The sequence below is a fragment of the Streptomyces sp. NBC_00873 genome, assembly GCF_045207415.1.
GTDB lineage: Bacteria > Actinomycetota > Actinomycetes > Streptomycetales > Streptomycetaceae > Streptomyces.
Genome location: NZ_CP108803.1, coordinates 1,547,139 through 1,604,809, shown reverse-complemented (window position 1 = coordinate 1,604,809; position 57,671 = coordinate 1,547,139). Strand labels below are relative to the sequence as shown.

Sequence of the window (57,671 nt, the reverse complement as noted above, 5' to 3'; positions counted from 1 at the left end):
GGATGGGGGAGTGATCACTGTGTACGGGGAAGATGTCCATGCCGGGCGCAAGGTTCGGACGAAGGACGGCCTCTGCGTGCCCGGTTTGGTGAACCTCGCGCTGGGCGTTCCCGCGACCGTGCCGCTCTATCTCGCGTGGTGGCTGCTGACCGAGTACCTGCCGATGGACTGCAGGACGGCGGAGGACGTCGTCAGACCCGGTCTCACCAACTGCAACTTCACGACCCTGGATCATGCTGGTGTGGTCATGTTCCTCCTGGTGGTGACCGGAGTGTTCATGCTGGCGTTGGTGTTCGCGGTCGATGTGATCCTGCCGCGCCGTCACCGACGACGTCTCGGGGCGTGGCTCGGAACCGCCGTGCTCATCCCCGTTCCCTTCGCGGTCTGCCTGGCGCTGGCCTGACGACGGCCCGAGACGTGTGCCCGAAGGACTTGGAGGTGCCTCGCGGCCCGCACCGCTCAGCATGTGTCCCGTCTTAAATGATCTGGTTCGGTGTCGGGCCGCTGATGTGCGGCGACCAGTTCAGTTGAGACATGGAGGTGCCGGGAATCTCGGGTGATGTGGTCTCGGGCGGGTGAATGCCGGATGCTGTCTCAGCTGATTTGGTCCGGCTCTGCTGTTTCGAACTGATACCACGCCTGGGTCGTCAGCCACGACTGGTAGTCCCTGAAGATTCTGGCGAGGCCGTCGGACTGTTCTCGTGCGTCGAAGAACTCGCCGAGGAGCCGGTGGAGCGTGGTCACCGCTGCGGTGTCGGCCTGCTGGGTGAGGGGGTGGACCCATCCCCCGGGGGCGAGGTGGCGGACGAGGATGGGCCAGGTCAGGTCGTGTCCTGCGCCGCGGCGGACGACGAGCCATTCCTGGAAGCCGGCGAGCATGTTCCAGTTGCTTCCGGCGTCCAGGCCGAGGACGAAGGCGGTGGTCGTGGTGAAGGTGCCGTCGAGGCCGTGCCGGGTGGGCTCGCGGCGGACTGCGGTCAGCAGCGCCCGGTACTGTTTGAACACGGCGGCGTGGAAGGTCTGTTGGGCGGCGGGGAGGTAGTTCCCTGTGGTGAGTTCAGTGTGGGTGATCAACGTGTCCGGGTTCTTGAGCAGGTGGCTGGACATGTAGCGGTGAACTGTTCCGTAGGAAACGGTGGCGTCGTGGTCGTCCAGCAGCTTCTCCCAGACCTCTCTCACGGTGGGGAGCTGGCCAGCGTGAATAGTGGCGTACTCGTCGAGGATGGCGTCGATGGTGGGGCCGACGCGTTCCTTGGCAGGGCCCACGATGGGGGGCCGTTTCTTTCGGGGCGGCGGCGTTGGCGACTTCAGGGCCTGCCGGACCGTGGCGTGGCTGACGTGGTGACGCTTCGCCAGATGAGAGACCGGCAACTGCTCGGCTTGAGCGTCCTTGCGGATCGCCGCGAAGAGCGCGGGCTTGTCCGCGCTCCTGGTGAACCTGCGCTTGGGTCTGTCGGGTTCCGTACGTTTCTGTCGCACCAGATCGGACAGCGCCCGTTCCAGCGCGTCTTGCCGGCGTCCGGTGACCGCTGCGAGGCGGTCGGCCCGCGGGCGTTTGCCGCGTCCGCAGTCCGGCGGACCAACGAGGTATCCGCGCAGGTAGCTGGGCTTGAGGTGGTTGGCGCGGGCCAGTCGGCGGACGTAAGAGTCCGTACTTTCTCCGGGTTTTGGCCGGGGGCGGACCGGCAGCAGCCGGAGTCGGCCGTCGTCGTTCTCGCCGGTGGTCATGAGGCTGGTCGGGCTCTGCGGTTCTGGGCTGCGCGGTCGAGCTTCACGCTCTGCAGGGACTTGCGGGTGATCTTCTCGGTGCCGTCCAGGATGGCGTCGATGGCCGCGCCGCGGATGAGGTGGGACAGGGAGCCGATCATCCCGCCGGTGCGGTCGTGGAGGTAGTGGGCCAGCCCTTCCAGGGTTCCGGATCGGTGGTGGTGCAGTCGCAGGGCCTGTTCGAGGGTGGTGACCAGCCCGGTCCATTCCTCGGTGCGGGGGAAGGGAACGGTCTCGATGACCCCGAACCGTCCGGCGATCTGCCTGCCCCGGGTGCCGTCGAACAGACCGCCTGCCTCCAGGTCGACGCCGGCGTAGACGAAGGTCGCGGGAATGCGCTCGGAAAAGTACTTCAAGGTGTCCGATACCTCGGCGCCGTTGCGGGTCGCGAGGGAGAGATTGTGGAGTTCGTCGACACACACGACGGTGACCCTCGCGTCGATGAGGACACCGCAGACGGCTTCGATGACATCGGTGATGTTGGCTCGGGTGGTGACGGGCAGGCCCAGGAAGCGGGCGAACTCCACGGCCAGCATGCGCGAGGTCGCGGCGGGCGGGACAGTGACGTAGACCACCGGGATCCGTCCGTCGACTCCGGGGTGCCGACGTCGGTCGATGGCCTCGATGGTCTTGCCGAACTGAGTGAGTGCGGTCGTCTTGCCGGTGCCGGCCGGGCCGGACAGGATCAGGCCCCGGCGGGCGCTGATCGCATGCCGGTTGAGCAGGGTCAGGCGCCTGCCGGTGTGGACGACGGTGCGCAGGGTGGAGGTCTCGGCCACGGTCAGACGGGTGTGGTAGTCGATGCGGCCGTCGTCGTAGTCCAGCCGCTCGTCCGGGTCCAGGCCGTGCAGGATGCGGTCGGGCAGCAGGTCAGGCGGGGCCGGATCCCGGACGGCGAACTCCCGCCAGCCTTCCAAAGTGGTGAGGTAGCGGTGCAGTTCCTCCCGGTCCAGGGCCCGTCGCCAGCCGTGGTGCCGGCCTGGGTCCGGCTGCCGGCCGGGGGTGGGTCCGGTCGCGGTCACCATCGCTTGTCAGCCTCCTTGAAGGGGTCGAAGACGCCGAGCGGGATGACCTTCGCGACCGGTTCGTCCCGGGTGTCGCCGCCCTCCTCGTCGTCGTGGGGCGGCGGGTCGTCTGTGCCGGCCGGTGCCGTCTCGGGCTGGGGCGGCCGAGGGCCGGGGTTCTCGGCGGCGGCGCGAGTCCGGGCGGCGACTCGCCGGTCGCGACGGGAGGGCCGAGCCTTCCCGTCGCCGCTGGGGCCCTGACCGGCTCTGGTCAGGAGTTCCGTGACCGCTTGGGCGATCTGTCCCTCGGTCGGGTCACTCTCGCCCCGTTGACGCAGGTCAGCCGCGGCGTGGTCCCAGGCCAGGTCGCCGAAGGGCTGCGGGACGGTGCCGAGGTGTTTCCAGGGAACCGGGATCCAGCCGCCTTCCCAGTGGTTGCGGACCCAGATCCAGTTGGCGTCATAGGGATCGCGGTGGACCTCCCACAGATCCCGCTTGCGGGTGACGCCGGAGGGCTGACGCCGCAAGGGTCCCAGCTCCGGGCAGTCGTAGATGCGGTGATTGATCTTGATGCCGTAGGAGTTGACGGCCCGCCAGGTCGAGGGCAGCAGTTCGACGTAGTCGTCCCCGGCGAACGCGAGAGGGACGTAGCCAGCGCTCTCGATGAGGCTGGCGTACTTCTCGTTCGGGGTGAAGGTCCGGCCGGGGATGCCGGGGTCCCTGAGCCCGTCGTGGCGCCTGTTTTGCCACTTGGCGACAAGCCATTCGTCCAGAAATTCCTGGATCTCCAGCATCGACCACAGCGGCTCGTCCTCGACGCGTCGGCCGCGGTGTTCGGCCGTGCGGCCCAGGTAACCGGGGAGGAACTGGCAGAACAGCGTGGCCACCGATTCGAGTGTGCGTTCGATGTGGGGCTTCTCCGCGGGCGAGCGGGGGTGGCAGGGCTGGAAGTTGATCTCCAGAGTGCGGCAGGCGGAGCGGAAGTTCTCCGAGATGAACGCCTTGCCCCGGTCACAGACAATGGTCTCGGGGATGATCACCGGCCGCGCGGCAGCGTGTCCCAGGCGCTCGTCCAGGGACAGCAGCCTGCGGTGCGGCAAGACCGACCGGGACATCTTCAGCGCGTCCACCCAGCCGGGCCGCATCGGCTCCGGGGTCAAAGCGCGGGCCAGCAGGAGCGAGGCATCCACTGACTTGGTGGTCGGCCGTACCACCACGGCGGCGATGGTCCGGGTGGCGACGTCGACGAGGCCGCAGAGCTCGACCCGGCCGGGCATCCCCTCGTCGAGCCGGACCAGCACGTCCAGTGGCGTGGAGTCGATCTGCATCAGTTCGCCCGGCGCCGCGACCTGTTCGTAGCGGAACGGGCCCTCGGGCTGGTCGGCGAGGGACCGGCGGGTGCGGGCCGAGCCGGTCACGTGGACACCGCGGGACAGTTTGCCGAAGAGCCGGTAGAACGTGGCCCGCGACGGCATCTCCACCACGTCCTTGCCGTGCTCGGCGGCCAGGATCTGCTCGGTCCGCCAGCGCGCGTACTCGATCGTGCGGGTGGACGCTTCCACGCTCTCGGCGATGGCCTGGCGGATCGCCATCACGACGCGCGGATCGGCCTGGCCCAGCAGCGAGGCATGCGGGGCGAGCCGGTGGTCGACCACCGCTTCGACGCCGCCGGCCTCGTAACGCTGCCGCTTGCGTTTGACGGTCCGTGCGCTGATCTCCTCGCCCAGCGTGACGAGTTCGGCGGCCTTGGTCCGCTCGCGCTCGGCCAGCGAGCGGGTGGCCGGGTCGTACTCGGGCCGGGGCCGGGCGCCCGCCGGGGCATCCGGCGGCAAGCCGGTCAGGAGCTCGACGAGGTGCCGCTGCCACCACAGTGCGCGGTCTGCCACATCCTTGGGCAGATGCCCCAGCAGCGCAGCCGAACCCAACGCGGCCCGCTCACCAGCGCCGAGGACGGCGAAGTCCTCGGCGGCCTGGAGATGGACCTGGTCCACGAGCATGCCGGTGCCGTGGACGTCGGCCAGGCGGACCCGCATCCCGGTCAGTCCGACCACCGTGTAGGTGTGGTCCTGGAACCGGATGCGATCGCCGAGCCGCAGCCGACCCGGACGCGCGGACCTCACGACCGTCCCCGGGCCGACAGGCGGACGACCGTGGCGGCGCCAAGCGGGGCCGCGATCAAGTCCGCCGTCAGTTCGTGCTGCCAGAGCAGGTGATAGAGCACCGGCATCACCGCCAGCCGGTCCCCGATCCGCTCGGCGCCCGCGAGAAGGGGCTGCGGTTCGGTGAACACCTCCCGCAGCTGGTCCGCCACCGACGTTCGGTGGCAGCGCGGATGACGGTAACGCGACAGCCAGCGCAGATTCGCCCGGAATGGCTGGTCCAAGTCCCCGACCAGCCGGAACTGCCAGCCCACCATGGCGCAGATCCGCGCGGTGACCGCGAAGACCTCGGCGGCCTCCTCGTCGACCAGGCTCTGGGGCCGGACATCGACGACCGCACCGGTGCCGTCGGCGAGCCGTGCGAAGTAGTCCGGGGTGTGCTCGCGATCCCGCTCGTCATCCGTCCAGGCCAGGCGGAAGGGCTGGGAGGCCAGAGCGACGACGGAAGGATCGAAATCCAGGGCCATCGCGGCATCGACTCTGTTGCCGAATTAGTGGTGCGGGGTAGTCCCGTTCCGGGATGATCTCTCTCGCGGTCGTCTTCCCGTCACCGGCCGCAGGGGTGTTGTGGGTGTCCATGCGTCCGGAAGGTCTTCCGCCGGTGCCCGAGCGGACTGCGGTCATAGCCCGTAGGGCGTTCCCGAAGAGCAGCTTGCCGATGCGGGTGCGTGACCGGCTTCAGGACGTGTTCTCGGACGAGCCGTTCGCTGAGGCGTTCGGGGTGCGGGGGGCACCGGCGCTGTCGCCGGGGGTGCTGGCGTTGGTGACGGTGCTGCAGTTCGCCGAGGACCTCACCGACCGGCAAGCCGCCGCGATGGCGGTGCGGGCCATCGACTGGAAGTACGCGATCGGCGTTGAGCTGGACGATCCCGGCTTCGACTTCACGGTCCTGTCGAAGTTCCGCGCCCGGCTCGCCGACAACGGCATGGAACGCATCGTCTTCGACCCGCTGCTGGAGCACTGCCGTGCCGAGGGGCTGGTGGCCGCGGGCAGCAAGCAGCGGACCGACTCCACCCATGTGATCAGCGCGGTGCGTGACCTGAACCGTCTCGAGCTGGCCGGGGAGAGTGTGCGGGCCGCACTGGAGGCCCTCGCGGTGGCCGCCCCGGCCTGGCTGGCAGGCGTGATCGACGTTGCGGAGTTCGCTCACCGCTACGGCCCGCGCGTCGACGGCTGGAAGATGCCGTCATCGAAGACGAAACGCGAACAGCTGGGACTCGTGTTCGGCCAGGACGCCCTGCGGCTGTGCCGGGCCGCCTGGGACGCCGAGACCCCGGTATGGATCCGGGAGATCGAGGCCGTCGCGTTCCTGCGCCAGGTCCTGGTGCAGACCTACAGCATCCGCGTCGACGCCCGGGGACGGGAGGTGGTCAGCAAGCGGGACGCCGACAGTGACGGTGTCCCGCCCGGCAGTATCCGCCTGGCCTCGCCCTACGACCCCGACGCCCGCTGGGCGGCCAAGGGCGACGACCTGTTCTGGATGGGTTACAAGATCCATCTCACCGAAACGTGCCACCCTTCCACCGAAGCCGAAACCTGCCGCCGTGTCCCGGTGCCGAACCTGATCACCGACGTGCACACCACCGACGCGACGGTCCCGGACGTGAAGGCCACCGCCCCGATCCAGCAGCGCCTTCACGAGCACGGTCTCAAGCCCGCCGAGCACTATCTCGACTCCGGCTACCCCTCGGCCGACCTGATCACCGCTGCGTCGAAGCAGGGCATCACCATGGTCACCCCGGTCCTGCTGGACCACTCCCCGCAGGCCCGCGCAGCCGAGGGCTTCGACAAGACCGCGTTCACCGTGGACTGGAAGACCCGCCAGGTCCGCTGCCCCGCCGGCCGCACCAGCTCTACCTGGAACCCCGCCCGGCAGCACGGCCAGGACGTCATCGTCGTCAAGTACAGCGTGACGACCTGCACCCCCTGTCCCCTCAACAGCCAGTGCACCACCGCCCGGCCGCTACGGCGCACCCTCACCCTGCGGCCCCGAGAACTCCACGACACCCTCGCCGCCGCCCGCAGCGAGCAGAAGAGCGAGACCTGGCAGAAGAAGTACGCCCTGCGCTCCGGCGTGGAGGGCACCATCAACCAGGCCCTCGACGTCACCGGCATCCGCCGGGCCCGATACCGCGGACTACCGAAGGTCCGCGTTCAGCACGCCTTCTCCGCCGCCGCCCTCAACATCGTCCGCCTCGACACCTGGTGGACCACCGACCCCCTACGGCACCCCCGGACCAGCCGACTCGAACGCCTCAACTACCAACTCGCCGGCTGACCACGAATTCAGCAACAGAGTCGGCATCCCGCTCAACCCACGACTCGTAGCCCACCAGAGACCGAGAGGTCGCCGCCCAACAGTCGCCGGTGAAGTTCTTCTGCCCCTTGAAAGCGGTGAACTTCCGGGCTGGCGAGGAAAATTCGAAGGACTCGCCCCAGTAGCGAGCCAGCGGACCAAACCGCACGGCTCCGTCCGCGTCGACGAACTGCACCTGGACGTCCGACGCGTACTCCCAGGCGGGTATCGCCTTCGCGGGCTCGCCCACGAGCACCTCCCCGCCGCCCTCGCCCCTCCACTTGCAAGGGTGGAACACCCGGCGGGCTCCCGGGCCCCGGACGCGGAAGGCGTCACCCCAACGAGCGACATCTTTGTGAGAGTCGATGCCGGTCGCTGTTTGACTCGGTCTGGTTCGAAGTCACGCGTCTCGGTCGGCTTCCTGAGCTGCATGCTCCAGCCGGCTTCGATGGTTCTCCCACCACGCCGAGTCGCCCGGCGGCATGCTGTCGTTGCCCTTGTTCATCCCGACGGCACCGTCTATGAGCTCCCGGAGGATATCGGCGTGCCCGGCGTGCCGGTGCGTATCAGCGATCACTCGCACTACGGCATGATGCAACGTCACCTCGTCCCTGCCGTTGGGCCACCACGGCACCTTTCCGGTCGTGTCAAGCGCCAGCGCATCGATTGTCGCGTCTGCGTGCGCCCACGCCCGGCGGTAAACCTCCACGATGTACTCGCGTGACTCATCGGCGGTGGCCCACATATCCGCGTTGGGCTCAGCACCGTCATCGAGCCAGGGCAGCGGCTCGCCGGACGGCCGTCCGAAGGTGTCGCCGAGGTAGCCCAGTTCCACACTGGCCACGTGTTTCACCAGGCCCAGGAGGTTCGTGCCGGTCCGCGTCAGCGGGCGGCGGATGTCGTACTCCGAGAGCCCTTCGAGCTTCCACAGCAGGGCATCACGGGCGGACTGCAAGTAAAAGTGAAGGTCAGCCTTGGCATCCGATGCGGTCATGGGGCCAGTCTGCCGCCCGCGCGATCTTTGTCCACCGCCTTTTCCACCGCTCGCGGCGAACCAGATCATCTGACACGACGAGCGAATCGGACCAGATCACTTGAGACAGGGACCAGATCGACAGAGACGGGACAGCATGGGATGAGACGCGCTCAACCATTGATGAGTGTCCTGTGACATCGAAGTTTGAGCGGGTGTCATCGAAGTTTGAGTGACCTGGGTCACTTAGACGGTGTCCTATGTGGTGAGTTTGAGGAGTCGCCTGTAGCAGCACAGGGCAGCGGCAAGGCCGAGAAAAGCCAGGTAGTTGCGGGGGGTTGCGTTCGTAGCGGGGGCTGAGTCTGCGGTAGCCGGACAGCCACGAGATCGTACGCTCGATTGTCGGCGTCGACGTCAGCGGGCGAATCCGCGGCCGGCAGCACGGTTGGTTCCGCCGCAGCACGACGGCATCCGGTACGGACGCGGAGTCCGTACTCCCGCGTCCTGTCGCAGACGCGGCAGCACAGCTCGCTCGGTCTCTCGATGTGGTGCCCTATCGCAGGTCGTCGACGTCCAGTTCGGCGCCGGCCACCAGGGTGACCTCGCCCGCCGGGGCGGCGGCGTCCTCGACAGCGTGCGCGCCGGGTACCTGGGACGCGAGGACCGCGGCCCGGTCGGCGAGGCCCGGGGGATAGGTGACCGTGGTGCGGCCGGGGTGCGGCGCGTTGCCGGTGCCCGTGACGGTGAACCCGGCCTCGCGCAGTCTCTCGGCGACCGCGGCGGCCTTCCCCTCGGCGTCCGATCCGTTGAGGACACGCACGTGTACGGAGGACGCGTACAGCGGATCTTTCGCGTCCGCCTCCAGGCTCTTCTTGTCGATCTCCCTGTCCTTGGCCAGGGCGGTGAACACGGTGGCGGCCTGCGGGTACTGCCACACCACATTGGCCTTGTCCGTCGGGACGTCGGCTTCGCGCGGATAGCTGGGAACGGTGAGGAACGTCAACCGGTCCTCGGGAACGCCCTTCAGCTCGGACGCGAGGCCGGTGAGGGCTTTCGCACCGGCCAGTTCGTCGTCCGTGGTGAGGGACTTGGTGAGGGACTGCAGCAACTTGTAGAGAGCGACGGGGTCGGTGATCTTCGACTTGGCCTTCTCGGCCAACGCCGACATGAACTCCTGCTGGCGGCCGATGCGTCCGGTGTCGGAGCCGTCGCCCACGCTGTAGCGGGCACGCACGTAGCCGAGCGCCTTCTCGTCCCTGATCGTCTGGCAGCCGGCCTCCAGATCGAGGTGGGCCTTCTTGTCGTGGATGGCCTGCTCAGGGCAGACCTCTATGCCGTCCAGGGCGTTGACCATGCCCTTGAACCCCTGGAATTCGACCGACATGAAGTTGTCGATGCGCAGACCAGTATTGGCTTCGATCGTCTTGATGGTACAAGCGGCGGCGTCGGCCACCTCGCCGCCTGTGCCGCCGAGCGAGAACGCCTCGTTGATCTTGAAGTGATGGACCTCGGAGGTCGTACCGTCGCCCTTGTCGCAGGCCGGTATTCGCACCCAGGAGTCGCGGGGTATGGACACGACCGCGGCCCACTTCCGGTTCGCGGGGATGTGCAGGACCATCAGCGTGTCGGAGTGCATGGTGCCCCCCTCCATGCCGCCGTACCGGGCGTTGGCCCCGGACCTGCTGTCGGAGCCCACGACCAGGATGTTCCGCGACCCGGGACTGAGGTTCTCCGGGCGGTCGTCGCCGAGCTTGCCGTCGAGGGGGGCGCCGTGGATGTTGCCGTCGAGGTCGTTGTAGATCCACGCACCGGCACCGCCGGCGCCGAGGACGCACACGGCGCCGATACCGGCGGTCCAGGCAACGATCCGGCCCCGCCGCGTCAGCCCGTCCGACTTCCCGCCCGCTCGCCTACGCGAGCGCCCGGCCGCCGGAGCACTCTTTCGTCCGCGTGTCCCACCCATGTGAATCGCCCCCCGCGCCCCGCCCCGACCACCCGGCGTGACCGGACACCAGACGCCCGATGTCGATCACCGGACTTTATACGATCGTTTCGAACGTGCAGCTGTTGGTGCAGCGAGGCTCCTCCCGCTTAATACTCCAGCCGTAGATCGTGATCTTGTTGGTGGGGGTCGGCTTGATCGGTCAGCCTGTCAGGTACGGTGCAAGCCATGGACGGCCGCGTGTACGTGCCCTGGTTCTCGGTCGGAGAGACCGATGAGGACGCGTTCGAGACGCTGGAAGGTGCATGGCGCACGTTCGTGTCCGTACTGCGCGAGCGGGCTGTCACCTGGCCCTGCGAACCCGACGACACCCTCATCCTCCGCCCTGAGGAGACCGGATTCGCACATCTGCTGGCCCTGCTCTACGCGGTGACGCCTGGAACCCATGTCATCTCCCATGTGTTCGGTGCGTTCTTCGACGGGCAGGGTGTGCTCGGTACCGAACTGCACGATCAGATGTACATTCCCCTCCAGGGGTCTGTGGTGGGAATACACCGCGTCGCCGGTTCACCCGCCCGCTGCGCGGAACTGACTGCGGACTGGTTTGAGCGCATCCTGCGGGGCCAGGCTGGCAACTGGCCGCCCCGGGGTCGTGATCTTCACGTCTGATTCGCGGATGGTCTGCGGTAATGGCCAGCCTGGGCTCGGGCCTGGTGGCGGCGTCGCCAGGCGGACCAGCGGAGCCGGTGGGCTGCATCGCACATGGGCCGGACGACGAGCGTCGTGAACAGTCGCTGGATCTCGTTGCAGGTGAGCGGAATCAGCCCGTCCGGGGCGGGATGGCGGGCGTGTTCGTCGGCACGGACGACGGCGAGGAAGGCGTGGGCGAGCATGGACAGAGTGACCCAGCGAGACCACGAGGTGAAGCGGCGGACCTGGTGCTCGTCCAGTCCGGCCAGACCCTTTCCGGCCTGGAAGGTCTCCTCCACCCGCCATCTTGAACCGGCGACGCGCACCAGCGTGGCCAGGGGTACCGGGGCGGGCGAGAAGCAGCGGTAGTAGGCGAGTTCTCCGGTGGTGCGGTTGCGGCGGATCAGCAGTCGGTGACTGCCGGGTCGGAGGTCGGCCAGGTCGATGACGGCCCAGTCGTAGAAGCGGTGCCCCTTGGCTCCCGCGCCTGCCGACAGCTTCTGCCAGGCACGCTTCGGCGCCTTCGCGGCGAGCGTGTCGGCACGGAACTTGCCCGCCCTGGTGGTGACTTCGGCCGAGCAGGCCACCGCGAGGACGTAGCCCAGGCCGCGTTCCTCCAGGGCGGTTCGCAGCTTCGGGTTGCCGCCGTAGACCTAATGGGCAATGAAGAGAGGCCCGCTCCCCGCATAACCGGCCCGCCAGACTTGGACCGAGAGAGCGGAGTCACGCTTCGACGCAGGGAAGGCAGAGGACGGTACTGGGGGAACCGCACCGTAGACCAGGGGCTCGACCCCTGAGATGAGACTCGGTCCCTCGTATCGCCGTCTGCCCTCGCCCTCTCGGCCGCTGTGCCGGACGCCGACGTCGGCGCGACGCCTACCGAACACCTGGGCTCAAGCCTCGAAGAAGACCGGCGGGTGCCGACGCTCGCGGCCGGCACCGTGACCGAGCACATGATCGGACCGTTGATGCTTGTGGTCCGAGCCGCCCGCAGGGAGCACCTCTTCCGTGTTCGGGAGCCGCCGAGCTCTCGCCAAGACCGAGGACCCTGCGGGTCGCTGGGGTCACGAACGGCTAATCGGATGACGGGCCATCGAGCCCTGCCATTAGGGAGACGCGTGCCCCGCACGGCTGTGACCAGCAACGACAGGCAATTCGACCGAGAGGACGTGAACCGCTTTGAAGGTGTCCTGCGGCATCGACTGGGCCAGCGACCACCACGACGCCGCCATAGTCGACAACACCGGATCGTTACTGGCCAAGGCCCGGATCGACGACACCGCCGAGGGACTCGCCGAGCTCCTGCAGCTCCTCGCCGAGCACGGCGACACCGCCGAGGCCCCCGTCCCGGTGGCCATCGAGACCTCCCGCGGTCTGCTGGTCGCCTGCCTGCGCGCGGCCGGCCACCCTGTCTACGCGATCAACCCGATGGCCGCCGCCCGCTACCGCGACCGCCACGCGGTCTCCCGCAAGAAGTCCGACCACCTCGACGCCATGGTGCTGGCGAACATCCTGCGCACGGATGCCGCCGCCCACCGCCAGCTGCCCGCCGACACCGAACTCGCCCAGGCCGTCGCGGTCCTCGCCCGCGCCCAGCAGAATGCCGTGTGGGACCGCACCCAGGCCGCCAACAAGCTCACCTCGCACTTGCGCGAGTACTTCCCCGGCTTCCTCGCCGCGGTCGGCGTCCGCCGCGAGGGGGTGTGCCACCCAATCGCCCGCACCCTGCTGGCCGCCGCCCCCACCCCCGTACAGGCCGCCCGACTCACCCGCGCCCAGCTGCGGTCCCTGTTGAAGAAGGCCGGCCGAAAGAACACCCTCGACGCCGAGGCCGACCGCCTCCATGCCGCACTCCGCCTGCCCCAGATGCGCCAACTCCCCCTGGTCGAACAGGCGATGGGACGTCAGACGCTCGCGCTGCTGCGGCAGATGGAGGCCGCCTGCACCAGCGCCGACGACCTCGCCGAGGCCGCGGTGGAGTCTTTTGAGAAACACCCGGACGCCGAGATCATCACCAGCTTCCCAGGGCTCGGCACTCTCAGCGGCGCCCGGGTGCTCGCCGAGATCGGCGACGACCGATCCCGCTTCGCCGACGCCAAGGGCCTGAAGGCCTACGCCGGGTCGGCCCCGATCACCAGGGCCTCGGGCAAGAACATGGCCGTCCTGGCCCGCCGGGTCAAGAACCAGCGGCTGGCCGGCGTCGGCTACATGTGGGCCTTCGCCGCTATGTCCCACTCCGACGGCGCCCGAGCCCACTACGACCGCCGCCGCGAGGCCGGAGACCGCCACACCGCCGCCCAGCGCAACCTCTTCAACCGCATGCTCGGCTGCCTCCACCACTGCCTCACCCGCCGCGTCTGCTACAGCGAGACAGTCGCCTTCCCTGCACCCTCTGACGCTCAACTCACGGAGGCCGCTTGACAGATCTTCCGCATCGGATGTCTCGTCGCCAGCGACCCAGCCGACGCGGTGTCCGGCGTCCAGGAACCGTTCGACCATCGTGCGGGCCAGCTCAGGCTTGGTCGCGAAGGCGATGTCCTCGCCGAGCCCCGCCGCCCGGCAGCGGTCCGGGCCGCAGGTCCAGGACCGGGGCACGTACAATTCCCAGTCCACCGCCGCATGGCCTCGGGCACCTGCATAGACCAGGTAGACGGCGACCTGGGAGTTCTCGATCCGCCCGGCCGTGCCGGTGTACTGACGCTGGACCCCGACGGTGTGGACACCCTTCTTCACATCGCCGGTCTCGTCCACGACCAGCACCGCCTCCTCATCGTGCAGGTGCTCGACGACGTACTCGCGGACGTCATCACGGACGGCATCGGTATCCCAGGAGGCCCGGCACAGCAGATGCTGCATGCCGTGCGGACTCGCTTCCCCGGCCCACTCCGCGATCGTCCAGCAATTCTTGCGCGGCAGGTCCGACAGCAGGCCCAGCACCAACCGCCCGGCCCGGCGCCGTGGTTCGACCCGGGCAAACCGTCCCGCGATCCGCCCCATCAGGGCCTCGAACGCCTCCCGCCAGCGAGCGGGATCTATGCTGTGACCTGCGGCCACCGTCTCATCGTTGTTCCACACAAGCCACGATGATCAACGGTGGCCGCACCCGTCTCCACACCGGCCCGACCAGCAAGATCACGATCTGGGTCTGTACAGCGAACGGTGGGACTCGGTTGATTGTTTCTACCGGCGTCCGGCGGTGAGCCGGCCGTCGAAGGTGATGTCGAAGGCTTGGAGTGCGGCTTTCCAGCGCATGGTCCAGCGCTTGCTTCCGGTGCCCTTGTGGGGTCCAGGCTCATCACCGCGAGGTAGACGCACTTGAGCGCGGCCTGTTCAGTGGGGAAGTGCCCGCGGGCCCTCACGGCCTTGCGGATACGGGCGTTGACGGACTCGATCGCGTTGGTGGTGCACACGATTTTCCGGATCTCAATATCGAACTGGAGGAAGGGGACAAACTCCGCCCAGGCGCTTTCCCAGAGGACATCGCATAGTGCCCCTCTTCGTGGCGTTTCTGAGGACACCTTGCTGGTCACGCATCCGTTCCATCCGCTGGTGGGGCGCCAGTTGCGGGTGTGTCGAGCGGTGCGCCGCTCCGGCGGCCTGGTGTTCATCTGCACGGCCGGTGACGGCGTGACGGTGACGCTCCCGCAGGAGTGGACGGACCGCGGCCCGGCGCCGGGCAGGAACCGGCTCGCAATCGACGGGCTCGGTGCGCTGTCTGCGCTGGTAGACGCCCTGATGAGCCGTGGTGTCGAGGCGAGGGGTGGTGGATCCTCGTGAAGGATGCCCTTCTTCTTGCGGCCTGCGGCGCCCGGGCATCGGTGAAGGGTGGTGACCATGGCCGAGGACTGGAGCCGGAGCGTCGTGCTGCTGGTGGCGAACATGGTCGAGTCCTTGGTGCGAAGAGAGGAGGACCGCGGTGAGCGGGCTGCAGAAGATCACGTCCTCGCACCGGTCGAGGCAGGCACTGATCTATGTGCGGCAGTCGACCTTGCTGCAGACACGGGAGAACACCGAGTCGACCGCCCGCCAGTACGGGCTGGCCGACCGCGCGCGGGAGCTGGGCTGGGCCCCGTGCGACATCGAGGTCGTGGACGCGGACCTGGGGGTTTCGGGCCGGTTCTCCGGAATGCGGGCGGGATTCCAGCAGTTGGTATCCCGGGTCTGTCTCGGCAAGGTCGGCGCGGTCTTCGGACTGGAGGTCTCCCGACTGGCCCGTTCCTCGGCCGAGTTCGGCCGACTGCTGGAGTTCGCGCGGCTGACCGACACCCTCCTGATCGATGGCGACGGCGTGTATGACCTGGGGATTTCAACGACCGCCTGGTGCTGGGCCTGAAGTCCACGATGAGCGAGGCCGAGCTGCACATCCTGGCCGGACGCCTGCAGGGAGCCCGCAAGGCGGCCGCCGAGCGTGGCGACCTGCGGCTGCCGCTGCCCGTCGGCATGGTCCATGCCGACGACGGGACCATCGTGGTGGACCCGGACGAAGAAGTGCAAGCCGCGGTTGCGGACGTCTTCGCCCTCTTTGACCAGCACGGCTCTGCTCTCGCCGTGGTCCGCGCGTTCGCCGGGCGTCGATTTCCCCGCCGGGACACCGGGGTGTGGGAAGGGCGTTTGGGCTGGGGACGGCTCACCCACGGCCGGGCCGCCGCAGTGCTGAAGAATCCCGTCTATGCCGGGGCCTATGTCTTCGGCCGCTCGGTGAGCTCTCGCAAGGTGCGGCCCGACGGCACCGTGATCACCTCGGTCAGCCGTCGTCCCCGCGATCAGTGGGCGGTGCTGATCTGCGACCACCATAAGGGCTATATCTCCTGGCAGGAGTATCTGCAGATCGAGGCGAAGCTGGCCGCCAACCGCACCCGCGCGAAGGCCCGGCCGCCGCGTGAGGGGGTGCCGGTGTGTCAGGGCATCATCTTCTGCGGCTCGTGTGGCTTCCCGATGAGTACCCGTTACCGGCGAGCGGACGGCACCGCGGACTACGTGTGCACCCGGGCCCGCAGCGATGCGCTCCTCACCCCGGGCTGCCACTCGATCGCCGCCGCGGCGGTCGACCCGCAGGTGGTCGATCTGCTGCTGGCCGCGCTGACTCCCGAGCAGGTGCGCCTCGCCGTGGCCGCGGCCGATGAGGTCCACCACCGCCACCAGCGCTCGCACCGGGCCGCCGAGCTGGCCGTGGAACGGGCCCGCTATGAGGCCGATCGCGCCGAGCGGGCCTTTGGCCAGGTCGAGCCGGAAAACCGGCTGGTGGCACGCTCGTTGGAGAGTCGCTGGGAGGCGAAACTTGCCGCGCTGGCCCAGGCCGAAGCGGCGCTGGCGGACCTGATCGCAGCCGAGCCGGCCCTGCCCGAGCCCGCGCAGCTGCAAGAGCTCGCCCGAGACGTGCCGGCCCTGTGGCGGTCGCCGACGACCTCGGCCAAGGACCGCAAGCGACTGCTGCGGACACTGATCGCGGACGTGACCGTGCTCCATGTCGATGACACTCGTGCCCATATCGGGGTGCGCTGGCATACCGGCGCCGTCGACGCGATCACCTGCGACCGCCGTACCAACCGCAACCCCACCCAGGCCGTCGACATCGTCCGCGACCTGCTGGATGCCCGCAGCGACGCCGAGATCGCCGACTGCCTCAACAGCCTCGGATTCACCACCGGCAACTGCCGCCCCTTCACGGTGAACTCGATCCGTCACATCCGGGCCCAGCACGCGATCGGCTCCAAGCGCAACAACCCCACCGGGCCCGGGGAGATCACCGTGCCCGAGGCCGCCCGGATCCTCGGCATTCACGAAGCCGCGATCTACCCCTGGATCCGCAGCGGCGAGATGGCCGCCCGCCAGACCAGGCACCGCCGCTGGTGCATCGCCTGGGACAACGACATCGAGGCGTACTGGAAACAGCGCGTGGCGGCCTCCGCCCACCTCAAGCGGCGAGCGAACACCAACTACGAGACAGGACAGGCAGTATGAAGCCGACTTCCCACAGCCGTACGATCGCCGGGTATTTCCTTCCCCAGGCCTCACTGAACTCCATGAAGCGTTCCAGGGCGGCGTCCTCGATCGGCGCGGTGTAGACGGGGTTGAGCGCCTTCGCGATCTTCTCCCAGTCCTGCCTGGCCGCGTAACGGAAGCTGTTCCGCAGGAGGTGAACCACGCACGTTTGCACGATCGTCGCAGGTCAGACCGTGTTGACCGCGTCCGGAAGACCGGTCAGGCCGTCGCAGACCAGCATCAGCACATCACGGGCGCCCCGGTTCTTGATCTCGGTGAGGACCTGCAGCCAGTACTTGGCGCCCTCGCCGCCGTCGCCGACCCACAGGCCCAGGATGTCCCGATGCCCCTCCGCCGTCACGGCCAAGGCCATGTAGACGGGCCGGTTGGCGACCTGCCCGTCCCTGACCTTCACGCAGTCGATGAAGACGACCGGATAAACGCTGTCCAGGGGACGGTTCTGCCATTCGGCCATGCCAGCCATCACGCTGTCGGTGATCGTGGAGACGGTGGTCTTGGAGACCTCCGTGCCGTAGACCTCGGCCAGGTGGGCGGAGATCTCGCCGTGGGTAAGGCCCTTCGCGGACAGGGACAGGACCATCTCGTCCACGCCGCCCAGGCGCCGCTGGCGCTTCTTGACCAGCTGCGGTTCGAACGTGCCCGCCCGGTCCCGCGGCACCGTGATCTCCACCGGGCCGACCTCGGTGGTCACGGTCTTGGACCGGTGGCCGTTGCGGTAATTCTCCCGGCCGCCCTCGACCCGTTCACCGGGCTCGTGTCCGAGGTGGTCGGTCAGCTCACCCTCCAGCGCGGACTCCAGCACCTTGCGCGTCAGCTCCGCCAGAAGGCCGCCCTCGCCGGTCAGCTTCACTCCGCCGGCCTGGGCCCGGGCCACCAGTTCGGCAACCAGACCGTCATCCACAGCATCCAGCGCACCCACGGCGGCCTCCCCGGCCTTGATGTCACTCATCACGTCAGTCATCAACTGTCGCTTCCAGCTCGGGAGTTACACCGGTTACCGTAAAGACCCGTTGTGGTTCGGCGTGTCATTCGCAACGGATATTCGAACGCGCATGGCATTGGCGTGTGCCCAAGAAGAACGACTACGTGAGACTTACAGGGACCGGCAATTGGGGGGCGGCGTCGCGGGGCTGGGCAGCCAGCGCTTTGCTCATGGCCGGCCTCATCTTGACGACCCGCCTGCACAGCTCTGCCGCTTCCACCCCGGGGTGGTTGCCGGGAGCGCCCTCGTGCGCCTGAACGGTGCCGATTGCTTCACCGTAATCCACAGCCGCCGCCACGAACGCTGCGTACGCTTGCCGCCGCCCGTCTCGGCGCCACTGCTCGTGCTGCGAGCGGCGTTGCATGGTGCCGTTCAGTCGCGCGGCTCCGAGAGCACCCACCATGCCCGAGCATGTACCGACGATTGCCGCGAGAGCAGTCATGATCCCTGGTTCCACAGTTCCGCCCCCTGTGAGGAACACCCGCTGGCACTGGTCGACGAAGTAACACCCCATCCGGTTGCGTGCGAAGACGCTGACACCGAGCTCTTCGACTGGCCCAGAGCTTTCCAGCTGGCAGAGCAGGCCAACTACGCCACTAGGGCTTGTCCGGCGGATCGTGCCGCGGTTGTGGGCCCTGGCATGCCCATCTGCACACAGAAGGTGACGGCCGCCCGTATCCGGCCTGATCCCGCCGGACAGGACCTAGCCAGCTCCCCCACGGGCGCACGAAGATCGCTCAGTGACTGATGACGAACTGTTCGAGGCCGTCCGCGCTCGCGTGAAGGCGGGACGACCCACCGACTCGACCTCAACTTTGACGACACCCGAACCCGCCTCGCTGGACACGGTTGAGGATGCGGAGCGCAGTACCGGCTTCCGGCTACCGCCGCTGGTCCGTCGCCTTTACCTGGAGATCGCCGACGGCGGCGTCGGTCCGTTCCTCGGTTTCTCGCCCCTGCACGGCAAGGAGCTGGGCATGGTAAACGGCTATCTCGACTACCTGAACGCCGAGCTGGCCCTGGAGGATCCGCCCGCCCCGCCGCCAGGCGTGCTGTTCCTCTGCGACTTCGGCTGCGCGATGTGGGCGCTGCTCGACTGCCGTCATCCCGAAGGCCAGATGTGGTGGTGGGAGGAAGGCGACCGCCACAAACTTGACTTGACCTTCCCCCAGTGGATCCAGGCGTGGCTCGACGGGCACCTCACCCACAAGTACATGGAGGCACGGCAACTGCGGGACGAATCCTGGGTCGGACCGTGGGCCAACGAACAGCCCGGGGCCGTGAGGTTCTGTCCGGCGGATTGAGGCGTCGTAGGCTCCAGGGCATGCACAGCACCCTGACGGCGCATGCCCGGTGTCTCTACGGAGACGAGTACCGACCCACCCCGGAGTGCGGCCTCGAACACCGAGAGCACTACTTCGTCGAGGAGCTGACCTTCGCCGACGCGGATTCGATCCTCGCCATGCTGCGTGAGCTGTGCCCGCACATAGTTGATGGCCGCCTGCCGGTCTGGGTCCGCAACCTGTCCTATCGGCTGGTGCTCTTGCAGCGACCGGACGAACCTGCGTTGATGCGAGAGGCTGCCGAGAACCTGTGGCTGCACGGACCGGACTGGGACGACATCGCCACAGACCTGACGAGGCAGGCAGACGGTCTTGGAACGGGCTGATCGCGGCTTGAGCCAGAGGCGGATCGAGGCCACCGTGACCGTGCCGTGGAAGACATACGCGCGCTTGTCATAGCGCGTGGCCACGGCTCGGGCGTGCTTCAGGCGGTTGATCGTGCGCGCGACCTCGTTCAGGCGCTTGTACATCTCCTTGTCGAAGCCGGCGGGCCTACCTCCTCGACTGCCGCGGCGCTGGAGGTTGGCCCGCTGGTCCTTCGGTTCCGGGATGGTGTGCTTGATCTGGCGTCTGCACAGGTAGCGGCGGTAACGGCGAGAGCTGTAGGCCTTGTCGCCGCCCCGGTGGTCAGGGCGTGCGCGTGGATGGCCACCGCCGGGGCGCTTGACCCGGATGGCCTGTGCGACCTCGGCGTCCGCTTCACCCAGGAGCCCCTGGACATGGGTGCCGTCACCACCGCCGCCTTTGACGACACCTGCGGCAACCTGTTCCAGATCGCGACACAGCCGCAGTAGGCGGTCAGCCGAGTGCGCGGCTCGGCCGCGACGGCGACTGGACCCCGTCATTAGCAACTCGACACCGCATGATCAGGAACTACAGCTACCGTGACTGTGCGCTTGAGTTGGCCAACGGTGCCAACTGAGATGCTCAGTCACACCTTGTGAGACTGAGCGCCAGCTATAGATAGGGGTCGCCAGATCTTGTTGGCGGCTGCGGGGTGGCGGCTGCGTCGATCGTTTGGGCGAGGGCCGTCAGAGTGGGTCGAGGCGGCGCTTGAGCAGGCAGAACTCGTTTCCTTCCGGATCGGCGAGGACGTGCCAGGACGCCTCCGCAGGCTGACCGATGTCGACGAGTTTGGCCCCGGCGGCCAGGAGGCGCTCGAGCTCGGCGTCCTGATCGCGGTCGGTGGGGTTGACGTCGATGTGCAGCCGGCCATGCCCGTTCTTCGGCTCGTCGTTGCGGATGAGGAAGATCGTCGGCTGCGGGCCGCCGAACCCTTCGCGCGGACCTATCTCGATGCAGCCCTCCTCTTCGCGATCGAGCTCTATGAAGTCCAGGATCTCGCACCAGAACCGCGCCAGCACCTCGGGGTCGCGGCACTCGAGCACGAGCTCACTGATACGGCATGCCATTGACGAAACCTACTCTCAGCATGGGAACTGCCGGGGCGGCCGCACGCGGATCTCATGGGCTCCCTGCAGTGAGAACAAGCTCGCACCGTACCGGGCGAGGCGAGCGGGGTCGAATTGTTTCAGGCTCGCCTGGTCAGGTCGCCAGCCGAGGGCCGCAGATCGCGCAGCAGGGCAGCCGGCCTGCCTCGATCCACCCGATACAAGATCATGTACTGAGCCGCCAAGAAGACCTGGGCACTCCCGCCAATTGAGCCTGGGAATACGGCAGTACCCGCTGCTTACCCGTCCTCCAGCCGCCGTCTACAGCTGGGGGTCGCAAGCGCTTCAGTCGGCACCTGAGCGGCTGAGTTGGCACCGCTGCGCATCCGATTTGGCGTACGGAGTCCTCCTACGCACCGATGACCTGGCGAGTCGGGCCTCTGATTGGCACCCGAATCCGTCCCGATCTGGTGGAACCGCAATCGAGGCGCCAGCCAGGGCTCGTTCGGGACGGCGGCACCATCGCGCGGCGCGACCTCACCCTCACCACCCAGAACCCGGACGGATGCCCTCCAGAACGCCCGCCCGGGGCCGGTGACACCGCGCGGCCCTAGGGTGAGCGGCATGACGACGGCGACGGATGGAGATGGGGCGGCGGAGTGCCCGGCGCTGCGGCGTGCGTTGAGCGAGTTGGACGCGCGGCTCGCCGAGGCCACCGAGCGCGGGCCCGGAACACACCTCCGGTTCGAGCCCCTGGTAGAGCGACTGCGGACACCCGGCGGCCGCGTTCCTGCAGTCGGACCTTGAGCGCCGGCTTGCCTGTCACGTCGACGCCGACGACTCCTTCGCGCGGGACCGGATTTGCTGTCAGCGGGGCCCGTTACCTTTGGGTCATGTCGATCACCGCACAACTGCGCGACTCGGTGAGGCTGCCGGGTGGGGATGCACTGGTCAACGGCTTCTCCTTCGAGAGCCGTGGGGACGGGCCGCGCCGCGCTCTTCTCCAGAACGGGCACGAGCTGGAGGTCTACGACCTGTACGAGGTCTTCGCGGGGGAGCACGCGCCGACCGCCGTCTTCCCCCTTCCCTGGCCGGGGTGGGGCCGTGGTGTTCACTCGGTGAGCCCCGACGGCTCCTTCGCGGTGTTCTCGGGCCAGCGCGCGGTAAGGGCCGTGAGCGTGGGCGGAGAGACGCTGTGGGAGTACCGGCACGGCTGCTGGGGGCCCGAGATCGGCCACGCGCATACGGGGGACGAGCAGGAGGTGTGCCGCGGTCTCGAGCACGGATCCTGCCGGGTCTCCGACGACGGCCGGCTCGTCTGGGCGCATGTCGTGGTGGAACCGGAGAAGCAGGATTGGCAGGAATGCTGGGTCGTCCTGGACGCCCGGGACGGACGGGAACTGGCCCAGCTGCCGCTGGACAGCGCGGCCTCCGGTTCACACCACCTGTCCCACCCGGACGGCACCCACATGGGTCTCTGCATCGGCATGGGCCAGGACGGCATCCTGCTCCACTGGGCGCGCTGGGACGGCGAGAAGCTGACCAGCTGGGACCTCAACGAGACCATGGACCGCATCCTGATGGACGTCCACCCGGGGCTCCCCGGCTTCCTGACAGTCGAGCACTACGGAGCTGACCTGAGACTGCACGCCCTGGACGGAGCCGTGCTCGCCCAGGCGGCCCCCGAGCCGGCCGACGACGAGGGCCCGCCCTGCTGGGACTACGGCTGCGGCTTCGTCGACGCCGACACCGTCATCGCCTCGACGGTCGAATCCGACGAGGACCCGGAGCAGGCCCGCCACTGGCTGCTCGATGCCCGCACCCTGGAGATACGCGGGACGGTCACTTATCCCACGGGCCCCGTCGACAGCTACGTGTGCCCGCTCGGAGATGGGACCTGGCTCACCTACCACGACACGAGCGAGACACTCAATCGCTGGATTGCAGCAGCGCCTTGAGCGCGGTGGCGGGCTCGCACCGAACTTCTTGCCGACGGTGGCAACGACCGCGTCCGGCAGACGAAGGGTGACGACGTGGGCGCACGTCGTCGCAGGTGGCGCACCAGGACACCCCGCGGCCGGAGAGTTCCTCCTCGCCGGGGATGCCGAGCTTGCGGTATCCGGAGCCGGTCGCGACGATCACGGTCTTGGCGCGGTGGGCGGCGCCGGCCGAGTCGGTGAGCAGCTTCTTCGGCACGTTCCTGCTCGGCAAGGCCCTCGGACTGGCCTACGACCGCACCGCCACACTGGCGTTCACCGCGGCGGGCAACAACTTCGAGCTGGCCATCGCCGTCGCCATCGCCACCTTCGGCGTCACCTCCGGCCAGGCCCTCTCCGGAGTCGTCGGCCCCCTCATCGAGGTCCCCGTCCTGATCGGACTCGTGTACGTAGCGCTGGCCTGGCAAGAAGTTCACCCCGCGGCACTCACCACCTCGGGAAGGGACGACTGATGCACTGCCTCGACTGCCGCACCGCAGGAACGAACAGCCCCACCGTCGGCGTCTGCCAGAGCTGCGGCGCCGGGATCCGCGCGGCGCATGCCCGCATCGCGACCCGGAGCGTGCGACAGGGCAGCCTGATCGCAGAGGAATCGCCCGCCGGAGCGGGCAGGTAGGTGATGTCGCCTGTCCATACCCGGACGGGGCCGGTCGCGGTGAAGTCCCGCCGGAGCAGGTCCGCCACCAGCTGACCGCGCACATGCGGTGCGAGAACGCGACGTTGGTGCAGCGTCCGCCGGTCCGTAGCACCACGGCGGCAGAGCGGACCGGTGTGAGGCCGGGTCAGGTGACACGGAGGATCCCTGCCCCCGGGCGGGCGTGACGGCAACACGAACATCGGCCCCGGATCTCCCCAGTGATTGTCTTCACACCACGCCCGGCATCGCGGCCTATCCGCCTCCCGCCTCGCCTTGTAACCTCTGACCATGCTTTTCCCGGACCACACGACGGTTCGGGCACGCCGTCGTCTGTCTCCCAGTGGGGCGCATGTCTACCAGCGATTCCGACACACGCAGCCTACTGGCGATCGCATCACCCGGCTTGGTCGGACGCGAGCGCGAACTCGCCGCTCTGAGAGCGGCGTTGTCCGACCCACCGGTGGTCGTGCTGATCGAGGGCGAGGCCGGGATCGGTAAGAGCCGACTGGTCCAGGAGCTGCTCGCGGCGCATGCCCCGGCTCAGCAGCGGGTGCTGCTGGCGGCCTGCCCGGCTGTTCGACAGCCCTTTACGCTCGGGCCGGTGGTGGACGCGATCCGACCGGCGACCGAGGATGTCGCCCGGCTCGGCCTGAGCGGGCTGGCGGGGGCGCTCCGGCCGTTGTTCCCCGAGTGGGCATCGGCGTTGCCGCCCACACCCGACCCGGCCGAAGACGCGGCAGCGGCACGACACCGGCTGTTCCGGGCCATCGAGGAGTTCCTCGAACGGCTCGAGATCGGGTTGCTCGCGGTTGAGGACGTGCACTGGGCAGATGAGGCCACCCTGGAGTTTCTGCTGTTCCTGGCATCACGTCCGGGGCAACGCATCAGTCTGCTCGTGAGTTACCGTCCGGAGGAAATCGCGCCGGACTCCCTGCTGCTGCGGTTGTCGTCGCGGCAACCGGCGGGAGCGGCGCGGCTGCGGCTGTCGTTGGAGCCGTTGGATGTTCCCGGGACTGCCGAGATGGTGTCCTCGATGCTGGGTGGGGAACGGGTTTCCGACGAGTTCGCGACCATCCTGCACGACCGGACCGACGGGCTTCCGCTCGCGGTCGAGGAGACCGTCCGGCTGATGTGGAACCGCGCTGATATGACCCCGCGGGGCGATTCCTGGGCGCGGCAACGACTGAGTGAGATCGACGTACCGCCGACGGTGCGGGACGTCGTACTGGAACGCGGCGCACGGCTCGGCCCGGCGGCGCAGGCGGCGTTGCGCGCGGCCGCCGTACTCACCGACCCCGCCCCCGAGGACGCCGTCGTCGAGGTGATGGCTCCGGAAGGCGATCCGGCGAGCAGGCTGGCGGGCCTGGCGGAGGCGGTGGGTTCGGGGCTGCTGAGGGAGGACACCAGCGGGCTGGTCTCGTTCCGGCACATGCTGGCGTGCCGCGCGGTGTACGAGGCGATTCCTCTGCCGCAGCGGCGGGCGATGCACCTGCGTGCCGCACACGTCCTCGAAGGCGGCACCCCGTCCCCGGTCGCCCAGCTGGCGCGCCACTTCCGGGAGGCCGGTGACACGACGGCGTGGTGCCGCTACGCGGAACAGTCTGCCGACCTCGCCCTCGGCTCGGGTGACGATGCGACGGCGGTCATCCTGGTGCACGATCTGCTCACCAACGCCGACCTGCCGCCCGCCGACGTGGTGCGGCTGACCGGCAAGGTTCCGTTCTGTCTGCTCAGCGGGCACGAACGCTACCGCGAACTGATGGACGCTCTCCGCCTCGTGCTGGACACCGGTGAGCCGGCGCCGAGCGAGGCGGCGGAGATCCGCTTCCATGTCGCCCGGCTGCTGCAGCAGACGGAGGCGTTCGAGCAGTCCCGGATCGAGATGGAACGCGCGCTGCCCGACCTCGGGCACGACCCGGCGAAGGCAGCCCGCGCCATGATGTTTCTCGGCCTGCCGTACGGGACGACGACACCGGCGGCCGAACACCTCAGGTGGCTGCGGCGCGTTGCGCAGGTGCCGGTCTCGATGGCGCCGGGGGACCGGCTGAACATCCGGGTCGGGCGGGCGAGCGGGCTTTTGCTGCTCGGTGAGGAGGAGGGGTGGGCGGAGGCGGCGTTGATCGCCGATGACGCGTCCACCGCCGCGGAGAGGCAGCAGATCACGGTCGGCCAACTCAACGTCGGGCACATGGCGCTGATCTGGGGGAGGTACCCGGAGGCGAGGCGGGTGCTCACGCTGGCCGTAGGGCTGGCCGACACGCATCAGTACCGGAAGCTCCATGGGATAGGGCAGGTGACGCTGGCCCACCTGGACTGGCTCACCGGAGCCTGGGACGGGCTTGGCGAGCGGGCCGGATCGCTGGCCGGTGACGAGGAACTCCTGCAGCCGGTGAGCCGCCTGGCGCCGGCCATGGTCACCGGCTTGCTGTATGCGGCCCGCGGTGATCAGGACAGAGCCGACGAGTGCCTGCGGCTCGTCCTTGAACAGGCGGTCCGCCATGGCGGGGCGGAGTACTCCATCGAACCTGCCGGCGCCCTGGCCAGGCTTCGGCTCGGCGCCGGGCGGATCGACGACGTGCTTCAGCTGACCGACGAGCCGATCCGGTTCCTGGAACGCAAGGGCACCTGGATCTGGGCCACCGAACTCGCCCCGGTCCGAGCCGAGGCGCTGCTCATGGCCGGCCGCGCCGACGAAGCCGGTGACCTGGTCGACGCTTTCGCAGCGGGAGTGCGCGATCGCCGCGCACCTGGCCCGCACGCCGCCTTGTCGACCTGCAGGGCGATCCTGGCCCAGCATCAAGGCGATCCCCTCGGCGCCGCCGAACTGTTCGCGCGTGCGGCCGACGCGTGGCAAGGCCTTCCACGGCCGTACGACGTCCTGCTCAGCCGTGAGCGACAGGCCCGCTGTCTGCTACGTGCGGACCAGTCCGAAGCGGCTCTCTCCGTCCTTGCGGAGACCTTCCAGGGGTTGTCCACCCTCGGCGCTCGTGGCGACGCCGAGCGCGTCATGCACACACTGCGTGGATACGGTGTCGGGGTGAAGCGTCCGTCCTGGCACGGTGGACGGCGAAGCTACGGCGATCAACTGTCCCCCCGGGAGCTCGACGTAGTCCGGCTGCTCGTCGGAGGCCGGACCAACCGGGAGATCGCCGGTGTCCTCATCCTGTCGCCGAAGACGGTCGCGCGGCACGTGGAAGGAGCGATGCGCAAGCTCGAGGTCTCGTCCCGGACGGCGCTGGCCGTGAAGGTCGTCGAAGCCGGCGTCGTCGTCGACAGCCCGGCCGGCGCGCACCGTTAGGCGGGCGAGGCAGCAAAATTGGGTCATCTGCCCAGTCGTCCGGTGGCCGGTGCGTGAACAACACTCAGCGTCATGGAAGCATTACCTCCGCCTGTCGCCCCTCATCCCCCCGCGTCCGCAAGGCTTCTGGCGCACGGTCGAATCCAACGGACCGCCTCGACCGGCCCATTCGTCCTGGCTCTCCGACGCAGCTAGTGCCCCTCCCGGCACCAGGTTCCGGGGCGAACCCCGCAGGCTGACCGACCGGTGCCAGGTCACTGCCGCAGCAGCAGGACGCGCCGTTCGCCGTCCGGCGCTGCGCCACCGATCGGCCTGGAGCAGCACTGGTTGGCACCACCCGCATGCATCGCAGCCGCTCGGTGCGATGCCGAATCCCCGCAACCGCGCGGTATCCGCGCGCACTCTCCCCTCAGAAAAGGTCATTGCCGCATGAGACAGTCACCACCGGCCGGGGCAACCAGGTTCCCGCCCCACCTGACCATCCCCATACTCCGGCGCCTGCCGCACCGCTCACATCGGGCACTCACGGCGCTGCTCGCCGCGGCCTGTGTGGCCGGGACGCTCGGCACCTCCAGCATCGCCGCCGCCGAAACGCCGGCCACCCGGGCGAGCCAGCCGCAGCAGAACGGCCCGGTCGTCGCCACACACACGCTCACCCTCGTCACGGGCGAGGTCGTGACGCTGGAGCGCCACGCCAACGGCCTCCAGGCGGCGACGGTCGAGTCTGCGCCCGACGGCACCCCGGCGGCGTTCTCCACCATCAAGGTGGGCGACGAGGTCTATGTCATCCCGGACAAGGCACAGCCGTACCTTGCCGCGAACGAGCTCGACCGCGAGCTGTTCAACGTCACCAAGCTGGTCGAGTACGGCTACGACGACGCGCACCGCCCCGCCGTGCCGCTGATGGCGACCTTCGCGGGTGCGCCGGGCAAGGCGGGCAAGGCGCTCAAGCAGGCCGCGCCGGCCGGTTCGGTGAAGGCCGACGAGTTGCCCAGCGCCAACGCGGTGGCGCTGCGCGCGAGCAAGAAGAAGGCGGCGACGTTCTGGGAGGCGGTCGACGACGACAGCGCCGCCGCGACGAAGGCACCGAAGCTCGCCGATGGCATCAAGAAGCTCTGGCTCGACCGGCCGGTGCAGGTGACGCTGGATCAGAGTGTGCCGCAGATCGGCGCGCCGGAGGCGTGGGCGGACGGCTACGACGGCACCGGCACCAAGGTGGCCGTCCTCGACACCGGTGTCGACCCCAACCACCCTGATGTGGCGGGGCGGGTGAAGAAGACGCAGAACTTCACCGACGACCCCGACGCGGTCGACCACCACGGTCACGGCACGCATGTCGCCTCGACCATCGCCGGCTCGGGTGCCGCGTCGGGCGGCAAGTACAAGGGTGTGGCGCCGGGCGCCGACCTGTACATCGGCAAGGTCCTCAACAATGCCGGTAGTGGCCCCCAGTCGGGGGTCATCGCCGGCATGGAGTGGGCGGTGGCCCAGGGTGCGGACGTCGTCAGCATGAGTCTGGGCTCGGAGGCCCCCAGTGACGGCACCGACCCGATCAGCGAGGCCGTCAACCAGCTCACCGCGTCCTCCGGCTCGCTGTTCGTCATCGCGGCCGGCAACACGGGCCCGGGCAAGTCGACCGTGGGCTCGCCGGGTGCCGCCGACGCCGCGCTGACCGTCGGCGCGGTGTCCAAGCAGGACCAGCTCGCGAACTTCTCCAGCCGCGGCCCGCTCAAGGACACCTTCGCCGTCAAGCCGGAGATCACCGCACCGGGCGTGGGCATCGTCGCCGCGCGCGCCGCCGGCACCTCGATGGGTACCGCGGTCGATGCCAACTACACCGCGGCCAGCGGCACCTCGATGGCCACGCCGCATGTGGCCGGCGCCGCGGCGATCCTCGCCCAGCGCCATCCGGACTGGACCGCCGACCGGCTCAAGCAGGTGCTGGTCGGCACCGCCAAGCAGGGCTCGTACACCGCCTACCAGCAGGGCAGCGGCCGGGTCGACGTGCCCAAGGCCATCGACGCCACGGTCTACTCCAGCCCCGCCGTCGTCAGCATGGGCAAGTCGACGGCCGAGAGCGCGCCGGTCACCAAAACGGTCAACTACGTCAACACCTCCTCCACGGACAAGACGCTGTCGCTCAGCCTGGCCTCTTCCGGGGAGACCGGGCCCGCACCGGACGGCACGTTCACGCTCAGCGCCACCGGCGTGACGGTCCCGGCGAACTCCACCGCGAGCGTGACGGTGACCTACCACCCCGAGCTCGGCGCCCTGGGTGACTACACCGGTGTCATCACCGCCACCGCGACCGACGGCACCGCGATCCACACCACCGTCGGCGCGACGAAGGGGGTGCCCACCGTCGACCTCACCGTCGACACGATCGACCGGCACGGAAACCCGGCGACCGGCGAGCTCGCGGTGTTCAACCTGGACACGGGGGCTCTCCAGCAGGTCTTCCCCCAGGGCGGAACCAAAACTGTCGCGGTGCCGCTGGGACGCTACTCCGTCATGGGTGTCGTACACACGAGGGACAAGGCCTCGTCCCTGGTCACGGACTACACCCTCGCCGGTGAGCCCGTGGTGGAAGTGAAGGCGGACCGGACGATCACGCTGGATGCCCGGCTGGGCAAGGAGGTCAAGGTCGCCACGCCCAAGGAGTCCGAGCAGAGCCAGTTCAAACTCGGGTACCGCCAGCAGCTCCCCGGCAAGCTGGGGCTCGACTTCATGAAGGGCGCGTCGAGCCCGCTCTGGGACCACGCCTATGTGGTGCCCACCGAGCCGGTGGAGCTCGGCACGTTCGAGTTCCACTTCCAGCAGCGCAGGTTCTCGCCGGTGATCCGGGCGTCCTATGCCGGGCAGGCACGCGCGCTCCCGCTGGAGCCAGTGATCTATGCGGCCCAGCTGTACGGCGCCAGCACGCTCCAGGCGGTCGACGCCGGCATGGCGAGGCCGGAGGACCTGACCGGCAAGGACCTCGGCGGCAAGCTCGCGGTCGTCACCCGCGATGCCACCCGGAAGTCCATCGACCAGATCACCGCGGTCGCCGGCGCCGGCGCGAAGGCAGTGGTCATCGTCAACGACCGGCCCGGCCCCTTCGCCACCATCGTGCCGCGTGCCACCGGCACTGCCATCCCGGCCTGGTCCCTCACCCAGGACGAGGGCGCGGTGCTCTTCGGCCGGATGGCCGACGGTCCCACGCAGATCGTCCTGAAGGGGATCACAGGCGTTCCCCAGGTGTACAACATCGCGACGATGGTTCCCGGCAGGATTCCGGCCGACCCCGTCGACGCGGTCACCGCGGAGAACTCGACCGTGGTGAAGTCGCACTACCGCAGCACCAAGGGCACCATGATCGGCGACGCCGCCCTGGCGTTCCGCCCGAACGATTCCCTCGTCTCCGGCGTCCTGGACTCCTTCGACGCGCCGGTGGACCGGGAGGAGTGGTACTCCACCGGCAGCAGGTGGCCGATGATGAACCAGATTCGGTGGGCGCACAGCGTCTACCCGGACCGCACCGACATCTCCCGCAGTATGAGGAACGGACTCCGCACCTACCAGCCGGGCGAGCAGCACGAGGAGACCTGGCTGGGCGCGGCAAACGGCCCGGCCGGACCGGAGAACACCCAGGCGGTCCGTGAGGGTGACAACATCACCCTCACCATGCCGGAGATGAGTGACAGCGAACCGGGGCACTACAGCCAGTTCGCAAACGACGCCGACAAGGCGACGGCGCGGATATACCAGGACGGGAAGCTCCTCAAGGAGGCGCCGCGACTCTCGCTGACCACGCTGCCGGTCAGTCCTGACCCGGCGACCTACCGCGTCACCCTGGACACCCAGCACCCGGCGTGGTTCCCGCTGTCCACACAGACCAGCACCGCATGGACGTTCAAGTCCGCCCGGCCGGCGAGCGGCAAGGAGAACCTGGCGCTGCTCTGGCCGAAGTACGGCTTCGACCTGGATGCGGAGAACACCGCCGTGGGTGACGCCATCGACGACTTCGATCTGGCGTTCGCGCTCCAGACCGGGGCCACCCCGGACATCGACGGGGTCGAGGTGGAGGCGTCCACCGACGACGGTGCCACCTGGAGCCCTGCGACGGTGAAGACCAAGACCGACGGCCACTACAAGGTGTCAGTCCGCAACCCGGCATCGGGCTACGTGTCGCTGCGCGTCAAGGCACAGGACGCCAACGGCAGCCAGATCGAGCAGACCCTGATCAGGGCCTACGCCGTGCGCTGACCCTCACGGCAGACCCTGAGTTGCTGACCGCGCCCCTGGCACGAGGCATGTCCCTTGTGCCAGGGGCGCACCTCTTCGGTCGAACTGAGCGCCTCGCCAACTCATCGTGACCGGGCGCACGGTCTCCCGAGTCATGGGCAGAATGGTGTCCTGGGCCATATCCCAACGGCAACAATTTCATCTTCCTGTCCGAGGACTTCCGTGCCGGAAGCGTCGGACACCCCTGGGAGGAGTCGCTGTGTCTCGTCGGGCAGCAACTGCTGGACGTCGTTCTGCGGTGATGCTCAGGCAGTGAGCGGGCAGTGCGCCGTCGAGGTGGTGGCGTCTGGTTGTGGCCTTACCAGGGAAGGGTTCCTTCGGCGTCGAAGTAGCCTCCGGTAGGGCCGTCGGGGGCCACCTGCGCCATGCGCACGATGATCTGGGCGCCCTGCTCGACGGTCTGGAAGCCCGTGTTGCCGTTCAGGTCGGTCTTGGTGAAGCCGGGCTCCACGTGTGCCGCATCAGGTCGGCGGTCACGTCCGCGGGCATCACGACGTTGCTCTCACCCCTCTCCTCGATGCCTGCGTTGTTGATCAGTACGTCAAGTCCACCGGCGGCCTCGACGGCCTCGGCCGCAGCCGCGACGGACGCGTCGTCGGTGGTGTCGAGCTGGACCAGCCGTGCGCCCAGCTGCTCGGCGGCCCGGCGCCCGCGTTCACGGTGTTGCTCGGGATGCCGCGCTCGTAGCGGTCCAGGTCGTAGCGGACCGCGCCGTCATCGACGATCAGCAACGTCCAGGCGTCGTGGACGTGAATGGGGTTGCGAGCTGCTGTCGGTTTGCTGCGCTGAAGTGAGTTGTAGCGAGCAGGGGTGAGTGCTGTGTGTGGGGGGAAACGGGGGTTCTGGGGCCGAATGGGTGACCTTTGGCGCCTGTGTTCGTTGGGCTGGGTGGCAGGTGTCCGGCCTTGCGGGAGGGGGTGGTGTGGTGGGTGGTTTGCGGGAGTTGGCGGCGTCCTTCGTGGTGCCCGGGCCTTGCGGGGTGTCGATCCGGGACCGTCTGGGGCACCTCACGGCCCGGGATGAGACCGTGCTGCGTGCGGTCGGTGAGCATCAGGGGCGTCTGGCTTCGCGTGATCTCAAGGCTCGTTGTGCGGATGGGCTGGAGCACAGTGCGGACACCTGGGCGTCGCGCAAGCGGGACCTGACCGCACTGTCGTCGTCGCGGATCGCGGGTGCGATCACCAAGGCCACCCGTGACCAGTGGGCGCTCGCGCGCCGTTGCCAGGCCGCGCACATCCAGAACCTGGCAGCCGGGATCAGGACGCTGCGGCATCGGCTGTCCCTCCCGATCGGGGAACGCGGTACGAAGCGGGCCGCGGGCGGCTACCGGTCGAAGAACGAGTGGTTCCGCAAGTCCCGCCGCCTCGCGATGCTGGAGGACCGGCACACTGCTGCTGTCTCCGACTGGCAGGCCGGGCGGGTCCGGGTGGTGCGGGGCGGCAAACGTCTCCTCAACACCCGCCACCACCTCACCGAAGCCGAGCTCACCGAACAGCAGTGGCGTGCCCGCTGGGAAGCGGAACGCTGGTTCATCGCTGCCGACGGTGAGTCGGGGAAGCGGTACGGGAACGAAACGATCCGCGTCACCCCGGACGGCGAGGTCAGCATCAAACTGCCTGCCCCGCTCGCGCACCTGGCCAACGCCCGGTACGGCCGGTACATCCGCACCTCCGGCATCGCGTTCGCGCACCGGGGCGCGGAGTGGGCCGACCGCATCGAAGCCAACCGGGCCGTCGCCTACCGCATCCACCTCGACACGGCGCGCGGCCGCTGGTACCTGACCGCGTCCTGGCAACGCCCCGCCGTCCGGACCATCCCGTTGGAGACCGCCCGCGCCCGGGGCATGGTCGGCGTGGACACCAACGCCGACCACTTCGCCGCCTACCACCTCGACCGGCACGGCAACCCTGTCGGTGACCCGCACCGCTTCCCCTACGACCTGACCGGCACCACCGCTCACCGCGACGCCCAGATCAGGCACGCCCTGACCCGCCTGATCAACTGGGCGGTGCGTGTCGGTGTCACCGCGATCGGCATCGAAGACCTCGACTTCACGCCTGAGAAGACCCGCGAGAAACACGGCCGCCACAAGCGGTTCCGGCAGCTCATCTCCGGCATCCCCACCGGCAAGCTCAAGGCCCGGCTGGCTTCCATGGCTGCCGAACACGGCCTGAGCATTGTCGCGGTCGACCCGGCCTACACCTCCATGTGGGGTGCCCAGCACTGGCAGAGACCGCTGGTCACCCCACGCCGAAAGATGTCCCGTCACGATGCCGCCGGTATCGCGATCGGACGACGCGCCCTTGGGCATCCGGTCCGGCGTCGGACGGCACCGCCCCCACACGACCAGAGCGATCGTGCGGGGCATCGGACCGTCCAGGCCGGACCGGGTGACCGGGGGCGTGAGGGAACCCGCCCGCCCACTACGGACCGCGCCCCTGGAGGCGTGCCGCCGAGCGGGACGCGAAAGCGGGAACCCAGCGCATCCAACACCGTTCGGGATGCGCGCAGTACGCAGCAGTGGGTTCAGGACTCACTTATGCGCACTGGTTAGGAACGGTACGCCACCGAAACGCACCAGGCCAGGGCCGTCCACGCGCCCGGTGACACGCGCTTCAGCAGGGGCGGCTTCACGGACATGCGGTGATCGTAACCAGGCGCTCGCCTTCGGGTATCGGACCAGGGGTGTACAACCAGGGTTGACGGGCGCCGCGACCAAGTGTCAGTTCTGGTCCGATGCCCCGCCGGGCCACGCCGCGGCACCGTTGGCGACGTGATCGAAGTCAACGAACTGACGAAGCGTTACGGCCGCACCACTGCGGTCGACAACCTCACCTTCACCGTTCGCCCGGGCCATGTCACCGGGTTCCTCGGCCCGAACGGCGCCGGAAAGAGCACCACCCTGCGCATGGTTCTGGGGCTCAACGACCCCACCAGCGGCACCATCACGGTCGACGGCCACCCGTTGCGGGACCGCTCGCGCGGCCTGCGCCACGTCGGCGCGCTGCTCGACGCGAGCGATGTCCACGGCGGACGCAGCGGCCGCGCCCACCTGCACGAGGTCGGGCTGGCCGGCGCGGCCGGCCGGCGGATCGGCGGGTACTCGCTCGGTATGAAGCAGCGGCTCGGCATCGCTCGAGTTGGAGGCCCGGTTCGACCCGTCTGTTGTCAGTGGCGCGCGGTACCTCGCTTGACCTGGAGGAATCCAGGAAGGTGGCCATGGAGGTCACCCTCACACCGGTCTGGTGGGAGCGGCGGGAATGGATACGACGCTGGGTGAACAAGCCGGTGCGATTGTGGATCGTCTGCCACGTCGAGGGGCACCGGCCGTGGCGTATCAGCAAGGACGTCATGCCGGACCAGGACGTCCTCGACAGCGTCTACTGAGCACGGCGCGTCCGGATCCCCTGCGGAATCACCCGGGTCCTGGACGGCAGTCTCGTCGCCCGCGCGTACGGCGTCGGCGGCCTCTCGAACTCGACCACGGTGTCGGGACACTTCTCCGCCAGTGCGAGGAGAGCCGCCCTTTCCTTCTTCGCAGTCGATCACGTCTCGTCATAGCGGACCCGCGCCGCGACCCTCCGCAGATGGTTCGAGTGTCCGTGGCGCATCGGATCCTGTCTGGCCGGCAGCGTGCACGGCTCGCCCGGGACGGCCGAGCACTCCAGGCAGCAGACTCCGCGCACCTTGTACCGCCAGTGGCGCAGCGGAGGCCATTTCAGCGCCTCCGGCAGCTCCCAGCCCCACGCTGCTTCCTCGTCGGCCCAGAACGGCGTGGCTTCGGCTGCGGTCGTTGTCCGCCGGCGAGTTGGTGAAGCGTGCCCGGGGGCGGGCGGAAGTGACCCGCTTCTCCGGCCATGCCAGCAGGGCTGGTCGTCTTCCTTCTGAGCTGGTCGACATGTCGTGCGCCGCTGCTGGTTTCGGGCTGGCCGAACGTCGTTCCGTCTCCCATGAGCCCCGTGGCCACCCTTCCATCCCGCTGCATCGACAACAGCGAGAATCAGGTGGTCACGGGCCCTCCGTCACCCCGACACGGCGTGACGTCGACGGGCCGTTGCCCGCTCAAGATTGACGGGCCTGCAAAGGGTGATGGCGCCGGTCGCCGCCAGGCATAGATCTGATCAACGGCCGGCGCCTGAGGGGCATGGAAGCCCGTCACGATGGAAGCCCGTCACGAGTCGACGAGTGCGCGACACGGGATCAGTTGCGGGCGCCCGACCAACGCGGCGAGTTCGCTGTTTGCCGACCCGCCGGCGCGCCACACGATCGTCCGCGGGAACCCTTGCCAGGCGAGAATAGATCTGATCTACTTCTCGCCACCTTTGGGTAGCGTGTGAAACATCCTCGCATCCCTGGATGCGGCGGTGTGGGCAGGGAGGCTTCGATCCCGCGACTTGAGGACGGCTGTAGGGGCGGATGGGCTGCTGAAGATCTGCAACGGCGGGGCATCAGCTATCTCGACAATTACAAGGACGTAGCATGAAAAGATTGCGCAAGATCCAGTGCAGCGTCGTCGCGACCGCGCTCGCGCTCGCCTTGGCGGTTGGCGGTGTACTCACGGGGCCGCAAGCCCACGCAGCTCAAACCGGAGGCACGGCGCCGTACCTGAACCAGTGGGTGGTCTCCGGTCCCTACACCAATCCGGTGGTCGAGCAGTCTCCCGTACCCGTTGTCCCCTCCATCGGCACGTCTCTTGCGGACCCGCGAAGCAACGAGACGTCAACTTGGCAGTACTTCGACGATCGCATCTTCAATCGGAACTACGACGACTACAACGATCTGATGGGCTACTTCGACGTCAAGCAGGGCCAAGCCACAACCAACAAGTGGGTTGTGGCCGCAAGCTACGTCTACAGCCCGACCACGCAAGACGTTCGATGGCAGGTTGGCGGCTCGGGTGTGTACCGGCTGTTCGCAAACGACGCTCAGGTTGGTCAGCAAGGCAGCGTCGTGAACAGGGTCGACAAGAACGGCACGAAGTATCCCATTCAGCTGAAGCAGGGCTGGAACAAGCTTCTGATCGAGATTCAGCACAAGAACACCAGCAAGAACAAGAACTTCCTCGGCTTCTACACGAGACTGTGCGACGGCAACGGAGACCTCATCCCCGACCTGACGCACTCTGTGGTGGGACCGAGTGTGTCCAAAAATCAGCTCTCTGTTGTCACGACGGGCCTCAGTGTTGATCGGGATGCGTTCGAGGAACGCAACGCGAATGTGCCGGCGAACGACTATCCGTCCAACAGCTTGCCGTACGCCTACGACGAGAACCCGTACGTCGGAATGGTCGCAACGATCGACGGCAAACGAAACACGTCGAGTATCGCCCCGCAGGCTGCTCCGTTCACCTTCCAGGCCGCCGGTGGAGCTCCTGGGTACTCGTGGACCGTCGCCGATGGCCAACTGCCGCCCGGGCTCACACTGGCAGCCGACGGTCACATCGACGGCACGGTCTCGAACGGTGCGCAAGGCAAGACACAGAAGGATTACACCTTCACCGTGAAGGTGACCGACGCTCAGGGCGCCTCCGCGACGAAGCAGCACACCATCACGGTCAAGAGGAACCCGGTCGATTGGTTCATCAACGGGAAGATGGCAGCCCTGTCACACACCACAGGGACCATGCCGAACCTGTACGACCCGAACTACAACTACGATGAATGGGCCCAGAAGGCCAAAGAGATGGGCATGACCATGCTTTCGACAGAAAGCATCCAGAACACCATCTACTACTGGCCGTCGCCGAATGCGAACCTGACACCGAGCGACAGCAACAAGCTGTACAAGTACAACGCGCTGTACAAGGCCGATGACGGCACCTGGCGCGTGAAGGACCGCGTAAAGCAGGCCAAGGAGGCTGCCGAGCGTTACGGTTTGAGGTTCGGTGTCTACCTCTCATCGCTGTACGAGGGATCCGAGATTCTTGAAAGCGACATCCAGGGCCTGGTAGCGCGATACAACCCGTCGTACGTGTTCGCCGATGGTGGCCCCGAGTCCTATTCCAACATCGACGTCGCCTGGAGCTCGGCCCGAAACTACAACGACCGGGTACTCATCGACGCGAACCCGAATGCGCAAACCGGCGATCAGGACATCACGCTGCACGAGCGGCCGTTCTGGAACAGCGAACCGTACACGGACGGCGGCTGGCGTACCGGAATCCTGCCGCAGGGCAGGAAGGTCGCCCATGAGGAATGGAATGACCCCTACACCACGGCCCTGGACGTCTGGACCCAATACGCCAAGGGCAATGAGCGGGACAACTGGGCCGAAGCAACAAAGGAGCTGATCAACCAGTACGGCCACGGCTACGTCATGAACTATGACTCCTCGGTCACCGTGACCCGCGGCATGGACAACCTGAGCAGCAACCTGGACAACACCAACATCTTCTCGATGGTGCCGATCTCCTCACAGCAACTGTCGGACATGCGCGCGTCGATCGTGAAGTGGATGGACAACAGCGCCGGGCCTGATCTGCGCGAGTCCATGTACGGCACCACGCCGTACACCATGGACTACACGCTCAAACCAGGCTGGTACACCGATCCGCAGAAGGCTATCGCTCACGGTCAGGGGCCCGAGTGGGGCTACGCCATGGCTCGCGACCAGTACGCCTACATGCACATGATCAAGAACCAGATCTCCGGCGTGGCGAAGTCGGGCTTCAGGGGCCAGGATCAGATGAGCCGGATCGGTCCGTTCGACTACAAGGTCGACGCCGTGGAGTGGCTCAACAAGGGGATCGCGCTGCCGTTCACCATGGAGCGGGACGGCGAGAAGTACTACATCAACATAGACACGTCCCAGGTGACCGCGGATCCTGTTGACACGATCATCAAGATCAGGACGACGAGCCCGGTCAGGGACTACAGGATGACGAGCGTCAAGCTGTTCAGCAGCCAGACCTCGACAAAGGCCCTGCAGCTCAGGGCCGAGAGCTACATGAACGACTACACCAACGTCTTCGCGCCGGCGAAGCTCAAGTTCACCAGCGACAACGAGCAGGTCGCAAAGGTGGGCGGCTCCGGCCGGGTCAAGGCTGTCGGCGACGGGACCGCGACCATCACGGTGACCGCAACCTACGACGACGGTGTGAACGATCCCCAGGTCGAGACCGACACGTATCCGGTCAAGGTTCACAACGGCGCGATCTCGGTGGCACTCTCGCTTGTCGGCGTGAACATGTTCACGAAGGGATCGTCGTTCTGGGGTCAGTTCTCGACGAACAAGGACGTCCCCGTGACCTTCAAGGCCTTCACCCGTAAGGGCGGCACGGTCGACATCCTCAATCCTTCCAAGATCAAGTACCACTACGCAACCGTCGACGGCAAGCGCGACAACGCGGCCGGCAAGATCGCGGTCACCGAGGTGCCGGCCGACGAATCGCCGTTTGTCGTCGAAGGCAACACCATGAAGTTCACCGGCAAGGTCGCCAAGCCGACGATGTACAGCTACTGGGCCGACATCACGGTGGATGGGAAGACCTACACCTCAACCCGTAACTACGTCACTCTCCTCCCCGATTTCAACGTCACGCAGGGGATCGCACCGGAGGTGTCTACCGACAGCGAGCACGCGAGCACGTTGTCCGACGGCACTATCAATGATGCGCCGGGAGGCAATTTCGAAAAGTGGGTCGCGCCGGCCGGCGATGAATCACCGAGCATTACCTACGACCTGCGGAAGATGCAAGAACTCACTCGCGTCAACGTCTTCTTCAACCATCACATGCCGAATCCCGACAACGTGACCTACTACAACGTGCCGAAGAAGGTGAAGATCGAGTACAGCGAAGATGGTGTCAAGTGGACCACGGGCAACGAAACGTCGGTCCTGTCCGGGGCGGGTTTGCCGACGTCGAGGGACACGCAGGCCGTTCCGAAGAGCGACACGACACTGTATGCCTGGGAACAGGAAGGCCTCTACTACAACTATCCGGTCGATCCGGACCAGTCCAGCGTGCAGGCGCGTTATGTGAGGGTCTCATTCCCCGGCGGTGGCCAGAACGGCAGCCCGATTGACGTGCTCGAAGTCCAGGCCTTCTCGTCGAGAGATCTCACGGCACTCGGCAGCATCAAACTGGATCCGAAAGTCGATGCGGATGGCCGCACCGCCGCGATCGATGTAGCAGGATCCTCCTTCCTCGGTCAGCCTATCGACCTGGGAGATGCAAATCTTGCTTTCGCCAGCGACGATCCGTCCGTGGCCGAAGTTGGGGCCGACGGCGTGGTATCGGCCGCCGGGAAGGGGCGTACCAGAATCAACGTGACCGTCGAGTTGGATGGGTACCGCGCAAGCGATCACTTCTACGTCGACGTGGATGCATCCGGCCAGCTGTCCCTTCCGGCATTCCTCAAAGAAGTGAAGTTGTCGCTCAACAAGAGCGATATCAAGAAGAATGAGCCGATTGTCGGAGCGGTTGAGGGGACCCTGAGCACCGGCGAGAAGGCAAACCTGTCGAAGGCGACGGTCGCCTACAAGTTCAGCGATGACCGTCTGGAGAACGTGCCGGGCAGTAATACCATCGTGCTGAAGGAGCCGATCGCCGGCACATTCCAGGCGACTGCGGAAGCGGTCGTGACGTTGGATGGGGTGGAGGTGCCGTCGAACCGAGAGGCGATCGTTGCGCGCAGCACCAACATTGCCAATCAGGCAAATGTGACGGTCTCCTCGGTCCGAGATCGAAACGGCGTCCCGGACGGCAACAATCAAGACGACCGCTATCTCGGTAAGAAGGCGATCGACGGTTCCAAAGCCACGTCCTGGGCGGCGAAGAAGGCTGACCGGACTCCGTGGATCAAACTCGACTTCCCCACTGCGGTGGAGATTGATCGCATCAATCTGATCGATCGCGGAGGATCTGATGACCGGATCGTGGAAGGAGTCCTGGAATGGGAAGGTGGCAGTAAGCGGGTCACCGATATCCAGTGGGATGGTCAACCGGACAATGTCGTGACGCTTGATGTGCCCGTCAAGACCAGCTGGGTGAAGTTCACCATCGATCCCGATGGCAAGTACGAAAACCCAACCGGTGCGGAGAGTGGTTTGGCCGAGTTTGAGGTGTACGAGGCGCAGAAGGTGACGTCCATCGTCGACTTCAAGACCGTTGCCGTCGATACGAAGGTCGGCGTCGTGCCAACGCTGCCTGCACAGACCGAGGCCGTCTACAGCAACGGCACGACCAGGTCGGTCGATGTGACCTGGGATCCCATCTCGGAGGGCATGGTGGCCAACGAGGGATGCTTCACCGTGGCTGGAGCGGTCGCCGACACGTCGGTCAAGGCGCGAGCGGTCGTCACCGTGATCGACGAGTAGCCGGCTCAGTTGCCGGGGCTGGAGTAGTGCCGGGTCATGCGGCGGAAGAAGGCGTAGCCGAGGGCGAAGATGATCACGCCGGCAACGGGGGACGCCCAGGCCAGCCAGGGCGGCAGCGGGAGTTCGTCAAGCCGGTCCAGCAGGGCAGCGCTCGGTAGGTAGGCGATGAACGCCATCGGGAAAAGGGTCGCCGGGCAGGACGTTGGCGGGTTCGATGGCGACGGCGTAGGCGCGGCGGTACCAGGGGAAGCCGCTGCTCGCGTGGCACTCCTGCCACAGCCAGGCATGCGGCAGGACGGACGCGTCCCACCGCCAGCCTCAAGTCCGGCGACAACACCATCACCATCACCACGACCAGCGGGACCTGGATGGTCTACGACGCCTTCGGCATCCGCCAGCTCCCCTGACCGAACATCAGCACACCCATCGAGATCCAACCGCGCGCGGCTGCCGGCAGGCATCAACGGCCAGTCGGCGGCCGCGCCCGGCCGGACTCATGACGAGCATCCATGCCCGTACTTCTGGCCGGTCCACCGGGCTGGATGAGACAAAGGAGAATCCAAATGGCTCCACGAGGTATTGCGCGCGTTGGCGCGATGATCCTCGCGGTCGCGTCTCTGGTGACGGCGAACGCGTGCAGTCCAGGCAAGGAGAGCAGCGACAGCGCGAGCAGTGGCTCGAGTTCGGTGAGCCTCGACTTCTAGGGTTGGGCGCCGGGCTATGACAAGTCGGTGGCGCTATGGAACAAGACCCACCCGAACATCAAAGTCAACTTCAGCAAGGTTCCGTCCGGTTCCTCCGGTGGCTATACGAAGATGCAGAATGCGGTGAAGGCGGGTAACGCACCGTGTCTTGCGCAGGTGGGCAACGAGTCCTTGCCGACTTTCGTGGTCAGCGGCGCGCTGGAGGACGTCTCCGCGTACGCGAATGCGAGCAAGGATCAGTTCGTCGAGTGGACGTGGAAGCAGTCCAGCTTCGGGAACAAGGTCTTCGGCATCCCGGTGGATACCGGCCCGACGGCATTGTTCTACCGCACCGACCTGTTCGCCAAGTACAAGCTGTCCGTGCCGAGAACATGGAAGGACTTCGCCGCAGCCGCGGAGAAGTTCCATGCCGCAGACCCAGAGAACTTCCTGATCAACGCGCCGGTGGACTCCTATGACATGGCCGGTTACGCCTGGCAGGCAGGCGGACACTGGTTCGGCACGGCGAACGATCGGTGGCAAGTGACGATCGGTGGCAAGTGACGATCGACGGTCCTCAGACGCAGAAGGTCGCGCAGTACTGGCAGGGACTGCTGGACAAGAAACTGCTCAAGACCGGTGCCGCGCCGCTTGACACCGCGTGGTTCAAGGGAGCGCAGGATGGACACATCGCCACGGTGATAACCGCGGTGTGGGCGGCGCCGCTGATCGAGCAGAACCTGCCGAAATTGTCCGGCAAGTGGGCGGTCGCACCCATGCCGCAGTGGAACGCGGGAGAGCAGGCTGCGGGAAACAACGGCGGGTCCACCACGGCGGTGCTCAAGGGCTGCAAGCATCCTAAGGAGGCCGCCGAATTCGCGACCTGGTTCAGCACGAACACGGACAGCCTCACGAATCTGATCAAGAACACCGGTATTTACCCGGCGGCCAAGAGCGGTCTGGGCCTGCCGGCCGTCAACGAGCCGTCTCCCTACTTCGGCGGACAGAACATCTACAAGGTATTCAAGACCGGGGCAGAGAACACCAGCCCGAACTGGGTGTGGGGCCCGACGATGACCCAGATCGAGGCGGACTTCGTCGACGGGATGAAGAACGCCGCACAGGGCAAGGGCTCGATCTCCGATGTAGCCAAGACCGTGCAGACCAAGACGGCCGGCGCGATGAAGAGTCAGGGACTGTCTGTCGGCTAGGCCGAATCAACGGCGTTACCGCCCCGTCGCACGCCGCAGCGGATCAGGACCGCGAACGATCGGGTCACGCTGCGGCGGGCGATCAGGGAAAACACCCAGGCAAGGTTGCGTGAGCGACGCTGGCCGTGAGGAGCGGCGCTCCCTCGCGTTCGGTGCGGACGAGGAACCAAAATGACGATCAACATGGTCGAGCAAGATCTCCCGGTCACGAAGCACAGGGCCAAGGTCCAGCGGTCGTCGGCCGGACGACGGCGCACCCTATCGGCGATTTTCTTCCTGCTGCCGTTCGGGCTGTTGTTCGCGGCGATGATGCTTGCGCCGATCGGCTACGCCGTATACGAGAGCTTTTTGAAGTTGCACCGTTCGGGACTGGGGCTGTCACAACCCACAGAGGTATTTGCCGGCTTGTCGAACTACACGACGGCACTGCACGACAAGAAATTCCTGATGTCGATCCTGCGTGTACTCCTGCTCGGGTTGGTCCAGGTGCCGGTCATGCTCGGGCTCGCGCTGCTGCTGGCGTTGCTGCTCGACTCGCGATCATGCTCATCCTCTACTCCGCGCTGCAGGCGATTCCGGGTGAGCTGACGGAGGCGGCGGAGATGGACGGGTGTTCCGGGTGGCGGCTGGCCTGGCACGTGAAGATCCCGCTGTTGCGGCCGGCACTGATCCTGACGACGGTCTTCTCGATCATCGGTACCGCGCAGTTGTACACCGAGCCGGCGATCCTGCAGCGAGAGGCGGCCGCGGTCACCGCCACCTACACGCCCATCATGGCCGCCCAGTACGCCGCCAACATCAACAACTACAACTTGGCGGCAGCCGAATCCGTCATCTTGGCAGTGCTCACCTTCGTGGCCGGCGAAACCGGCCTGGACGTGATCGTACGCCCCGGCCCATACATCTGCGCGGAATGGGAGTTCGGTGGGCTGCCGGCCCGATTGCTCGCCGACCCGTCGGTACGTCTGCGTTACGGAAATCCGGCCTACCTGCACGCTGTGGATCAGTGGTTCGGCGCGCTGCTGCCGCAACTCGTGCCGCTCCAGGCCACGTCCGGTGGTCCCATCGTGGCCTGGCAGGTGGAGAACGAATTCCCGCGCTGAGCGTCGAGTCGGCCGGCCCGACGACGCGCCGATCGGCGAATCCCCGGTACTGGCGGATCGGCCCACAACGCACCGTCTACGCCCCGGCCCCGCTGTGGCAGGCGGGTGCCAACGAGATCACCATTCTCGAACTGGACAAGCCAGGCAAGGTGGTCGAACTGCGCGGCAGCTCGGATCTCGGCCCATCGGCACATCAGCATGAGCCGACGTCTGGATCTGGAACGACTTCCTCAACCCGCTGATCATCCTGGGCCCGGCCTCCGGGACCACGGTGACCGTCGGAATCTATCGCGCCATCGGCGAACACCAGGCGGACTTCGGCTCGGTCTTCGCCCTCATGTTCCTGGCGACGCTGCCCATCCTCGTGTTCTACCTGGCCTTCCAGAAGCAATTCGTCAAGGGCCTCACCGGTGGAGCGACGAAGGGCTGACCGGCCGACCGGCTCCCGGGCGGGGGTCCGTCGAAACCCCCGCCCCGTTGTGCCGCCTCGCCATCGAGCGCGGTGCGGGCTGCCGTGGGCCGATCCCCAAGTACCCGACCCGGCCGCGGGGATGACCGTTCCACGAGTGCGGCCGAGGTCCCTGAGTGAGAGGCAGACCTGAACTCATGCGCAGCACAGCACTGGGGCGCACCGCCACAGCGGTCGGCGCACTGTCGCTGGGTGCCGCTCCCCTCGGAAACCTGTTCCACGCGATCAGCGACGAGGACGCGGCTGCCACCGTCGAAGCCGCCTGGGCCTGTGGGATCCGCGGCTTCGACACCTCGCCACCAGCCGTGAGCTCCTGGCGGACCTGTCGGAGCACGAACGGAAAGAGGTCTTCGGGGGCACGGCCTCCCGGGTCTACCACCTCTGACACGCTGCAGGCAGGCGACAACAGGGGGCGGGCGCAGTTGCGCCCGCCCCCTGTTGTCGCCTGCGGCGACCACGCGCGAACTCGTCACCAGCCCGGCTGGTCGAACCCGATGCCGGGGGCCGTCGGGGCGTGGACCAGCCCGTCGGCACTCACCGCAGGCTCGCGCAGCACGGGATTGGTGTACACCAGGGACTCGTAGTAGGTGGTGTTGGGTATCGCCATGCACAGATGGGCGTTGACCACTCCGCTGCCGTGCACCTCGGCCCGCAGCTGGTAGCTGTCGGCCAGATGCGCGATGCGCAGTGCCCCGGTGATCCCGCCCTTGTACTGCGCGCTTGTCCTGACCCGGCCCGCCGCGCCGGCCGCGATGAAGTCGCCGACGTTCAGGTGCGCGCCGTCGGAGGTCTCCGCGACCAACAGCGGGACCGCGACCCGCTCGGCCAGCCAGCGGTAGGCGGTCACGCTGAACTCCCGCATCGGCTCCTCGTACCACAGGTAGCCGGCCTCGGACAGCGCGCGACCGATGTAGACCGAGTCGGCGAGGTCGAACCCGGCCGAACCGTCGTACATCAGCGGGACGTCGTCACCGACGTGCGCCCGCAGCTTCTGGCACAGTTCCGCGTCCGCCTTCGGATCCCCCCAGGCGTGCAGCTTGATGCCGACGTAGCCCAACTCCAGGCACTGGTCGGCCACGTCGAGGTACTCCTCCACGCTGCCGAAGGTGACCGTGCTCGCGTAGGCGGGAACGGCCTCGCGGTAGCCGCCGAGCAGTCGGTGGACGGGCAGCCCGGCCGCCTTGCCCGCCAGGTCCCACAACGCCACGTCGACCAGGCCGAGAGCATAGATCGGAAGCTCCTCGATGCGGTCCAGCTCCCACAACCGGTGCCACAGCAGCTCGCGCATCAGCGGGTCGCGACCGGTGAGGTCCGCACAGATACGACGGTCCACCAGGTCGGAGACGATCAGCCCGCGCCGCGTGTGCGCCTCGCCCACGAGGCCCTCGTCGGTGTGGACGCGCAGGACTCCGCCCACCACCGCCGGCTCCGAGCCCGGCAGTCCGGCCCGCCACCGGAAGGGTGGCTGAGCCGGCAGGTCGACCAATTCCAGAGTCACATCGGTGATTCGCATGGATGTCCTTCACGGCTGGAGGTCCGGGGTTCCGGAGTGGGTGTCGTTGCCGGGTCGGAGTTCGGCCCGGACGCTCGTACCCGGGCGCGGAGATCTGCTCAGACGCCGGATATCGCATTCCGGCCTCGGTGCGGCGCCCAGTCATATATTTCTGATACATGATACGATCTGTGCTCAGTGAATCACAACCAAACTCTTGACGCCAGGATCCGGTAACCCCAGACTCTTCCCTGTCCCAGTTGGGCTGTTCCGTCTTGGCACCGGTGCGGGAGTGGCTCCTGGGCGAATCGCGTCAAATCCCCCTGTACCTGCGACGAACCTCCAGGAAAGTCGCACGGCTCAGCCTTGCGGATTTGACATGTATCAGATCTAACTGGGCATGCTCGGCGCCGCTGTGGGCCAGGGCGATGCCGCCCTGTCGAGCCTCGAAGGCGACGTGGAGGAGGCGGTGGACCACCGCCGTGCTGTAAGGCCGGTTGCTGGTTCCTGTCCAGGGCCCCCTTAGCTTGAACTTTAAGGCTGCTGCTCGGCTCAGCTGGGCATGGGCGTGTCCGTTTTTCGCCATTTCTTGCCGACTGGGTGGCAGGGTGCGGGTGTGGAGGTGCGGCCCTTGGGGCGGCCGGCCGGGGGTGAGCTGATCCGGCGTCAGGGGCTTTTCCCAGGGGCGCCGCAGGTCCTCGGACAGGGGGCGGGCGAGACGGAGTTGCGCGTAGGCGGCGAGGATCAGCTACACCCACGGCTCCGTGTCGGGGCGGGCGCCGGGGATGGGTTCCGCGGCGCTTGCCGGCTGGGGCGCGCATCACCCGGACGGCGCGGATGCGTCCCAGTAGCCGCCGCCCCGGCTCCTCGCGCAGCAGTCAGGTCAGACGAACCAGGTCGTAGCCGGAGTCCAGGACGAACAGCGCCGGCAAGTCGCCCGGGCGCCACTGCCCGGACCGCTCCAGGCGGGCGACATGGTCGCGGATCTGGGCGGCGGTGACCTCGGTGGGATCGTCCTCGGGCCCCAATCGCACCGCGTCCAGCGGCCCGGTCCACGAGGAGCGGCCGCCGCCGAGGGCCGCCGCGACCTCTGACGCACCCCATCGCAGCGGCACGGACGGTGGCAGTGCAGCCGCTGGGGCGAACACTCGGTATCCGGACGCGGCCACGCGGTGACGCCCAGGACGATGGACAGCTGCCCGTCCGTCATGCGCGGCAGTACGAGCCCCGCCAGGGCCATCCGAAGCTGGGATACATGGAGACATCCCATCTGCGTTACGACATATCGGATCCGCGAGGCTGAACTGTGCTGGCTTTCCTGGATGTCATGCGCTGTTGCGGGGGTTCCAGAGGTGGTTATCTGGGACTGGCGCCGTGGCCGGACGGGGGCGGGGTGGCCTAGCCGTGGGTAGGTGGGGCGACGCAGTCGAGAGGGGGAGGGTCTTGGGGTTACCGAATCCTGGCGGTCAAGGGTTTGATTGTGATTCGCTGATTGCGGGTCACATGATGTATCAGAAACATATCGTCGAGGCCGCGGTCTGCGGACCAGCAGCCTCAAGAGGGAAGCAAGGGAGAGTCGTTGACCCACTCAGAGAAGATCTCCGCGCCCGCTCCTGTGTCGACGGGCACGGTGCGTGGTTACCGCCCCGGGTACGAGGTCGCAGCCGAACGGATCCTCGAGTACGTTGTCCGGGCGGGACTTCAGCCCGGCGACCGGCTGCCCACAGAGAAGGACCTGGCCGACGAGGTGCAGATGAGTCGGACTGTGGTGCGGGAGGCGGTGAAGATCCTCTCCGCCCTGGGGCGGGTTTCCGTGCAAAAGGGCCGCGGCATCTACGTGGCCGAGCCCGAGCAGTCCTCCTGGCAGCAGTCGTTCGCCAACTTCCTGCCCGCGGACCTACGGCAGGTGGACGAACTCTTCGAGTTCCGCCGCCACCTGGAGACCACCACCGCGAACCTGGCCGCGCAGCGAGCCACCCCCGCGCAGGTCAAGGCGGTACGCGAAGCCGCACAGCAGTCCGCCCATGCGGCACAGCAGGGCGACATCGATGCCTTCACCCTTGCCGACGAGGCCTTCCACACCGGCATCGCGGCCGCTGCCGCCAACATGTTCTTCGCCTCCACCGTCGAAGCGATGCGACGTCTGCAGCGCCAGGTCACCACCATAGGACTGGCTGGCATCGCAGGCGGATCCCTGCACGTGGCCGCCGAACAGCACGAGGTCATCGCCGAAGCCATCGCCGCCGGAGAAACTGGCCGCGCCGAAGCGCTGATGGCCGAACACATCGACATGACCGCCCAGCAATTCCAGCAGGAGATCTGGCGCCGCGTCGTACCGGGCGACGACACCCCTGGGCGGTGAGGAACTTCGCCCAGGAGCGGCTGGCCCGCTGGGGTGCCGGATCGACCCCGGCCCGCTGCAAGATCTCCCAGACGGTGGAGGCGGCGGCCTTCCAGCCCAGGTTGAGCAGTTCGCCGTGGATCCGGCGATACCCCCATCCGTCGTTCTCGCGAGCCAGGCGCAGCACCCGGGCGCGCAGTGCCTCGGGCTTGGCCGGGCGGCCCGGGCCTCGGTGCGGATAGGTCCACTTCTTCGCGACCAGCCTCGCGTGCCAGCGCAGCACGGTACGTGGGGTGACCAGCAGCTTCGGCGCCGAACGGCGACGCTTGCTTAGCAGCTGGAGCAGGGCTGCGAGCACCATCGCGCCGTCGCGGTCTCCACGTGACGGCGGAACTCACATCTTCCGGGCTGTTCGCGGACTCAGGTCTCACTCGCCCTCCCCGCCTCCCCGTTGCCGATGTTTCTGCTCTATCCGCCATCGCAGGGGGCAGTTGATCACAGCTAGGGTCTTGACGCGAGAGGCGAGGCGCACCCAGACTCGTCTCACTGCGGGTGGCCTCAGGCCACATCACCGGGCAGCTTTCACCAGGATTCGACCCCGACTTGGTGCAGGCGCCACGAGCGTCCAGACCGCGTACACGGTCGGCTGCGCGTTCACACCCCAGTGAGTACTTCAGATACATCTGGAACGTTCTCTGCGCAAAAGGCACTTGCCATGTGCGCTCGACCTGTCAGACGTTCGCGCTCCGGGCTGGGATCCTCGACACGCTGGGGGCCCTTCTCGCGATCCCCTGCCTCCGCATGACATCCGGGGAATCGCCTTCGCTGACAGTAAGAGCTGGACACTCATGGTAGCCAGGGCCAAGCGGGCCGGCCAGGAAGAGCCCGCCCAGAACGAAAGGACTCCGGCATGAACGACCTCAGGCTCGGCGGGATCGGCTTGGGCGTGCGCAGCGACCTCGTCGATCTCGCCCACCGGTTGGGATCGGGGTCTCGACCGGTCGCCTGCTGCGACAGAGACCCGGTACACCTGGACAAGGCCCGCGACCGCTTCGGTCCCGGTGTCCTTGCCGTGACGGACCATCGCGATCCCCTGCGGTCGGGCCTCGACGGCGTCTTCATCCTCACTCCGGACCACACCCACGAGGCGATCGGCCTGGATTTCCTGCGGGCCGGGGTCCCGGTGTTCCTGGATAAGACGCTCGCCCTTCAAGGACTGGCACGCCGACCGGCGGAACAGCACCGGCCTCCTGCTGCAGAAAGGAGCACATGACATCGATGTCATACATTGACTCGCCGGCGGACACTCCCGCCGTGTGAACGCCATGGGAGGACTGGTGGTGTACGGGGGGCGCTCACCTCCCGCCGGGAGCGCACTGGGGAACGCATGACGGACTGGCTCGCCCCGGACGAGAACTGGCCGCCGCTCAGCATGCGCGACCTCAACCCGGTCGTCGACGTCGAGGACCTGAGCATGATGCAGATGCAACTGGACAACGGCGTGTTCGCCAGTTACGAGCAATGCCACTTCACCCCGGACTACTGGCGCAACTGCACCGTCATCGGAACCGAGGGGCGGCTGGAGAACTTCGGCGACTCCGAAGGGGCGGTCGTCAAGGTGTGGAACCGCCGCTCGGACTACCGGGCGGACGCCGACATCACCGTGGCCGTCCAGACGCCGCCCGGCACGCACGGCGGAGCGGATCCCGTGCTGGCCCAGGAGTTCTTGCGGTTCATCGCCGAAGGCGGGACCACCGTCACCTCGCCCGCCGCCCGTGAGGCGGTCGCCGCGGGATACGCCGCCACCGTCTCCCTGCGCAGCGGAGGGCAGTTGGTCGAGGTGCCGCCGCCCGACCCCGCGACCGCCGCGTACTTCGACGGCGGCCAGGCCAGGCCCCCGGGTCACATCCAGCACTTCGCAGACGATCCGGTACGAGGTCACCGCTGGTGCTCTGCCGGCGGGGCTGGTGCTGAACAACGACACCGGTGGCATCACCGGTGTTCCGAGCGAGGAGGGTGCCAGCAGGTTCACCATCACCGCCCGCAACGGTGGGAGCGTTCCGGACGCGTCGATCACCTACGAGCTGACGGTCACTCCCGCAATCCCGTAATAGCGAAGCATCGAATAGTCACTGATGGAAAGGATTCTCGACAGTGAGCAAACGATATAAAATCGCATCTCTCCTAAGTATAGGAGTGATGATCCTCGCTTCAATCCTGCTTGGTGTACCCGCAGCGAAGCAGGCATACGCGCAGCAGGCGGCGGGGAACGCTCCGTTCATCAACTCGTGGTTGGTGTCGGGCCCGTTTGATTCGCCGGTGGCCGACAAGCTGTATGAATGCGAAGCCGGGACGTTGCCGGCCGACGGGAAGACGAAGATCACCCCGAAGACCGGTGAGTCGTTGAGCTTTGGCGGCGAAGGCAGAAAGTGGGAGTACTTCGACGACCGTATCTACAACCGGAACTACGACGACTACCAGGACCTCTACGGGTACTACGCCGTCAAGAAGGGTGTCGATACGAGGAACAAGTACGTGTACGCACACACGTACGTCTACAGTCCGGTCGAGCAGCAGACATATTTCAATGTCGGGGCGAGCGGTTCGTACCGGCTGTATGTGAACGACACGTGTCTCACGGGCCCGAGCACTCCGGTGGAGGTGCAGAAGGATCTGACGAAGCAGGCTGTCCAGCTGCACGCAGGCTGGAACAAGCTGATGATTCAGATCAAGCACACCTACACGGAGGACCTGAATGCAAACGGTGTGCCGATCGCCAAGGACCAGAACGTTGCCTATCTCGGGTTCTACGGCCGGGTGGCGGATCAGGCCGGCAACAAGATCAATGGTCTGGTAAATTCCGTGATAGGGGCGTCGGGAAACCTGCAGATCGTGTCGCAAGGACTCTCGACTGACGATGCGATCGACACTCCGCTCCCGAAGAGCAACATGCCGATCGGCTACAAGGAATGGCCGTACGTCTGGAACAAGTCGGCGCGCGGCAACAAGTACGGCGTCGCCGCTTCGGCTTTCCAGCTCATGGCTGCCGGTGGCGCGCCGGGGTATACGTGGAAGATCGTCGACGGGAAGTTGCCTGATGGTCTGGAGCTGAACCCTGACGGATCCATCGCGGACGGATTGGTCGACGGGAAAGTCAATCTGAACAGCACCAAGGGCATCATCAGCGTCAACACCAAACCAGGCGACTATCACTTCGCCGTCCAGGTGGCTGACGGGGAAGGGCACACTGCTTCAAAAGCCTTCACCATCACGGTGAAGGATCGTCCCAACAAGTGGTTCGAAGAAGGCAGGGTCGGCGCACTGACCCATAGCACCCCAACTTACAACTACTACGTGGATCCAAACTACTCCGCTGATCGATGGGCAGCGAGAGCGAAGCGTCAAGGGCACTCGCTGGTGTCGATCGAAGCGCTACAACAGAACTATAACTGGCCGTCCAAATTCGCAGATCCGAAGCATATCAGGGCGGAATACGTTCCAAAAGATGAGAACGGCAAAGTAGTAGATGGATTGAAACCGTACGAACAAGCAGTAAAACGTCACGGCATGAATTTCGGCTTGTATTACGCCACCGAGGGCGGCGGTTTGCAGCATTACTCCACCGATGTGTTCATGCAGAATGTGGAGGATCTCATTCACCGTTATGCTCCGGAATACCTGTACTTCGACGGCCCACAGGCAATGCCCAATGCCAATTATGACGTGATGTACAGCGTGATACGCGATCACAGCGATGAGATCATCGTGAACTCAAACGCCTGGGGGGCAGAGTACGGCGATCCGGATTTGAGGACCGGTGAGGCGTCGGGCATCTATTCCAATACGGGGGGAAATCATCTTCTGAAGCGGACGCCCATGGAACCGTGGAAGATGATCCACACCAAGAACATGATGTCGCCGTACTACGGTAAGCGCGACGACTTCAGGCAAGTCTCGAAAGAGATGCTGAGTAATGCCGGTCGGGGCTATGTCGACAACAACGATCAATCGGTTATCGACAGCCGGGGACCGAATTGGGACTCTCCCCAAGATATCGCCACGAGGTACCCGAAGGCTGTCCAGGAGTTCATCGATGTAAGAGAAAACCTCGCCAACTGGTTCGGGCCAGAGCGCGGGCCGGAGAGGCATGAGTCCACGACGGGCACGACGCCGTACTTTCTGGCGGGCTACGGCTACGAAGACGATGGACGAGGTAATTATGAGAAGTTCGCTCTCCCCAACAGCACGACTGGTCCGCAATGGGGATACGCGACCGCCAGGGACAACAACATCTATCTTCACATCATGAAGGGACCGGACGGCAAGAAGGGCTTCGACGCGATTACCGACAAGTCCTTGACCATTCGTCCGATCAACGATCGGGTGACGTCGGTGAGATGGTTGAACAGCGACATCCCGGTCACGTCGTTCAGCCAGCAGGGCGACAGCCTGACCATCAACCTGGCCGATGTGCAGGAAGATCCGATCGACACGGTCATCAAGATCGTGACCGACAGTCCTGACCGCAAGTACAAGCTGACCAACGTCGACGTGACCGGTGAGCAGCTGGCGCCGAAGGTATTGAAGGTCAAGGCCGAGGGCTACATGACGTATCCCGCGCTGAAGGCCAAGCTTTCGGACGTGACCTACAGCAGCGCGAATTCTGAGGTAGCGGCAGTTGATCCCGGTGGAATCGTGCATCCGGTGTCGGACGGCACGACGAGCATCACGGTACGAGGCACTTATGAGGACGTGACCAAACAAGGCGCGTTGAAGGTGACGGTCAAGGACGGCCTCGTCTATGCCGCCGACATGATCAGCGCATCGTTGCTGGTGGAAGGGAAAGAGACCTACGGTGAGTTCGGCCTGAACGATGGGCTCAAGTACGAGATAGAAGGCAGGTCGGCCACCGGCGGGCCCATCGGCTTGGACGCGGCACAGATCAGATGGCATGGCGGAATCGTCGATCTGGCCGGCGGTGACAAATACAAGCCGGTCGCCATAAGGGAAGTAGGCACGTTCGCGTTCAAGAAGAACAAGATCATCACCCCGCAGGTCGAGGCGCCCACGAGGGGAGTCGTCTGGGCAGACGTGACACTGGACGGTAAAACCTTCACGACAAACAGGGTCTTCCTGGACCTGCTGCAGTACCGGAACCTTGCGAAGGGCGCCGAAATCACTGCCAGCCAGCAGCACGATGCGGTGTCGAACCTCACCGACGGCAAGCTCATCGAGGCCGACCACTTCGATCAGTCGAAGTGGTCGGTGCCAGGAGACGAGCAGGCTTGGATTCAATTCAAGCTTCCGGCGAAGTCCGAGATCTCGAACATCGACATCAACTTCAACACGCTGGATCAGCGGTACATCAACACGCCCAAGACCATGAAGATCCAAACCAGTGTCGACGGCGTGACCTGGAATGATGCCGGCACCGTCAACGGCCCCACGGGCACCGCCTATTTCGGGTTCTACAACCAGTATCCCCTTAGCGCACAAGCCCAGTACGTGAAGCTGGTGTTCGACGGCGGCTCGAACGGGTCAATGACCGACCTGCTCGAGGTAGCCGTCAACGGAGGATAGGTGACACGGTGACCGGTCAGCGTCGTGGTCTTCATCGGTGACGACGCTGGCCGGTTGCCAACGAAGGAGAAGCAGAGCCGGCGCCAGCGCCTCGCCGAGTCCCGCGTCGTACGCTCGGCAGAAGGCCCAGAACATCCGCCCGTTGGCCGCGCCGGATGCATCTCCCCGCTACGGATCTGGAACGGATGTCCGTCGAGGAGGAACTGACTTCCGTCGGCAGTGAATCCGTAAGAGTGACCGTTGCCCGTCGGCGACGCCGCACGGGGGGAACTTCACACCTGGGCCTGCCCCCTGCCCGGCGGCCGGCAGGAGTGGGACCGCCTGGTCCGCGAGCGCACCGGCAGCGCGCACGGGGATCATGGCTGAGTCCGAGCTTCCCGCACACGGGACCGCCCCGGCCGAATGTGCGGCCGGGGCGGAACGGGCACCGCAGTTTCGCGGTGCCCGGGGGCTGCCGTGGGCTAGCCCAGGGAGGCGATGGCCTCGTTGAACGTCGCCGACGGGCGCATGACGGCCGACGCCTTGGCGGCGTTCGGACGGTAGTAGCCACCGATGTCGACCGGCGAGCCCTGCACCGCGATGAGCTCGTCGACGATCGTCTGCTCCTGCTCGGTCAGCGTCTTGGCGAGACCCGCGAACGCCTCCGCGAGCTGCGCGTCTTCGGTCTGCTTCGCCAGCTCCTGGGCCCAGTACATGGCCAGGTAGAAGTGGCTGCCGCGGTTGTCGATGCCGCCCAGCTTGCGGCTCGGCGACTTGTCCTCGTTGAGGAAGGTGCCGGTGGCGCGGTCGAGGGTGTCGGCGAGCACCTGGGCACGCGCGTTGCCCGTCGTCTGCGCCAGGTGCTCGAAGCTGACCGCGAGCGCGAGGAACTCACCCAGGCTGTCCCAGCGCAGGTAGTTCTCCTTGACCAGCTGCTGGACGTGCTTGGGAGCGGAGCCACCGGCGCCGGTCTCGAACAGGCCGCCGCCGTTCATCAGCGGGACGACCGAGAGCATCTTGGCGCTCGTGCCGAGCTCCAGGATCGGGAACAGGTCGGTCAGGTAGTCACGCAGCACGTTGCCGGTGACCGAGATGGTGTCCTCGCCCCGGCGGATGCGCTCCAGCGAGAACGCGGTCGCCTCGACCGGCGACAGGATCTCGATCTGCAGCCCCTCGGTGTCGTGGTCGGCGAGGTACGTCCTGACCTTGGCGATGAGCGTCGCGTCGTGCGCGCGGCCCTCGTCCAGCCAGAACACGGCCGGGTTGCCGGTCGCGCGGGCGCGGGTGACGGCGAGCTTGACCCAGTCCTGGATCGGCAGGTCCTTGGTCTGGCACATGCGGAAGATGTCGCCGGCGGCGACCGCCTGCTCCAGCACCACGTTGCCGGAACCGTCGACGACGCGGACCGTGCCCGGGGCGGCGATCTCGAAGGTCTTGTCGTGGCTGCCGTACTCCTCGGCCTTCTGCGCCATCAGACCGACGTTCGGCACCGAGCCCATCGTCGACGGGTCGAACGCGCCGTGCGCCCGGCAGTCGTCGATGACGGCCTGGTAGACGCCCGAATAGCTGCTGTCCGGCAGGACGGCCAGGGTGTCGGCCTCCTTGCCGTCCGGGCCCCACATGTGGCCAGAGGTGCGGATCATGGCCGGCATGGACGCGTCGACGATGACATCGCTCGGCACGTGCAGGTTGGTGATGCCGCGGTCGGAGTCGACCATCGCCAGGGCGGGACCCTCGGCGAGCTCGGCCTCGAAGGACGCCTTGATCTCGGCGCCCAGGTGCGGCACGCCGTCCAGGCCGTTCAGGATCGTGCCGAGGCCGTCGTTCGGCGACAGACCGGCGGCGGTCAGCGCCTGGCCGTACTTCGCGAACGTCTTCGGGAAGAAGGCACGCACCACGTGGCCGAAGACGATCGGGTCGGAGACCTTCATCATCGTGGCCTTCAGGTGCACGGAGAAGAGCACACCCTCGGCCTTGGCGCGGGCGATCTGCGCCTCGAGGAACTTGTGCAGGGCCGCCGCCCGCATCACGGACGCGTCGACGACCTCGCCCGCGAGCACGGGTACCGACTCGCGCAGGACGGTGGTGGTGCCGTCGTCACCGGCGAGCTCGATCCGCAGGGAGCCGGGCTCGGCAATGACGGCGGACTTCTCGGTGGAGCGGAAGTCGTCGGCGTTCATCGTCGCGACGTTCGTCTTCGAGTCGGCCGTCCAGGCGCCCATGCGGTGCGGGTGCGTCTTGGCGTAGTTCTTCACCGACGCGGGGGCACGGCGGTCGGAGTTGCCCTCGCGCAGGACCGGGTTGACCGCGCTGCCCTTGATCTTGTCGTAGCGCGCGCGGACGTCCTTCTCCTCGTCCGTCTGCGGGTCGTCCGGGTAGTCCGGCAGCGCGTAGCCCAGCTGCTGCAGCTCGGCGATGGCCGCCTTCATCTGCGGGATCGACGCCGAGACGTTCGGCAGCTTGATGATGTTGGCGCTGGGCGTCTTGGCCAGCTCGCCGAGCTCGGCGAGAGCGTCATCGATGCGCTGGTTCTCGTCGAGGTGCTCCGGGAAGCTGGCAATGATCCGCCCCGCCAGGGAGATGTCGCGGTTCTCCACGGTGACCCCGGCCGTCGAGGCGTACGCCTCGATCACAGGCAAGAACGAATACGTCGCCAGGGCCGGGGCCTCGTCGGTGTGCGTATAGATGATGGTCGAGTCAGTCACCGGGTGCTCCGCTCCACGTCTGCAACATTGCTTGATATCAAGATATCCCGTGACCGCCGCCTGTTCGACAGGGCCCTGCTGACCGGGCGGCGGTCCGTGAAGATCATCTGTGGGCGGATCCGGGCAGTGGCCCCGACGGTCGGAGCGGGCACGGGTGGGACGAGCGCCCGCCCGCGTCGTGTCAGTCGTCGATCGCCGCCCCGTACAGCGCGTCCAGGGACGGACCGCCGAAAGCGCGCGCCCCGTAGTTCCACGAACCGGAGGTCGTCACGCCGCCGGTGCCCGCGGAGAAGACCCAGACGTAGCCGTCGTTCGTGTTCTCACCGGGCGCCGAGACGAGCAGGCCGAAGCGTCCGTCGTCGTTGGGGTCGGTGAAGGAGACCTGGCCGCCGAACTTGTCGCCCTTCTCCACTGTGCCGGGGACCTTCGCGGTTCCCTGTGTCACCGACAGCGCGCCGGTGGCGGTCAGCCCCCGGGCCGAGCCGCGCAGCACCGTGAAGGCGCCCGCGTCCGCGACGCTGCCGACGTCCTCGCCGGAGATGCCGATCGCCAGGTCCGCGAATCCGTCCTTGTTCGTGTCGCCGATGGAGAGGTCGGTGCCGAAGCCGTCGCCCCGCTCGTTCGCTCCCGGTACGCCGGGAGAGTTCTGGGTCCACCAGACGGGCGGGGTGCCAGGGCCCTTCTGGCCCGCGGGGCCGGCCGCGCTGCCGTAGTAGACGCCGACCAGACCGCCGGTCATGCTCTCGCCGCCGTCGTCCGGGCTGTGCGGCTCACCGGTGGCCAGGTCGTCGTATCCGTCGCCGTTGATGTCGCCTGAGGCGACGACCGGGCCACCGCGTACCGCGGTGACCGGCAGCGGCTCGTCGTCGGAGGCGGTGCCGGGGAGGATGTACGACCAGCCGTGCCCCGGCTCGGCGCCGACGCTGGTGCCGGAGACGACCAGGTCGGCGTAGCCGTTGTTGTCGTAGTCGCCGGTCGTCATCGACGCGGGCCGGATGCCGGGCGCCTCGGCTGCGGCGGACCCGTTGCGCGCCTTCTTCGACGGCGCGGAGAGCGTCGTACGCGACTTCTGTACGGGCTGCCGCGTCTGCGGGCCGACACTCTTCGGGCTGGGCTCGGTGGCCGGCTCGAACTGATACATGGTCAGTCCGACCGAGTCCATGACTGCCAGCAGATCGCCCGGGGTGGTGTCGGAGAACCGGGCCGCGGCGAGCGACGCGCCGAACTTTCCGCCCGCGGTGGGCACTTCGGCCTGCAGCCAGTTGCTCACCGACCCGCTGAGCCCCTTCGGCGTGCCCCACAGGACGACGACGCCGCCCGCGTTGGAGACGGTGCCGATGTCCTCGCCGGGGATGCCGATGACCGCGTCGTCGTAGCCGTCGCCGTCCAGGTCGCCGGTGGCCAGAGTCTTGCCGAAGCCGTCGCCGGCCTCGGCGGCGCCGGGCACACCCGAGGTGTTCTGGCTGAAGGCCCTGACGTTCGAGGTGCCCATGCCCTTGGGTCCGCCGTACTGCACGGTGACCATGCCCGCGCCCTTGTGCCCGCCGACGGCCGCACCGGGAGCGCCGACGAGCACGTCGTCGTAGCCGTCGCCGTTGAAGTCGGTGTTGCGGTCGTTCGCGTGGGTGCCGCCGGGAGTCCCGGCGTACGCGGACGGGGCGGCGGCGATGGCCGCCCCTGTCACGAGGAGAAACGATGCCGCGGCAACGGCGGCCGAGCGGTGCTTGCGCATGAGCGGCTCCTTGGTTCGCGAAGGGCCGGGCTTGCTCGGGGGCGCGGGGGGTATCCGGAAAGGGCCCGTTCCTTGTCCGGTGCCGTGTTTGACAGCGCATGGGGCACAAGGGTTGTACGCAGAATGTGCCCGGATTTCCGAAGATGATCCCGACGCCGCGGTTGCCGTCCTTGAGACGCCCCCTATGCCTCCGGGGTGCCGGGCGGCACAGCAGGGCGGCCGGGGAGGGGCGGGCGCCGAATCGGGTGGTGAAGGCGATGCCGGCCGCGTACTCGGTGGGCAGGCACTGACC

At 67.1% G+C, this 57,671-nt stretch carries 33 protein-coding genes and 17 pseudogenes; 28 read left to right on the top strand and 22 right to left on the bottom strand.

The genetic code is table 11. From position 1 onward, the window contains the following. Nucleotides 1-19 precede the first annotated feature (19 nt). On the top strand, nucleotides 20-403 hold the full coding sequence (locus OH809_RS07495; protein WP_406423146.1) for a hypothetical protein: 384 nt from the start codon (nucleotides 20-22) through the stop codon (nucleotides 401-403). Between the two features lie 191 nt (nucleotides 404-594). On the opposite strand, the gene OH809_RS07490 is transcribed toward OH809_RS07495, so the two are convergent. The 4 genes from OH809_RS07490 to OH809_RS07475 form a co-directional block, all read right to left on the bottom strand. After that, nucleotides 595-1,728, bottom strand: coding sequence for a TniQ family protein (locus OH809_RS07490; RefSeq protein WP_406514943.1), 1,134 nt, complete (start codon nucleotides 1,726-1,728; stop codon nucleotides 595-597). Beyond that, on the bottom strand, nucleotides 1,725-2,792 hold the full coding sequence (locus tag OH809_RS07485; RefSeq protein WP_406514942.1) for a TniB family NTP-binding protein: 1,068 nt from the start codon (nucleotides 2,790-2,792) through the stop codon (nucleotides 1,725-1,727). Before OH809_RS07485 ends, OH809_RS07490 begins: the two co-directional genes overlap by 4 nt. Then, complete coding sequence (locus tag OH809_RS07480; protein ID WP_406516234.1) at nucleotides 2,786-4,768, bottom strand: integrase; 1,983 nt, start codon at nucleotides 4,766-4,768, stop codon at nucleotides 2,786-2,788. Before OH809_RS07480 ends, OH809_RS07485 begins: the two co-directional genes overlap by 7 nt. A 119-nt stretch (nucleotides 4,769-4,887) precedes the next feature. Continuing rightward, nucleotides 4,888-5,397 carry a TnsA-like heteromeric transposase endonuclease subunit gene (locus tag OH809_RS07475; protein WP_406514941.1) on the bottom strand — a complete coding sequence of 170 codons (510 nt, stop codon included), beginning with the start codon at nucleotides 5,395-5,397 and terminating at the stop codon, nucleotides 4,888-4,890. 53 nt (nucleotides 5,398-5,450) lie between these two features. Between OH809_RS07475 and OH809_RS07470 the strand changes: the two genes are divergently transcribed. Continuing rightward, a complete protein-coding gene (locus OH809_RS07470; protein WP_406514940.1) occupies nucleotides 5,451-7,208 on the top strand; it encodes an IS1182 family transposase in 1,758 nt (585 codons plus the stop codon). Here OH809_RS07470 and OH809_RS07465 read toward each other — a convergent pair. From OH809_RS07465 to OH809_RS07450, 4 genes and pseudogenes are all read right to left on the bottom strand, one after another. After that, nucleotides 7,186-7,476: a hypothetical protein gene (locus OH809_RS07465; RefSeq protein WP_406514939.1), complete on the bottom strand. Its 291-nt coding sequence runs from the start codon at nucleotides 7,474-7,476 to the stop codon at nucleotides 7,186-7,188. The genes OH809_RS07470 and OH809_RS07465 overlap by 23 nt on opposite strands. 150 nt (nucleotides 7,477-7,626) lie before the next feature. Beyond that, nucleotides 7,627-8,220, bottom strand: coding sequence for a DinB family protein (locus OH809_RS07460; RefSeq protein WP_406514938.1), 594 nt, complete (start codon nucleotides 8,218-8,220; stop codon nucleotides 7,627-7,629). A gap of 237 nt (nucleotides 8,221-8,457) precedes the next feature. Beyond that, nucleotides 8,458-8,599, bottom strand: a pseudogene (locus tag OH809_RS07455) (IS5/IS1182 family transposase); the annotation flags it as partial. 153 nt (nucleotides 8,600-8,752) lie between these two features. Beyond that, a complete protein-coding gene (locus OH809_RS07450) occupies nucleotides 8,753-10,162 on the bottom strand; it encodes an LCP family protein (protein ID WP_406514937.1) in 1,410 nt (469 codons plus the stop codon). A 207-nt stretch (nucleotides 10,163-10,369) separates the two neighbouring features. On the opposite strand from OH809_RS07450, the gene OH809_RS07445 reads away from it, so the two are divergent. Then, nucleotides 10,370-10,810, top strand: a complete 441-nt coding sequence (locus OH809_RS07445; RefSeq protein WP_406423148.1) for a hypothetical protein — start codon at nucleotides 10,370-10,372, stop codon at nucleotides 10,808-10,810. Here OH809_RS07445 and OH809_RS07440 read toward each other — a convergent pair. Continuing rightward, a pseudogene (locus OH809_RS07440) lies at nucleotides 10,801-11,484 on the bottom strand (IS701 family transposase); the annotation flags it as partial. The gene OH809_RS07445 and the pseudogene OH809_RS07440 sit on opposite strands and share 10 nt — an antisense overlap. 526 nt (nucleotides 11,485-12,010) lie before the next feature. Here OH809_RS07440 and OH809_RS07435 point away from each other — a divergent pair. Beyond that, nucleotides 12,011-13,252 carry an IS110 family transposase gene (locus tag OH809_RS07435; protein WP_406514936.1) on the top strand — a complete coding sequence of 414 codons (1,242 nt, stop codon included), beginning with the start codon at nucleotides 12,011-12,013 and terminating at the stop codon, nucleotides 13,250-13,252. On the opposite strand, the pseudogene OH809_RS07430 reads toward OH809_RS07435, so the two are convergent. Both OH809_RS07430 and OH809_RS07425 read right to left on the bottom strand, forming a co-directional pair. After that, nucleotides 13,190-13,828, bottom strand: a pseudogene (locus OH809_RS07430) (IS701 family transposase); the annotation flags it as partial. The gene OH809_RS07435 and the pseudogene OH809_RS07430 sit on opposite strands and share 63 nt — an antisense overlap. Before the next feature lie 183 nt (nucleotides 13,829-14,011). After that, nucleotides 14,012-14,307 (bottom strand): annotated as a pseudogene (locus tag OH809_RS07425) (transposase); the annotation flags it as partial. Between the two features lie 43 nt (nucleotides 14,308-14,350). On the opposite strand from OH809_RS07425, the gene OH809_RS07420 reads away from it, so the two are divergent. From OH809_RS07420 to OH809_RS07410, 3 genes are all read left to right on the top strand, one after another. Beyond that, a complete protein-coding gene (locus OH809_RS07420; protein ID WP_406514935.1) occupies nucleotides 14,351-14,608 on the top strand; it encodes a DUF5372 family protein in 258 nt (85 codons plus the stop codon). A 139-nt stretch (nucleotides 14,609-14,747) separates the two neighbouring features. Further along, a complete protein-coding gene (locus tag OH809_RS07415) occupies nucleotides 14,748-15,164 on the top strand; it encodes a recombinase family protein (RefSeq protein WP_406514934.1) in 417 nt (138 codons plus the stop codon). Continuing rightward, the gene (locus tag OH809_RS07410; protein ID WP_406514933.1) at nucleotides 15,152-16,792 is read left to right on the top strand and encodes a recombinase family protein; all 1,641 of its coding nucleotides are present in this window, start codon (nucleotides 15,152-15,154) and stop codon (nucleotides 16,790-16,792) included. The genes OH809_RS07415 and OH809_RS07410 overlap by 13 nt, the downstream gene beginning before the upstream one ends. Before the next feature lie 7 nt (nucleotides 16,793-16,799). On the opposite strand, the pseudogene OH809_RS07405 reads toward OH809_RS07410, so the two are convergent. Then, a pseudogene (locus OH809_RS07405) lies at nucleotides 16,800-17,795 on the bottom strand (IS256 family transposase); the annotation flags it as partial. A gap of 761 nt (nucleotides 17,796-18,556) precedes the next feature. On the opposite strand from OH809_RS07405, the gene OH809_RS07400 reads away from it, so the two are divergent. Continuing rightward, the gene (locus OH809_RS07400; RefSeq protein ID WP_406514932.1) at nucleotides 18,557-19,120 is read left to right on the top strand and encodes an SMI1/KNR4 family protein; all 564 of its coding nucleotides are present in this window, start codon (nucleotides 18,557-18,559) and stop codon (nucleotides 19,118-19,120) included. Between the two features lie 20 nt (nucleotides 19,121-19,140). Then, nucleotides 19,141-19,485 (top strand): hypothetical protein, encoded by a 345-nt coding sequence (locus tag OH809_RS07395; RefSeq protein ID WP_406514931.1) that lies wholly within the window; start codon nucleotides 19,141-19,143, stop codon nucleotides 19,483-19,485. Nucleotides 19,486-19,491: 6 nt separating this feature from the next. Here the strand turns inward: OH809_RS07395 and OH809_RS07390 are convergent. Then, nucleotides 19,492-19,839, bottom strand: a pseudogene (locus tag OH809_RS07390) (IS5/IS1182 family transposase); the annotation flags it as partial. A gap of 6 nt (nucleotides 19,840-19,845) precedes the next feature. Here OH809_RS07390 and OH809_RS07385 point away from each other — a divergent pair. Then, nucleotides 19,846-19,953: pseudogene (locus tag OH809_RS07385) on the top strand (VOC family protein); the annotation flags it as partial. 237 nt (nucleotides 19,954-20,190) lie between these two features. Here the strand turns inward: OH809_RS07385 and OH809_RS07380 are convergent. Continuing rightward, nucleotides 20,191-20,571 (bottom strand): VOC family protein, encoded by a 381-nt coding sequence (locus OH809_RS07380; RefSeq protein ID WP_406514930.1) that lies wholly within the window; start codon nucleotides 20,569-20,571, stop codon nucleotides 20,191-20,193. Nucleotides 20,572-21,443: 872 nt separating this feature from the next. Between OH809_RS07380 and OH809_RS07375 the strand changes: the two genes are divergently transcribed. Further along, nucleotides 21,444-22,508: a hypothetical protein gene (locus tag OH809_RS07375; RefSeq protein ID WP_406514929.1), complete on the top strand. Its 1,065-nt coding sequence runs from the start codon at nucleotides 21,444-21,446 to the stop codon at nucleotides 22,506-22,508. Between the two features lie 88 nt (nucleotides 22,509-22,596). Here OH809_RS07375 and OH809_RS07370 read toward each other — a convergent pair. After that, nucleotides 22,597-22,737, bottom strand: a pseudogene (locus tag OH809_RS07370) (thioredoxin-disulfide reductase); the annotation flags it as partial. Here OH809_RS07370 and OH809_RS07365 point away from each other — a divergent pair. From OH809_RS07365 to OH809_RS07350, 4 genes and pseudogenes are all read left to right on the top strand, one after another. After that, a pseudogene (locus tag OH809_RS07365) lies at nucleotides 22,736-22,999 on the top strand (arsenic resistance protein); the annotation flags it as partial. The pseudogenes OH809_RS07370 and OH809_RS07365 sit on opposite strands and share 2 nt — an antisense overlap. A 534-nt stretch (nucleotides 23,000-23,533) precedes the next feature. Continuing rightward, nucleotides 23,534-26,482, top strand: a complete 2,949-nt coding sequence (locus OH809_RS07360; protein ID WP_406514928.1) for an AAA family ATPase — start codon at nucleotides 23,534-23,536, stop codon at nucleotides 26,480-26,482. A 429-nt stretch (nucleotides 26,483-26,911) separates the two neighbouring features. Then, a complete protein-coding gene (locus OH809_RS07355) occupies nucleotides 26,912-30,727 on the top strand; it encodes a S8 family serine peptidase (RefSeq protein ID WP_406423155.1) in 3,816 nt (1,271 codons plus the stop codon). Nucleotides 30,728-30,870: 143 nt separating this feature from the next. After that, nucleotides 30,871-31,008 (top strand): annotated as a pseudogene (locus OH809_RS07350) (DUF2716 domain-containing protein); the annotation flags it as partial. Nucleotides 31,009-31,064: 56 nt separating this feature from the next. On the opposite strand, the pseudogene OH809_RS07345 reads toward OH809_RS07350, so the two are convergent. Together OH809_RS07345 and OH809_RS07340 are read right to left on the bottom strand one after the other, a co-directional pair. Continuing rightward, nucleotides 31,065-31,423 (bottom strand): annotated as a pseudogene (locus OH809_RS07345) (SDR family oxidoreductase); the annotation flags it as partial. After that, nucleotides 31,420-31,620 (bottom strand): annotated as a pseudogene (locus OH809_RS07340) (hypothetical protein); the annotation flags it as partial. The pseudogenes OH809_RS07345 and OH809_RS07340, both read right to left, overlap by 4 nt. A gap of 71 nt (nucleotides 31,621-31,691) precedes the next feature. Here OH809_RS07340 and OH809_RS07335 point away from each other — a divergent pair. From OH809_RS07335 to OH809_RS07325, 3 genes and pseudogenes are all read left to right on the top strand, one after another. Next, nucleotides 31,692-33,320 (top strand): IS200/IS605 family accessory protein TnpB-related protein, encoded by a 1,629-nt coding sequence (locus OH809_RS07335; RefSeq protein WP_406425323.1) that lies wholly within the window; start codon nucleotides 31,692-31,694, stop codon nucleotides 33,318-33,320. A 219-nt stretch (nucleotides 33,321-33,539) separates the two neighbouring features. Further along, nucleotides 33,540-33,902 (top strand): annotated as a pseudogene (locus OH809_RS07330) (ATP-binding cassette domain-containing protein); the annotation flags it as partial. Between the two features lie 1,352 nt (nucleotides 33,903-35,254). Then, on the top strand, nucleotides 35,255-40,084 hold the full coding sequence (locus OH809_RS07325) for a discoidin domain-containing protein (RefSeq protein WP_406423156.1): 4,830 nt from the start codon (nucleotides 35,255-35,257) through the stop codon (nucleotides 40,082-40,084). A 5-nt stretch (nucleotides 40,085-40,089) separates the two neighbouring features. Here OH809_RS07325 and OH809_RS07320 read toward each other — a convergent pair whose 3' ends face one another. Then, nucleotides 40,090-40,260: a hypothetical protein gene (locus OH809_RS07320; protein WP_406423157.1), complete on the bottom strand. Its 171-nt coding sequence runs from the start codon at nucleotides 40,258-40,260 to the stop codon at nucleotides 40,090-40,092. A gap of 555 nt (nucleotides 40,261-40,815) precedes the next feature. Here OH809_RS07320 and OH809_RS07315 point away from each other — a divergent pair. The 6 genes and pseudogenes from OH809_RS07315 to OH809_RS07290 form a co-directional block, all read left to right on the top strand. Further along, entirely contained in the window at nucleotides 40,816-41,331 is a 516-nt protein-coding gene (locus OH809_RS07315; protein ID WP_406423158.1) for an ABC transporter substrate-binding protein, read from the top strand. Then, on the top strand, nucleotides 41,328-41,978 hold the full coding sequence (locus tag OH809_RS07310) for an extracellular solute-binding protein (RefSeq protein WP_406423159.1): 651 nt from the start codon (nucleotides 41,328-41,330) through the stop codon (nucleotides 41,976-41,978). The genes OH809_RS07315 and OH809_RS07310 overlap by 4 nt, the downstream gene beginning before the upstream one ends. 171 nt (nucleotides 41,979-42,149) lie before the next feature. Then, a complete protein-coding gene (locus OH809_RS07305; protein WP_406423160.1) occupies nucleotides 42,150-42,566 on the top strand; it encodes a hypothetical protein in 417 nt (138 codons plus the stop codon). Continuing rightward, nucleotides 42,521-42,778, top strand: a pseudogene (locus OH809_RS07300) (carbohydrate ABC transporter permease); the annotation flags it as partial. The gene OH809_RS07305 and the pseudogene OH809_RS07300, both read left to right, overlap by 46 nt. Before the next feature lie 57 nt (nucleotides 42,779-42,835). Then, a pseudogene (locus OH809_RS07295) lies at nucleotides 42,836-43,072 on the top strand (beta-galactosidase); the annotation flags it as partial. 217 nt (nucleotides 43,073-43,289) lie between these two features. Further along, a pseudogene (locus OH809_RS07290) lies at nucleotides 43,290-43,511 on the top strand (carbohydrate ABC transporter permease); the annotation flags it as partial. A gap of 508 nt (nucleotides 43,512-44,019) precedes the next feature. On the opposite strand, the gene OH809_RS07285 reads toward OH809_RS07290, so the two are convergent. Then, complete coding sequence (locus OH809_RS07285) at nucleotides 44,020-45,063, bottom strand: enolase C-terminal domain-like protein (protein WP_406423161.1); 1,044 nt, start codon at nucleotides 45,061-45,063, stop codon at nucleotides 44,020-44,022. Nucleotides 45,064-45,920: 857 nt separating this feature from the next. After that, the gene (locus OH809_RS07280; RefSeq protein WP_406514927.1) at nucleotides 45,921-46,190 is read right to left on the bottom strand and encodes a transposase; all 270 of its coding nucleotides are present in this window, start codon (nucleotides 46,188-46,190) and stop codon (nucleotides 45,921-45,923) included. A gap of 431 nt (nucleotides 46,191-46,621) precedes the next feature. Here OH809_RS07280 and OH809_RS07275 point away from each other — a divergent pair, with 431 nt between their 5' ends. The 4 genes and pseudogenes from OH809_RS07275 to OH809_RS07260 all read left to right on the top strand — a co-directional run bounded on the left by OH809_RS07275 (nucleotide 46,622) and on the right by OH809_RS07260 (nucleotide 52,963). After that, nucleotides 46,622-47,404, top strand: coding sequence for a FadR/GntR family transcriptional regulator (locus tag OH809_RS07275; RefSeq protein WP_406423163.1), 783 nt, complete (start codon nucleotides 46,622-46,624; stop codon nucleotides 47,402-47,404). 889 nt (nucleotides 47,405-48,293) lie between these two features. Then, nucleotides 48,294-49,277 (top strand): annotated as a pseudogene (locus tag OH809_RS07270) (Gfo/Idh/MocA family protein); the annotation flags it as partial. Further along, the gene (locus OH809_RS07265) at nucleotides 49,159-49,494 is read left to right on the top strand and encodes an Ig domain-containing protein (RefSeq protein WP_406425325.1); all 336 of its coding nucleotides are present in this window, start codon (nucleotides 49,159-49,161) and stop codon (nucleotides 49,492-49,494) included. The pseudogene OH809_RS07270 and the gene OH809_RS07265, both read left to right, overlap by 119 nt. Before the next feature lie 88 nt (nucleotides 49,495-49,582). Next, the gene (locus tag OH809_RS07260) at nucleotides 49,583-52,963 is read left to right on the top strand and encodes a discoidin domain-containing protein (RefSeq protein ID WP_406423164.1); all 3,381 of its coding nucleotides are present in this window, start codon (nucleotides 49,583-49,585) and stop codon (nucleotides 52,961-52,963) included. 461 nt (nucleotides 52,964-53,424) lie between these two features. Here OH809_RS07260 and OH809_RS07255 read toward each other — a convergent pair whose 3' ends face one another. Both OH809_RS07255 and OH809_RS07250 read right to left on the bottom strand, forming a co-directional pair. Beyond that, nucleotides 53,425-55,647, bottom strand: a complete 2,223-nt coding sequence (locus OH809_RS07255) for an NADP-dependent isocitrate dehydrogenase (RefSeq protein ID WP_406423165.1) — start codon at nucleotides 55,645-55,647, stop codon at nucleotides 53,425-53,427. Between the two features lie 181 nt (nucleotides 55,648-55,828). Further along, a complete protein-coding gene (locus tag OH809_RS07250) occupies nucleotides 55,829-57,379 on the bottom strand; it encodes an esterase (RefSeq protein WP_406423166.1) in 1,551 nt (516 codons plus the stop codon). Nucleotides 57,380-57,671 lie beyond the last annotated feature (292 nt).

What these genes read in the sequence shown, in the direction of transcription:
- OH809_RS07490 (WP_406514943.1), bottom strand. Translation starts at nt 1,728, where the DNA reads ATGACCACCGGCGAGAACGACGACGGCCGACTCCGGCTGCTGCCGGTC.
- OH809_RS07485 (WP_406514942.1), bottom strand. Translation starts at nt 2,792, where the DNA reads ATGGTGACCGCGACCGGACCCACCCCCGGCCGGCAGCCGGACCCAGGC.
- OH809_RS07445 (WP_406423148.1), top strand. Translation starts at nt 10,370, where the DNA reads ATGGACGGCCGCGTGTACGTGCCCTGGTTCTCGGTCGGAGAGACCGAT.
- OH809_RS07260 (WP_406423164.1), top strand. Translation starts at nt 49,583, where the DNA reads ATGATCCTCGCTTCAATCCTGCTTGGTGTACCCGCAGCGAAGCAGGCA.
- OH809_RS07285 (WP_406423161.1), bottom strand. Translation starts at nt 45,063, where the DNA reads ATGCGAATCACCGATGTGACTCTGGAATTGGTCGACCTGCCGGCTCAG.
- OH809_RS07395 (WP_406514931.1), top strand. Translation starts at nt 19,141, where the DNA reads ATGCACAGCACCCTGACGGCGCATGCCCGGTGTCTCTACGGAGACGAG.
- OH809_RS07355 (WP_406423155.1), top strand. Translation starts at nt 26,912, where the DNA reads ATGAGACAGTCACCACCGGCCGGGGCAACCAGGTTCCCGCCCCACCTG.
- OH809_RS07380 (WP_406514930.1), bottom strand. Translation starts at nt 20,571, where the DNA reads ATGGCATGCCGTATCAGTGAGCTCGTGCTCGAGTGCCGCGACCCCGAG.
- OH809_RS07360 (WP_406514928.1), top strand. Translation starts at nt 23,534, where the DNA reads ATGTCTACCAGCGATTCCGACACACGCAGCCTACTGGCGATCGCATCA.
- OH809_RS07475 (WP_406514941.1), bottom strand. Translation starts at nt 5,397, where the DNA reads ATGGCCCTGGATTTCGATCCTTCCGTCGTCGCTCTGGCCTCCCAGCCC.
- OH809_RS07305 (WP_406423160.1), top strand. Translation starts at nt 42,150, where the DNA reads ATGACGATCAACATGGTCGAGCAAGATCTCCCGGTCACGAAGCACAGG.
- OH809_RS07460 (WP_406514938.1), bottom strand. Translation starts at nt 8,220, where the DNA reads ATGACCGCATCGGATGCCAAGGCTGACCTTCACTTTTACTTGCAGTCC.
- OH809_RS07450 (WP_406514937.1), bottom strand. Translation starts at nt 10,162, where the DNA reads ATGGGTGGGACACGCGGACGAAAGAGTGCTCCGGCGGCCGGGCGCTCG.
- OH809_RS07250 (WP_406423166.1), bottom strand. Translation starts at nt 57,379, where the DNA reads ATGCGCAAGCACCGCTCGGCCGCCGTTGCCGCGGCATCGTTTCTCCTC.
- OH809_RS07375 (WP_406514929.1), top strand. Translation starts at nt 21,444, where the DNA reads ATGTCGATCACCGCACAACTGCGCGACTCGGTGAGGCTGCCGGGTGGG.
- OH809_RS07480 (WP_406516234.1), bottom strand. Translation starts at nt 4,768, where the DNA reads ATGCTCGTGGACCAGGTCCATCTCCAGGCCGCCGAGGACTTCGCCGTC.
- OH809_RS07320 (WP_406423157.1), bottom strand. Translation starts at nt 40,260, where the DNA reads ATGGCGTTCATCGCCTACCTACCGAGCGCTGCCCTGCTGGACCGGCTT.
- OH809_RS07470 (WP_406514940.1), top strand. Translation starts at nt 5,451, where the DNA reads ATGATCTCTCTCGCGGTCGTCTTCCCGTCACCGGCCGCAGGGGTGTTG.